Below are 56479 nucleotides of genomic sequence, written 5' to 3'. Positions count from 1 at the left end.
ACAAACTCAGTGCCAGATTATCGCTTTCGGCGATGATCCTGGTACGCAATGGCGTGAAGCGTGCGCCGATGGCAGTATCGGGGGCAACATTTTCCTGGGATTGATACAGAGTATTGATTTGCTCACCCAGCGCGTGATTGGCCTGCGCTGTGTTCACACCCGGCTTAAAGCGAGCGATCCCGTTAAACTGGCTGCTGATGCTGTTCCAGTTATTAGTGGTGCTGAGTGCTTCTGGAAAGCTGCTGAATCCACTGATCTCAGAGCTGCGGAAAATCTCTGGTACTTCAAAATCCTCGGCAACGACTCCGACAATTTGGTAAGCCACCCGGTTAAGCTGGGTAAAGGTGCCAATTATGGCGGGATCTGCGTTGAAGTCTTCCAGCCAGGTCTGATAATTTAGCACCAGCACTTTTTGTTCATCACTGATCCCTTCATTGCTGCTCAGTGCGCGACCCAAATGCATGGGCACGCCGAGTAACGAGAAAAATTCGGGGGAAACACGCAGCACATCCACGGTGGGTCGTCCGTCGACATCCATCAGGCGAGGAGAGGTGTGATGCAGCATGGCCATTTCATCAATAAACTGTTCGTCCTGGTAGATCAGCGTTTGAGTTGGCAACATCTGAAAGCCGTATTGCGTCTCGCCATTGATGGTTTCGCTCTGATCTGTGACCCATAAGGTATCGGCATTGGGGTAGGGTAAAGGCTTGGTCAGCAACCGGTGATTGATGTTGATCACCACACACAGTGCTGCCAGGGTCAGCGCGAGTGTGAAAATCACAGTGAAGCTAAAGCCGGGTAACTTTTTCAGGTTAGACGCGGCCAGTTTAAGTTCTTCTTTGATCATCCTGCCATCTCCAGCTTCACTTCATCCACCATAACGCCATCAAGCAGAAACAGTTTGCGACTGGCCATATCGGCATATCTCGGGTCGTGCGTCACCATGCACATGGTGGTGCCTTGTGCATTTAAATCGTGCAACATTTGCATGACGGCATCACCATTTTTGGAATCCAGGTTACCTGTGGGTTCGTCTATTAGCAGAATATCCGGCTGATTGACCAGCGCACGGGCGATGGCAATACGCTGTTGCTGGCCACCCGACAGTTGATTGGGCTGATGATCTATCCGGTGTGTCATTTGTACCAGCTCCAGACAGTGCATTATTCGATCTTTGAGCTGAGTGCCATTCAGGGGGTGCTCGCTGTACTTAACTGGCAGCGCCAGATTATCGAATACATTCAACTCATCTATCAGGTTGAACGACTGAAAGACAAAGCCAATGTGCTTGTTTCTTAATGTTGCGCGTTGATTAACACTGAGCTGGCTGACGTCGTTTCCGGCAATTTGATAACGGCCACCGGTAGGTGTGTCTAACAGGCCCAGAATATTGAGCAGGGTAGATTTGCCGCAACCGGATGGGCCAGAGATAGAAACATATTCACCCTCGTTGATACTCAGGTTCACGCCACGTAAGGCTTGTGTTTCCATACCACTGAGCAGGAAGTGTTTGGTGATATCTGTGAGTTTAATAACGCATTTGTTGTTCATTTTGGTCTCCTTATTTACTCAGGTACACGACCGGCTCATCCTGATAGGATGCCATATCCGACAGAATAAAGCGCTGCTCTGGCTGTGCGCCGGATAGCAACTGAATATGCTGTGCGGTTTGGGCGCCATAGTGTACCTCAATGGCATGTGCTTGTTGGGTATTCGTGTCGATACGGTACAAAGTGGCATGGCTAAAGGCTTTGGCACCAACAGGCTTGTCGATAAACAGCGCGTCGATGAGTGTGTTGATATGTATGGTGCCTTCAATATTGAGTTCGGGCCGGGCGCTGTCGGGTAAAGTCGCGGGCAGTGCTACTTCAACCTCAATATTACCGTTTTGCACCACAGGATTTATGCGTGAGACAGTACCTGTGATTAGATCTGAGCGGGTGTTTACCTGAACCGATTGCGCTAGTGCTACTTGCTCCGCATACGCCTGTGGTATTTGCAGTTGGGCATATAAATCGCGGGTGCTGCCAACCAGCGCCAGCTGCGCGCCCATGGGGACACTTTGCCCCAGTTCGACATGTACCTGCTGTACCACACCTGTGATCCCCGCCCGTACAGTAAGTCGGTCAACTCTATGCTGGATCAGCTGATAAGCCTCTTCGGCAGCTTCGATATCCGAGTTGGCCAGCTGTAAGTTAGCCTGATGCAAGGTTTCAAGCTGACTAATACGACGCTGTTCTATGTCTATCCTGCGGGTCAGCTGGCGATGCTCCAGAACTGTACGCTGATAATCCAGCTTGGATACTGCACCATCCTCAACCAGACCTGCCTGAGCAGATACCTCCAGCTCAGCGCGCTCTAAGTCAGATTTTAAGATCTCCAGATCTGCCTGATGCGACAGCATTTCACGCTGCTGATTAATGTTTGACTGTAAATACTGATCTTTTGCCTGTTGTAGCGCCCGTTTTGCGTCCTTTAGCGACTGAGTCAGGCTGGCATCCTTAAGTCGCATGATCACACTGTCGGGCGTAACTTCAACACCCGGGCGCAAGACAATTTCTTCTACCGTGGCCTCACTGGCAGCACTGATCAAACGTGGCGTGCGTGATTTAAGCTGACCAAACCCAGCCACTGAAATGACTAAGTCTCCCTGTCTGACCTCACCAATCCAGGCATCCTCTGCCGGCAAAGAGGCCTGCGCGCTGGGTTGGACAAGCAGCCAGCCTGTCACGATAACGAGCAATACAATCCCACCCAGCCATAGCCAGTTTACGTTAATGTTCTTTTTTTGTTCGACTTGTATGTCCATACTCAATCCTCTATGGGTACTTCATAGTAGGCGTTACAAGGTATGTGCCATTTTTTAAGTGTTTGTATTTATTTGGTTTGTCTGTTTTTTGAGTATGTTTGAACGACTTTGTTTGTGGAAATGGAATTGCGATTTTTGGAAATGGGAGAGTGCTCTATGTTGAGTTTGTCAGATTTCTGTAGCTCGCGCTAAAGTGAATAAGTAGCCAAAAACACGTTTTTTTTCCGCGAATGCTGCTAGTACATACCAAAAGACATATACGCAGATACACAGGCAAAAATTAATGCCAGTCTAAATGCGCGTTTTATCCAAGCGCTCAAGTCTCGCCAATACCAAGGCTCGCTTTTTGCGGGTAGCATCAGGCTTGCAGGGCAGGGCTCTGGGTGGTAGGTTGTTCCTATTATGTTAATTTTTTTGTGGTGGGCTGGAGAAACCTGGGAACAGGCTTTAGCTGACATTCTCACAAATATACTGGTAGCAGTCTTTGGTTATGAGCAGAATAGTAGCTATCTTTACATTCCTACTGAACTTTCCGGTAAGTGCTGACACGTGGCTCCAGTATGGTGAAGAACTTGAATGTCCTGATGCCCTAAAACTTAAGGGTGATAATTATAGGATTTATAATGATTGCTACGGTTTCGATCCAAAAGAGCCCATCATCGAAAGTGGAAATATTGAGTTCGATAACGACTATTTCTACTTCTTTAACCGTAAGGTTAATCAGCCATCTTTCTTACAAAATGGTGCTCAAAGTCAGAAGTTAAAGATTCTACTAAGAAATAAACATGAACTTAATCTTCAAATGGGTACAAGAGTATTCATATTTAAACGTATTAAGTTGCCAAACTAAACTATTAACAAGGAAATTAAATAGCGCCGATAAAAACGGGTCGGTTGGATGTTCAACACTCCAGTTGCTTTGTGTTGTCGCTTTGCTCCAAATTAACACAAAGCAACCTAAGTATTGGCTGCTCTATTATGGCGTTATATTTCACATCAATATTGGCTGCTCTATTATGGCGTTATATTTCACATCAATATTGGATGAATATAAGGAAGTGGTACACAGACAATGAGGTACTTTAAAACCCCGGAATTTCTTTTCGAAGTATTTGGTGAAAAACAATCACTTTTAGAGGTTTGCTGTACGATTGTATTTGCCTTGTTCGGAAGTTGGATTGTTTATTCAGTTGCAGATATAAGCTTAGATAATTGGAAATCAATCATAGCTTTTCTATTAATCTTTGATGTGTTGGCAGGCTGCATTGCTAATTTTAGCTATGGCACTAATGAATTTTATTCTCAGCGGCCCAAAAGTCGCCTAATTTTTATCGCTATTCATGTGCATATTTTAGCTATTGCATGGTTGCTTTCTGAACCCATGGGCAGTGCAATCATGATTTGGGGCTACACTATCGTGTCAGCATTTATAGTCAATGCGCTAAAGGGGAAGTCAATTCAATTTTTCGTTGCTGCCAATTTTATGTGCTATGGCATCCTTTTATTGATTTATTTATCACTGCCACTTTGGTTTTTGATGGTGAGTATTTTTTTCATGATCAAGGTACTGCTTAGCTTTGCTGTTGACCACTTTGGAAAGCATGCTAATTGTTCAGTACACAGTGAAATATAACCAGCGCATTAAGTAAGTGGGGCTGCTAACGCTTGGCTCAGCTCCGTTTCGTTGCGCTAGTATAGCCAAGTAGTATCATCCTCTGACGCTGTCATATAAAACACATGAAAATTCAAGAAATCAAAGAAAAGAACTGGGTAGGGATCTTAGAAGTTCAAGATAGTGCCTATCATGAAATTGGCTTAGAAGAATTAGATGTTCTTAAGTCTAAGCAATCGGCATCACCGGACACTTGCTTTGTCTGCGTTTCAGATCGAGATGGTGTGTTAGGTTATTTGCTGGCACACCCATGGACTGGGAGTGAGCCACCAAAATTGTTTGAGCCTTTGCCAGAAGACGTTGTAGATAGCGACACCCTGTTTCTCCATGATATGGCGGTTGGTCCACATTATAAGGGCCAAGGGATTGGTCGTTCAATGATGGAAGTGCTAGTAGAAGTGTCTGTAAAGAAAGGGGTTAAGAGAATCACTCTTGTCGCCGTTCAAGGCGCAAGTCGCTTTTGGTCTTTACTAGGCTTCAAGGAAATCTCAGAAGCAAATCTATATCCCGACTATGGAAAAAATGCAGTCTTAATGGAGAAAGTTTTAGTGGTATAACAAGTTGCTGCATCCGATCGCCTACACCCCGGAGGCGGCAGAGCAAGGCGTCAGGTTTGTTTAAAAATGGAGCTTAAATTGAAACATAGAATAGTCGCGTTTCTGTTATCTGTATCTGTTGATGTTACTGCTCAACCAATTTCAGATTTTGAACTTTCAAAAAAACTGGTTGGGTCATGGACAATTTCAAAAACAGATAAGTACTATGGGCAAGAAGGTCATATTAGCACTTATAGAAGTGATGGCACTATAGAGCATATTCAATACACTTCTGGTAAATGTAATTCAATAGACTCAATTACCCTCGGCAGTTGGTTGATTAAAGGTGGGCAACTTACGATCACGGTAACAGCAAGTAATGGTCACAATCCGTTACCCACAGGCATAATAGTTACAGACAAAGTAGTCACTATCGATGATAAATCATTTGTGTTTATTTCAAGCGCAGGGCGTAAAGTACGCAGAATTCGCAGTAATACGTGTTTATGAACAGTAATCTAATCAGGTTGTAAACACGGGCGGAAACCGGTGTTTTTGTTCGCGCCTATATTTTAAGTCAGCTACAGCAACGCATGGAGTTCCCTAAATAATTGCGCTCGCCCAAGCTGATGTATCAAGCCCACGTATTCGTGTATAGCCCCGTGTAATCGGTTCCCTGTCATAAAATAATCATTTCGTCGTCCGACCTCTTTGCCGAATTTGACTGTGGGCAGTTAACTAATATGTCAGAACTAATGATCTCAGGCAAGCGATAGCTGGATAGCATCAAGTGTGCGAGAACCTGTGCAAAAAACACTTGAGAGGGGAGGTAAAAGTTTCTGTTATCGGGAATTTATTGCTGGGTATTCATGGTGAAATGTAATAGGGTATAAAAATCAACAGGTTATGTGCCTTTGTGGCACAGGTTTAATTAAGGGGAATTATGAAGTTTTTTAGTTTATTTTTTAGTGCACTTTGTCTGTTGCTATCAAGTGTTTTGTACGCTGAGCCAGCTAAGAAAGTACTGATTATTGTATCAAATATGGAAAACATGGGAGATCCAGAAAAACATGATGCAAGAAACAACCTATGGGAAGTGGCACCGCCATATCATGTGTTTGTTAATCATGGCTTTGACGTAGACTTTGTATCTCCTCAAGGCGGGAAAGTTCCTTTTATGATGGACCCGCTCGGAATAAGCAGTTATACAATAAAATACGAGAACTTTTTAGGTAAAGCTAACAATTCACTTAAACCTGAAGACGTTAACCCTGATGACTACTGGGGCGTATATATAGGTGGAGGGTACGGCCCTGTTTTTGATGTGGCGAGCAATAAAGAAATACAGTCAATCATTGCCAGAATCTATGAGTCGGGCGGTATTGTAGGCACGGGCGGTCATGGGGCAGCAGGTATTGCTAACGTGAAACTGGCTTCCGGGCAATTTCTCGTTAAGGGTAAAAAAGTCGCAGGTTTCCCTAACTCTACAGAAAAATCGAAAAAGTGGGCAAAACAAGGGACGCTACTCCCCTTTTTGATTGAAAGCCAGCTTAATAAGAACGGGGCATTTGCGCAAAATAAGGAAACATTAAAAAATAAACATGATGTTGTTATTGACCAACGTGTTGTTACAACTATGTTTTTACCATCAGCGGCTCTGGTTGCAAAAGAAATGATTATCACGAATAGTGGCACTTAACAAAAGGTTATGGCGTCAAGAGCTAACCTTCAGTATTTGGCGCTTCTCACATAGTTCTGTCTCTGCGCATCGCGTTCAAGGTAATGGCCACATTTCTAACACAGGTAATTAAGGCCATTTTTTCGGCTTCACCGGTGAGGTCAGCTTTTCATCTAACGCTTTGAAAATGAGGCTAGATGGGGGAAAAGAAGGGTTAGTTTCAATATATAGACTTCATGATACTTGTAAAAGAAAATGATAGTGGCCTGTTAGAATCAATCTAAATCTGCTAACAAGTGCACGTTTCGGGACTGGTTTTCCGCTGAGTTTCAAATCAGCCGGAAATAAGGGCGTTAGGAATACCTTTGAATCGGAAAAATAACTTTATAAGACAAGTGCTTTTGATGGTTTTAATACTTCCTTCAGCAGTCGGCTAGGGCGTGTTATCTTTGATCAGTTTGTCTGTCAGTGCATTCATGATGTTTGAAAGTTTATTTTATTTTGGTCTGTTCACTTTTTCTTTACTGGGTTTGACGTGTATTTTTTTTGGTGTGAAATCGATATATGACTTTCCAAATGTGACAAGATTAACTTGTTTGTTTTTAGCTTTAAGCCTGATAATTTTAACGGCCTTTGGTGTTACCGGAACTTCGCAACCGCTGTTCTGTTTATCATTTATTTCAATTGTGTTTGCTGGGGTGTTATTGCTCTGGCAACGAAGAGTCATTACACAGACCTAAAAAACGTTTCAGCAAGGACGAAAAACAGCAGGCTTGCGCTCCTTATTTCGCTAATTTTAGTCTGTTATTTTGCGACGCTTTAGCGACGTGTCATATGCTCAAGGGGAACCAATGAAATATTGCCACGTAAAATTTTATGCACAGGATGATGAGTCACTGGCACGACTTACAAGTTTCTTTGAGTTACTGAAAAACGAGAAAGATTCTTCAAAAGGGCCAGACGAAATGAAACTGAGCGAGTTTCTTTCTGAAAGTGAAAAGCGCCATTTCTGGGAACCATCGAACGAAGAGCTGAAAGAATGGCTAAACTTTTGGGCAGAGACCGCCGTTGAAGTTCGCCTATCTCCTAAAATGCCATTGCCACCATGGGATTTAGAGTCAATGTATGAAGCTTTCTGGAATGGAGATTACGATCTTATTTCCATCACGAAAGAGAATGGGTGCCACCATCTGAACTTTCATCCTCATGGCTACCCTTATGGTGGAACTGAATCAATGGTTGTACTAGTTAGTTGTTTTGGCCATTCAGTTTTGGGCATAGAGGATGGCACTGGTTTTTCTGAGTACGTAGATAAGAGAATAAAATGGTCCCCAGGGATGAAATATCCATATGTACCACCAATAGAAGAAAACAAAAAATAAGTGCTTGTACAAAGTACCTCGTGCATAACTAAGAGCATGTGGAACAAGCCATAAAACTGTATTGGCTTAGTAGAAAATATAATAAACGCATGAATCAAGGATGTAAATCAGTAGGGTTGAGCTTATTTGTCCTAAATTTAGCCAAGCAATCTTGCGCCTAATAATGCGTTAGCTGTCAGGAGTAAAATTTGACCATAAGGATGTATTCAGAGGTCGACTTTCAGTCAATAGAAGCAATATATAACCTCTCCAAATTAGATGAATTGTCGCAGGAAGATACACAATTTACTTTATTGCCATTGTCAGAAGACAAGGAACGAAGCAAACTGTTATTTGAATCCCAAATATTCGTTTACGAACTTGAATCTATAGTCGCTTTTTGCGCAATCTTTGAGTCAGAAATTAGGGCGTTATTTGTCCACCCTAACCATCGAGGGCGCGGAATTGGCAAAGACTTGCTTGAACATTTACTGTCTCTTACCTCGCGAAGTGCGAGTTTGTATGTTGCGGCTTCGAATTCTTCCGCAAAGGAAATGTATAAAAAGTCAGGTTTCGTAATTACAGAAATGTTTGAAACCACTTACAATTCTGTCAAAGTAACGGTAAATAAAATGGTCAAAAATGAAGGTGAGCAAGGCGCTTAACACGTGCCCGTTGGCCACTGAGGAAAGACTTTAGTGGTTGAAATAAGAAGTGTGCTCTGGCATCAATTGAAGATGCAAATAACTATATGGTTGGCGTATTGGTGCTGAGAGTGAAAGAGCAAGAAAAGCGCTGCTATGAATACAGAAAAAAGATAAGTAAAAAGCCTTAAAGTTAGAGCGATAGTAATTGGCTCTGTTTTTACTTCAAAACCCAACCAATTATGGCTCACTGCTCTAAAGAGCGTTATATTCATGGGAAGAATTGATGGAAGTTTGGAATTTATTATTCTTTGCATTGGCGTGTTTTGCGCTCAATATGACTCCTGGTCCAAACAACCTATTGTCTATGAACAATGCGCGTTGTTATGGTTTTAAGTCCGCTTTTATTGCTGGTCTGGGTCGAATTGTGGCATTCACAGTCATGATTGCTTTGGCTGCTTCAGGTTTAGCGGTTGTGCTCTTTGCATCTGAGACGCTGTTTTTGACCATTAAGGTTGCCGGTGCTGCATACTTGTTGTGGATTGCCTTTAATCTCTGGCGCTCGGAAGCAAGCCCCGTCTCTGAACCAGAAAGTACTCGCAACCGACTTGGTTTAGCGAAGCAGGAGTTTTTATTAGCTGCAGGAAATCCAAAGGCGATCTTAATTTTTACTGCCTTTTTACCTCAATTCGTTGATGTTAAAGCCAATGTAAATGAACAGTTCTTCGTATTAGGAGCCACTTTTCTCTTTTTAGAATCAGTGGCAATATCAATTTATGCCCTATTCGGCGTATATCTGAGGCAGTGGTTCACGAAGCCGAAAATAGCAAAGCGCTTCAATAGAGGTTGCGCAATCTTTTTAGCTATATCTGGAGCAAATTTGTTGCTAAGTCGCCAGCACTAAAACGGGCGCTCTGATTTAGGGAGAGTTGTAACGCGAGTCATAAGCGTGTAACCCCTCATAAACTGCAGCTATTGAGTATCATAACTATGTGTGGAAGGGCAGAAAGTAAATGTTTAAAACAATAATCAGTATGGCACTTGCGGTAACTTTATTGGGCTGCGACTTTGAAGTCCCCGGTGCCGATGAGAGGTTTGGTAAGCAGAACTTTGTATCAGCCGTATCAATCATAGAATTACATAAACTCAGAAATGGTCACTATCCTGATAGCCTGAGTGAATTGGAGTTCTTGGGGGACTGGGATGGTATATGGTTATCTGCCGTACGGTACGAAAGAAATGGTGAGGGGTATAATTTATACCTGGAGCGAGGTTGGGCAGGAAAACCAACATTAGCGTTCCCAGTCAAGTTTAAAGCTGGTTTAGGTATCAAAGAAACAAACGTACAATGGCTTCATCAAAACGGCAGATAGAAATGCATACGTTCTCAGACATAAAAGCTGGCTTGTGTATTGCTGTTACCAGGTTGGTTTTTCATAAAGAAAGAGGCTCAAAAAAGACGTGTTTGTTTACCATGCTGGTTTGAAATAGAAACTTCCGGGCGTTTTCATATGTCGGCGTAATAGCTAAATTAATATTGGAGGAGATACGTGTTTCAACTAATAATGATGGTTGCCGGGCTTAGTTTCGGCATTTATAGCCTGTGCCAGGGTTTTGGGCTTATCAAAATTAAAAACTCAGATGTAATTACGCAAGAGAAGTTAAATCATAAAAAGCAAGCGAGCAAGTTAAGTGGCTTATTAATGTGCATAATAGGTATAATTTATGCTTTGGAGCTTGTAAATGTTTGGTAATATTAAAGGCTTAGCTAGAGGAAAAGGTTAAAATACCGCGTGCGCAGGACTCGCTACAACTTGCTTTTTTCGCAATCTGTGTCTAGAACAGCGAAATAATATATACCTAAGGAATTAAGATGTCACAGTTAGCCAAGACTCCGGAACCACCGTACTATGCTGTTATTTTTACCTCGAGTCGAACAGAAGGAGATAATGGTTATGGTGAAATTGCAAGTAGAATGATCGAGCTAGCTGAGCAGCAACCCGGATATTTAGGCATTGAATCGGCAAGAGAGGAGCTAGGTATTACAGTGTCCTATTGGACAGATTTGGAGTCCATCAAACTCTGGAAAGCGAATGCTGAGCACATGGAAGCTCAGAAAACAGGCCGTAAGCTTTGGTACAAGTCATTCAAGGTACGTATTTCAAAAGTCGAGCGGGATTACGGCATATAACAGACCAAGCAGGTTCAGCTCCGTTTTGCCACATAAGGTTAACCTTGGGGCATCAGGCACTTTATTGTGGTGCAAATTGTTTGTTAATTAACTAAGAAGTACAATGAGTAAATATAAGCCTTTAATCATCACAGTTGTTTTTTCTACTATTGGGCTGTTGTTAGCAACGCTTTTTTCATTTCTAAGATTTATATTTGAAGGCGGTGAAATCAACGATGTGTTTAGCAGGTTGGAAGGGACTGCATTTCTGGCTGTATTGTCTGTTATCCTAGCTGTTGTTGCTTCGGAAATAAATTTTCATATAAAATCTAACATTCTGAGCTCAATATTGTTTGGGATATTATCTCCTGCAATATTTATTTGTTTTTTGTGGCTTAGTTCTCTTTTTTTCAATGGTGTTATTAACTCAATGCCTGCCGAGTTCTATTTATTTATGTATGCATTCTTGGGGGGGCTTGGCGGAGCCATATTCTTTGGCACTCTTCGTAAAAATACATAATGAGTGATATCAAACGCTTGATGATGTTAGTTCTTCTATAATCTTGGTCACGCACTATCCGCATTTTTAGGTGAGTGCCAAGGATGTCTTAGGAGCAGTATCATATAGTTAAGGTTTGCCAGGCCAATGTATTTGGTTTTAGTTTAATCTTGCCTCTGGCAATTATAATTAACGTCTTTGTATCGCGATTTTACCTAGCGAATACTTTGTATGATAGGGGTTTTAGGCATTGCAAACTGAGCATTATGGGCTGCGAGCGATAAAGCTACTTTTCTTTGAGGGCCCCTGTAGTCAATAGCGACATGTTCTTTTTTGTGGTTGGTTGTTTTTTCTCAAAAAGAGTCAGGGGGGCGTGTATGGCAACATACTCTCCGTTCTTTTTGTGGCTGCAAGGGCTATCGCAACTCAAAGTGCGGGTATTTATACCGAAGTAACTGTAACCATCCCCCTAATACACGTTAAATGCTGGAGATAGGGATAGGGCTGAGAGTTGCTATAATAACGGGAGAGGGCATTCATAGCACAGCGCCTGCTATTGAGGGTGGCGCTTGATATTTAACCCACTCTAACAGGGCAAAGATACGCCATTACAAATTTTAGTTTGTTATTGTTTCTGTTAACTAAGACGTTTGCGTTTTTGAGTGAGTACCCAGTTAGAAGAGGAGGCAAGGGTGAAGCAGCTTGTAAAGCACTACCTAGCAAAGAGAGTTGCCAGAAAGTTGACTCCGTGGCTGAGTCTATATGGTGAAAAGGATACCTACACAGATGAAGAAATTACATATGCGCTCCTTCGGGCAAGATTATCAAAGCGGTATTTAAGACTGGCTAAAGAGGTTTTTGGCAGCAGTACTTCTAAGTATCGTGATTATGGTAAACAGAAATACCTGAAATGTACCAACAGGCCTTACCTGCCAAAAGGAAGCAGCACTGTTGAGGCTTCTTCTATTTTCTTCGAAAATTCGAACGACAATGACACCGGTTGATGACAATACTCGTGCCAGTTGAAAAACGAATTGGGTTTGCTCGTTTTTCCTGCAGCTCCTGGGCTTCTTGCTTTGCGGCATTTTCATCGTATCAGGAGCGGTGCACCATTAGAGCTGTTTTTTGTGATATTTAGTCGCCTGCTGGGACTTTGGTTAAACTATTAATATTTACACTAACCGTAAAGGTTTTGGTCTCGTTTGATACCTGTAAGGGTTGTGTTTTGTCCATGGTTTCTATATCAGATGTCTGGAATTGGCTCTTGTCATTTTTGGCGTTGTTACTGGGGTTTACTTGTACTTTCCCCATCTTGACACGTTATGCATTCGTTTTTGAATCTGATGCAAATTCTTTGGTGAATATGTAATGTATTGCTGGTGTAATAATTTAAAAAGCAATAGCCACACATTATAGTGTTAATCTTATGACTACTATTTTTTGCTGCTTATCAAAATTTTACGCGGAAGAGAGGGAACTGTGACATATGGCGGTGCTGGGGTCATCTACCCTCTGATGGTACTACTCTTTTTGGTTTTACCCGTAATATTTATCTGGATGTATCGTGGCACGGGTAATCGTCGCTCGCGACTATGGATAGGCTATAGCCAATTCACAGCGTTGCTAATTGCTTTTATTTTTCTTTTTTCTGACACAGGCTTACTACAAAATATTGGGTTTATCATAGCACTTTGCATGCTGGTCAGTTTACTAATTACGCCTTTGCTGTTTAAAAATAAAGCATGAAGTGACATTTTTTCTATTCTAGAGATAGCTGGGTTACCTGTTTTTTGAGCTGTGTTTAGCCAGCTACTTAATATCCTTATTGTTTATCTTTTGGATATAAATACAAAGTAGTGATGAGTCAAAAAACTCTCTAAAAGAGTTAAAAAATCAAGTGGAGTCCCGGGTGAGGCTTCACCAAGTGTATTATTGATCTTAGGGGGAGGCTATATCACTATTGAACTTGGTGCCCTAGTCTGGGCTTAGGTTTGTAAGGCCATGAGTGGTTTAGTATATAGAGCTCAAGGCGTTGTACTGGCTAAATCAGACTTGATACGTCTGCACCACAATATGGTTAGTCTGATGCGCCGTTCGAGGGAAATTAAAGTAGGAATTTAAAAATGGCACGGTTAATTTTGGTTTGCGGGCCTATCGGGGCAGGTAAAACGACTTATTCAATATCTTTATGTAAGGAAATGGGCGCGGTAAAGTTCTCGATTGATCCCTGGGTACAGACATTATTTGCGAAAGATATGCAGTCGCTTGATTTTTCCTGGATGATGGAGCGTGTAAGTCGTTGTCATGCGCAAATATGGGAAGTTTGTGAGCAAATTCTATCGTTAGGCGGCAACGTTGTACTTGATTTGGGCTTTACGACTAAAACTCAGCGTGACCTTTTTGTCGGCAAAGCGAGTGAGCTAGATATAAGAGCCGAGATCCATTATCTTGACGCACAAAAGGATATTCGTAGAAAGCGAGTCGCTAAGCGGAATGTTGAAATGGACCCGAAGGTGTACTCGTTTGAAGTAACGAATATGATGTTTGACTTCATGGAGCCTAAGTTTGAAGTGCCGACCGACAGTGAGCTCGAGAATGGCTGCAAGGTGAGCTCGTAAGAAAATAGCCGAGGAATTTTACGCCGCTTTCGTGACACTGCGTGGAGTACTTGAGGAACTTTATGAAGTTAAGTCGAACTTTGTACTCTTATTCTTGGGAGGCGTAGCCTGGTCGTGGCTTTGGCAAAATCAGGGATGTAAGATCGACTTTGTTCAGCTCAATTTTCAGCAAATTGCGGATGCTTTAAAAATACATAAGTTAAAAACAGGTCGGTATCCTAGTAATGAGGAGGGACTTGAACACTTAGTCTCTGCAAAAATAGCCGGATCTGAGCGTGGCTATATAAGGGCAGTGCCAGAGAACAAGTGGGGTAATGACTATTATTATTTTAATCTTGAAGAGAAGGTGATATTGCTTTGGGAGCTCGGTTCTGACGCCTTGCCTGGTGGTACGGGAGATAGCCAGGATGTGTGCTATGTGGTTAAGTTTTCTTCAGGCAACTCGGATTTGGTCTCCAATGTGAAAGACGTTGTTGCAAAATTACCTGAGAAAATTCCCCCGCAATGTGCTGCTATTTACTCGGGTTTTTCGTCAACATTATAGCAAGCAGGGCTTCTGGACACTTGGTTGTAGCTGTTAGTCCCGGAAGAGGTCTTTATCGGTTTGAATATCCTATCTGTCAGTATCTGGACAGTGTTTTGATTGTGAGTATCCTGCTGAATACCATAATGTGTTTCTAACAGAGTTATGAAAGCGTGCGATTCTGTGTCGCCAGGCAAACCTTTTAGGGGGAAATTGCTCGTTTCATATGCGAAATCATCGTGTATAATTTGGGTAAATCTCTGATGCTGGTTTCATTGGAGTTTGTTCGACAGCTTGAACTTGACATAGTTCATGCCTTGCATTTTTTGTATGCTAAATGGAAAATTTATTTTTGGATTAACAATGAAAAATTTACTTATAACTTCAATATTACTCGCTTTTTCGCATAACGCACTTGCCGCAGCGGACCTTGTGAAAGACGCAACTATTACAGGTATCTCAAATACAAACGGGAATGTAGATACATTTACGATTTGGCTAGAAGGAGGTACTGGCTTGTGTGCTAATAAATCTATTTCTTTTCCTCTGACTGCAGCAGGGTCAAAAGAGAGTCATGATAGAGCTTATTCAGCTGCTCTGGCTGCTTTTGCTACTGGAGATAAAATAATGGCGCACAACTATTACAACACGGATTGCCATAATGCCGCATATATAAAGGTGAGTAAGTAATACCAATTTCATTTAATACCTAGTCTATTTGAAGGAGCAAATAGGATGCTAACAGCGTTAAAAATTTCTCATTTAGAACCTTATACCTTAGACATAAGCTCACAAATTTTTGCCTCGCTTATAGGGGTTTAGGTGCCTCAGCGATAGCAGGACGCGGGAGCGGTGTTATCGCCCCTATTTTCTCGCCTCAAAATAGCTCACTTAATCAAGAAAATTGGTATAACTTTTATCACGCAAGTGTGCAGACCTGCACACTTTGGCAAATTAGAGTGTCAAATGTTTTTCGGCCGGATAGGAAATCATAGCTTGTGGTCATGTTTTCTCGAATTTTCCCGGATTAATCGCGGATACAATGGCTTTTATTATAGGAAAGTAGGGCGATCTCTAATTCCAGAGCAGTGATTGAGTCGCTTTATCTAAAACAATGTTTTATTTGACTACACAGTCTTGGGGCTAGCCAACCCGGCTAGCCCCGTTATGTTCCCTAAAGCTTAAAGCGCTCTACTAACCTAATGGGTTCACCATCCACGTCCAATACAGCAATCACTTTCAGGACACCATTTTCAAGTTTGCCAGGTTCGTTTAAGTGCGGCTGCCAGCGTTTTTTCTCATAAGGCGCAATGGTCACATCCTGCTCCCAAAGTGTTGGCTGAGCTTCGGGAGCCTGATAAGGCAGAAACTGCACTGACAATTTGCCATGGGTGTCTCCTGAATATGGGCCGCTCAGGGTGATCTCTATATCTGATTTATCCTGATGCAACTGTGCGTATAAATACACACCGTCAAAGTACTGATTTTCAAGCGTGATCTGACCTAGCTGGGTTAAGCCTTGCCAGCTCAAAGAGTAGTCAACTGTGCTCTGTTTGGCTGACAGGGGCAGGTTATGTGTACCAGGCAACAGGGAGTAGGATGTCCCGTTTTGCAGCGTGATTTCTGCCGCCTGCTCACTCGGGTTATGGGCAAAGATAAACGGGGTCTTTCCGTCAAACCTTAGTTTTAATTCAATACCACTGAGCGCAAAGAGGGCTGTGTCAGAGAGCTTACCTTGCCAGTCCTGCATCAGGGAGTGCAGGTTCTTACTAATAGCGGGATGCATAGTCACGCTCGCTTGTTGAGCTAACTGGTCGCGCAGGGTTGCCATGCAGCCCGGTAATTGAGCAGAAAACTCGACACACGTATTAAACGCCCGGTGCGCCAGAGCCGCATCAGCAAAGTACCAGGGGTTGGCAGTGTCTTTGTTTAGTTCCGGCACCTTATATGTGTGACCAAACAGGTAAGGGGTGATTGTGTGGTTCATGTTGCGACCAAGCAGCGCAACCTGTTGAAAATCGATTGCACTTAACGTGTCGTGTGCCATTTTAAACAGTACGTTCTGTTTGCTGTTGCCGGATTTAATCTCAATAGCGAGACCAGCTGGGGTGCGCTGAAGATTCAGGCCGAGCTGCGATGTTTGCTTTAAACTTTTCAACACGGAGGGGGTCAGCGCAATTTCCTGAGAGGGCCCCTTTGAGGTGTTATCGACCGACAACCGGGTGCCATCTTTAAGCAACACTTTTACCATTTGATCTTGTTCAAACTCGGCTTTGTCTGTTTGCCCGGCACGTTTGGCAAGGCTGTCTGTCGTGAGTTTGGTAAGTAAGCCGAACCCAATTTCCCCCCGTGTGTGTTGTTCGGGTTGCAGAGTCAGCAAAGCTGAAAATGACGCTTTATCAACTGGACTAATTGCAGGGTGAGGATCGGGTGCCGGGTAATCTAGCACAGGGTGTGTGGCATTGTGTTTTGGGGTGATATCTAAGCGTTGTAGCTGCTTCTGGTCATTGCTGCGCAGCCAATAACCTGCGCCATTTTGCTCCCAGGGCCCACGCACAATATAAAAGCTGGGGTGTGCTGAATTGACGAATTTGGCAAAATCGCGCTCCAGTTTTGGCCAGTCTGCAAAGGTTTCTTTAAGTAGGGCATTGGCTGTTGGCAATGTGGCCTCTGAGTCCGGGTTCAGAGCCATTAATGAACGCAGGTAGCGTTTAAAGTACTGGTAACGGATGGGGTCGCTGAGCAAAAAGTGCACGATAAAGAAGTTGAGGCCCCGGCGTAATTGTGGGTCGTCATTGATTTGCTCAAAACTGGGCTGTGCATTTTGATGATATTGCGCCAGCCCCAGTGACTGGTAGTTCATCGGTGCGCGGTCAAACACCATGACTCTGAGCTGTTTTTTGTTGCTGTCATAGGCATGGCTTGCTATGGCATCAGCCATGCCTTCCGTGATCCAATTCGGTGCCCAGGTCGAGTGGCCGTTCAGTGCCATGTGAAAGGCGTGCATGGTTTCGTGGATCACAATATAACGCTGGTGGTGCTGGCGGTGGCTGGGGAAACTATATCCGGCACGGTTATAATACATGGTTTCACCGCCCGCTGTTTTGTGTACACCACGTAAAAAGCCGTCATCCAGCATGGCTTCGCGCACGCGCTCGCGAGAGCTGCCGTACACCACGGCAATACGCTGGTGCTCTATGTTAGCAGGCGCCATACCAAACAGCTCAACATAATGAGGGTAAGACATCTCCAGTAACTCAAGATATAAGCGCACTTTTTCTTCGCTCAAGTCACTTTTCAGTGCAAAGTGTTTGCTGACCCACCAGTTGTAACCTCGGCTATTGGTGATCTTGCCATCGCTATAGGTGCGTGGGATCTGCTTGCCTACATACGTGATGTCTATGTGATTTAACGTGCTGGTTCTGCCAGCAACGTCAATATCAACGCGCATCTGGGCAGGGCTCGGTATGGCCTGAGCACGCTGTTGTGATAATTGTGCTCTGGAATCTTGATGGGGTTTTTCTATTGACTGACAGCCACTCAGTAGTGCCAGCGCAATTAAACTCAAACGTAACATTTTGACTTTCTCTTATTAGTGTTTTATGTATATTGTATACAATAATAATCAATAGGATCCAAGTCAATGTCGATAAGTACACCGTCCAGTCAGCCAGGGCCTGAGCCGCACACTGGCAATGTTCAGCACCGTGGGTTTAGCCGCGCTTTCTATGTGGCTAATCTGATGGAAATTTTTGAGCGGTTAGCCTGGTATGGCTTTTTTGCTGTGTCGTCTGTGTATATGACCACGCCCAGTGCACAAGGGGGCGTGGGTTTTACTGATCTTGAGCGTGGTGCTGTACAGGGGATAATTCCATTTTTTCTCTATCTTTTACCTGTGCTGACCGGCGCACTGGGCGATCAGCTCGGTTATCGAAAAATGTTTTTACTGTCGTTTGCCATCATGGCGCCCGGTTATTATTTGCTGGGTCAGGCGCAAAGTTTCTGGCCGTTTTTTGCTGCGTTAAGTTTGGTTGCATTGGGGGCTGCGTGTTTTAAACCTGTGGTTGTGGGTACCATTTCTCATAGTACTAATGACAGCAATCGCGGCCTGGGGTTTGGTATTTTTTATACCATGGTGAATGTTGGCGGCTTTCTGGGCCCCTTGCTGGCCGGCGCGTTGCGCGCTATCAGCTGGGATGCGGTGTTTATGATGTCGGCATGCTGGATCCTGATTAATTTTATTCCCGTATTGTGGTTCTATCGTGACCCACCCAGCCTCAAGCGTGAAAAAGCGCCTCTGAGCAACGTGCTCAGAGAGGCCCAGTCTGTATTGGGCAATGGGCGTTTTGCATTGACGCTGCTGATTGCTGTCCTGCTGCTGATGTGTTCAGGTGTCGAAGTGCTCAGCTACGCACAGGCATTTTCCTGCATTGGATTGTGGCTGGTGATTAATCTGATCTGGGATCGTATTGCACCGAAAGCGGTCCCATCGAGTGTCAGCTGGTGGGCTCAGCCAATGCGAGTGAGCAATGTCCGTTTTGCTTTGTATCTGGCCATTATTGCCGGGTTCTGGACGGTATATAATCAGTTGTTTTATACCTTGCCCCTGTTTATTCGCGATTATGTAGATACGCGCGACTTGCTGAACTTTATCGCCTGGTTTGGCGAAGATGCTGTCTCGTTCTTTGCCTATGTCGACAGGGCGCAGCTGCAGGAGGCTGTGCAGGCATTGCATACCCAGTTGCATGCAGGTACTCAGCCAGCTGCTGAAGCGTTACGCCTGGAGTGGGTGCATCTGAAGGTGAATGTGCCAGCCTTAGAGCTCTCAACCCTGATGACACACTTACAATCACTGGAAGTGCTGACAACGATCCAGTTGCAGCAGTTTACCAGCGCACTGTTGGTGTATCGCCAGATTAATCCGGAGTACTTGATTAACCTCGACTTTGCGGCCATTGTGCTGCTCCAGATCCTGGTGAGTTATTTATGTCAGCGGATCCGTCCTTTTTACGTGTTGACGGCCGGACTGGTGGTGATGTGTTGCGCGTTTGCTCTGATGGCAGTAGAGCTGACAGCCACGGGGGGCGCGCTAATAGTAACTGTGATCCTGTTGATTGCATTGGGTGAAATGCTCACCTCTCCGAAGAGTCAGGAATATGTGGCCAGCATTGCGCCGCCTTCTCAGGCAGCCTTATATATGGGTTACTACTTCGTTTCCATGGCACTGGGTTTCTTGTTCGCCGGGTTCTTATCTGGCTGGAGCTATGCAACTCTGGTGCAACAGGATGGTCGCCCGGATTTAATGTGGGCGCTATTTGGTGGTCTTGCCTTGCTGACAGCGATCGCTTTGTATTTGTTTAATCGGTATGTGATTCAGAGATCTGTGCACGAGATTTCATCTGCACCACAGACAAGCTAGTTAGTGTATTTGCAGCCAGGATGTGTGACGTTGATTGCTTTTAGTCGCAGTTAGTTTGCCTTTGTCAGCGTGCTGTGACTAGACTGACTCGACTAATTACTACAAAAAAGAAGCGAATATGTTGAAAACAACTCTGATCAGTGCTGCTGTGCTTATGGCCTGTGGCAACGCATTTGCTGACACTCTGGTTCTCAATGCGGATGCCGCACTGGATGTGAAGACGGGTAAGTTGATCCGCCCGGCCACTGTGGTGGTTGAAGATAGCACCATAGTGTCTGTGGCGCGCAGTAATCGCAAGACTTACCCTGAAGACGCGACAGTGATCGACCTCAAGGGTCACACATTATTGCCCGGATTATTTGATATGCACGTGCATTTGACCGGAGACTCTCAGGTACACGGTTATAAACGTTTACGTCGTACAGCACCGCGCTCGGCAATTACAGGGGTACGCAATGCCAAACGCACCTTGGCTGCGGGTTTTACTTCGGTTCGTAACCTGGGCGCACCGGGTTATGCCGACCTGGCACTACGAGATGCCATCTATGATGGTGATGTGCCAGGGCCACGGATATTTGCTTCTGGCCCTGCGCTTGGGATCACCGGTGGCCATTGTGATAATAACCTCTTTACCCATGAGCATAAGGTAGTTGCAGCTGGCGTAGCGGATGGCCCGTGGGCTGTCAGGCAAAAAGTACGCGAGAACATCAAGTATGGCGTCGATGTGATCAAGTTCTGTGCAACAGGTGGGGTGTTGTCAAAGGGCACTAAAGTCGGCGCACAGCAATATTCTTTTGAGGAAATGCAGGCATTGGTGGCAGAAGTCCATTTGCGTGGATTGACGGTCGCAGCGCATGCGCATGGCACCGATGGTATTAAATCTGCTATTCGCGCCGGAGTCGATTCAGTTGAGCATGTGAGCTTTTTGGACGATGAAGCCATTGTGCTTGCCAAAAAGCACGGTACTTACTTTTCAATGGATATTTACAATACAGAATATATCCTGAGCGAAGGGGAAAAGGCCGGTATTTTACCTGAAAGCCTGGATAAAGAGCGTAAAGTGGGTGGCACCCAGCGGGCGAGTTTTACCAAAGCCGTTAAGGCTGGCGTCAACATGGTATTTGGCTCCGATGGCGGGGTTTACCCCCATGGCCAAAATGGCAAGCAGTTCAGTCGTATGGTTAAATTTGGTATGAATGAGCTGCAGGCGCTTCAGGCTGCCACCATTAACTCGGCATCACTGCTAAAAATGCAGGACAAACTGGGCTCTTTAGAGGCTGGAAAATTGGCTGACATTATTGCTGTACCGGGTAACCCGCTGGAGGACATTCAGGTTATGGAAACCGTTACTCTGGTGATCAAAGACGGCAAAGTGGAAGTTGATCAACGCCAGTAACAGGAATTAGTGTTTTAAACATACCGGCGACAAGCCGGTATGTTTGATTTTATCCGCAGGCTTTGCTCATCGCCAGAATAGAGCAGGTAAGTGTCCCCAGGCTGCCAGGACTGCGCACAACTGTAGGGCCATAATAAGCAATATACCATCTCTCATACTGCCTTTTTTTGTTATACCTTGCTGGTAACATTGCCACAATGAACAGAGCAAACTGAATGGCAACAAAGCGGTTAGAGTGGCAAGTGAGATACTCGCCAGAGTGGCATCGCCAAAAGCCAGAAAAGACTGATTTAAATACAGAATGATTGGCACAGTAAAGGCCAGTAAATTCACTAACCCCCACCGCAGGCGTCGGAATTCAGTAAAGCGTTTGGTTACCAATCTGAACAGTGCAAAGATCAGAATGTATAAAAAGCCACACAAGCCGAGTAGCAGGCTGGTCCAATATAGTGAAATTTCAACAGTACTGGCTTTTTTAAAGGTTTTCAGGCCGTTGCTTAATATTAGCTCACCGGTCTGGCTGGTAAAAAACACATGAGATGCCTGAGTTCGTTCGGAGTCCCGGTACAGACCACCTTCGATGTGGTGCAGTATTCGTGGGGCACTTTGCAACGAGTGTAGTGTGATCTGCTCACCAGATGCCGAAACCCAAACGAGCCCGAATAGTTTATCAAGGAACTCAAATTCAGCCATATTATTGGGCGACAGTTCATACAAACCAAGCCTGGCGGTCATGTCCTTTGTCGATGTGCCGGGCTGAGCAATTTTGGTTTCATTTAACTCGAGTAATTCGACGAACAAGGCTTTGAACGCTTCATAGTCGGCATTCTCACTGTCCGTATTGATTGCGTAAAAGTAACCTTTCTTTTGCTCCGGGAACACGCAGATATTGGCGCGAAAACCAAAAGTTGTGCCTGGGTGGCAATGGCCGATAACACCATATCTGTCGCGGTTTGCAAATGCCAGACCCCGGCCAATTTCCAGACCCGCTTTGTCTGCGTTGGTAATGTGATAATCAAAAAGTTTGTCCATTAATCCGGGGTCAACAATGGCCTCTCCATTAAGCACGCCATCGCTCATTACAAACTGGATGAATTTAGCCATATCTTGCGCTGTTGTCGTGAATTGACCTGCTGGTCGGGTATAAACTGGCACGGCGCTCTGAGCAATATGGTTTTCATGGTATCCCATGGCCAGTGTAGTGTTGGCATCTTGACTGGTAAATTCGAAGGTGCTGTCATGCATACCCAACGGAGTGAGCAAGTGTTGATCCAGGTAAGCTTCATAGCGTTGATAGGTGACAGCCTCTATAATCATTCCAAGCAGCGTATAGCCCATATTGGAGTATGAATATTGAGTACCAGGCTCAGTTCTTATTTTGAGTAGCGCTTTATTCTCTGCCGGGAAAGCCTCAGCAAGTGGCGTAACTGGTGTGGGTGTGGTACTCAGAAATTGCCACATACGAATGTTGTCCAGCCCGGCTGTATGAGTGAGCAGATGCTTAACGCGCACAGGCGCACGGGTTTGCCAGGGGTTATTAAAATGCAGGTGAGGCAGCAACGGCTGAACCGGGGTTTCGAGTGTCAGCTGTCCTTGAGAAATTAACCGCAAAACCCCCAGTGATAGTACGGTTTTGGTGACTGAGCCAACATGCATTTTTTGGTTGGGTAGCATCTTCTGCGAGCGTTCAATATTGGCATATCCCGCGCTGCCCGTCGTGACCTGTGCCTCAGTCACCATGCTCCAGGTGATCCCCAACAGTGCCTGCGCGTCAAGTAATGTGTGTATTTTGGTATGCTTGGTCTCTGCATAGGTCAAATTTGACAGCAACAAAGTGGCCAATATGATAAGACTTCTGAGCATTGACTTCTCCTTACCTGGCTCTGGTCGTGTGCCCGTACAGCGATTTTCGAACAATTGCTGATGTGAAAAAGCTGAGGGCTGATAAATTTCGCCTAAATTTAACAAGTTACTATGTGAAAAAGTAGTGAAGGTAGCGCAATAAAATTCGTAGTGAGAAAGAAGATACGATGAGAATTCGTGTGGCTAGTACTCATTCAGTCTTTTTAGATATGTCAGGGTAAAACCCTAACATATTGTAAATATTGATCTTCTATTGGATAATTGAAAGGCTAAAATAATAATAACAAATAAAGCCGAATGACAGCATGAGCGATAGTGGTTAAGCAAGATAGCTCATTGTTTCGCAAGGCGCTTTTTTCGGGGAGCAATAAATGAATGTATTGGGCACGCTAATTTACGCCTGTATGTTTGGTATACTGGCGCTGGCTTTGTTGCAGGCGGTTAATAAACCCAGGCAAATGCAGACAACTTACCTGATAGCCTTGTTGGTTTTACTGATCATCCATGTTTGCGGTGAGCTAGTCGTATATACGGGCGCTTACCAGTACGTCCCCTGGCTGGTGGGGGCTCAATATCCCTTACGTGTACTGCTTGGGCCTGCTTTGTATTTGTATGCCTGTGCCACTATGTCTCCCAACCCTGAGTTTTCAAAACGCACCTACCTGTGGGCGCTGTCGGGCCCGGTGCTGGTGATTGCGGTGATGCTGCCGTTTACCATTAGCCTGAGTTCTGCGGAAAAGCTGGCACTGGCAGATCCGGCCACCCGTAACCCAGAGCACTATAAGCTGGCGTTATTTTCCTGTTTTGCAGCAACGCAAATCTTTGTTTTGTATACGGCTATTTATTTCTTCCGTGCATTGAAACTGCATCGTCGTCATCGTCAGCAATTGATGGAGCGGTTTTCCGAAATAGAATCACGTTCTTTGAGCTGGTTTGGGGTCATTTTATTGTTCTGGGGGTTAGTGTGGTTGTGCTATGCCACCGGTTACATTTCCGTTTTTTATGGTTGGCGTTGGTTCGGGCAAGGCGTAATTTTACCTATCTTTGAAACTTGTGTCTTACTGGCATTTGCGTATCTTGCGTTGAAACAACCCATATTGGTTAAGGCCGACAAAGGAGAGCCCAGATCCGAGCAGCCGCGCACGTCGACGGTCAGTTTGGATAGAATGCAACGCATTGCGGCTAAGCTGCAAAGCGCGATGAAAGAGGAGCAGTTGTTTATGGAAGAGGACTTATCTTTGAATAAACTCTCCAAAGCGATTGGTATCAGCGAAAATCATATTTCAGAGACTTTATCGCAATTGCTAAAAACCAATTTCTTCCAGTTTGTGAATGGCTACCGGGTCTCACATGCCGAAAAGCTGCTCAAAGAAACGGATATGCAGATCCTGACTATTCAGTTTGAAGTTGGCTTTAACTCAAAATCAACTTTCAATACTGCATTTAAAAAAGCCACAGGGCTCACACCATCTCTGTACCGTAAGCAAGAAAAGGCTATAACAGCCTAAAAAGTATATGAATAAAAAGTTCGAACGGGCCCAATCGAACGACAATTCTGAGGCACTCCCTGACAATGGCGTTACCAAACACGCACAGGCCACAACTGAATAGAGGTTGCCTGATATCATCATTGTAGGGAGTTTTAACTATGTCTCACCAACTAGCGGCGCGTATTGCCGGGTTTTTATTTCTGATCTCGACCAGCTCTTATATGTATGCTGACACCATATTGTCGCCGCTACTTAGGCTGCCCGACTTTCTAATCAGGCAGCACAGAATCAGTCAACACTGGCGCTGGCGTCGTTACTTGAGTTTATTAACTGTGCAGCGGTTGTCGGGATTGCCATTGTGATTTATCCCATTATTAAGCGATATAGCGAACGGGTTGCGATTGGTTATATTGCTGGCCGTGTGATAGAAGCAGCTATGCTGACATCTGGTGCGGTGATGTTGATGACATTCGGGGCGATGGGAGAGAAGTTGGCAGCCAGCTCGGTGATGCACAGTGAGCAGCTTTATATTATGGGCAGTGCGCTGAAAACGGAGCGCTATTTTAGTTTCCTGATGGGAATGATAGCACTGGCCATTTTCGGATGCCTGCTGAACATCACTTTGTTTAAGTATCGCCTGGTACCGCGTGTATTAGCAGGTCTTGGGTTGCTCGGTTATGTCATGCTGTTGTTGAAAGTGCTGTTTGATTTCTTTGATGTAAGTATGGGTGGTGCTTGGATGTATATTCCTGGTGGCTTGTTTGAGCTCCTATTACCATTTTGGCTCATTTTCAGAGGGTTTGATTTGAGCTTAGAGCCGCAGGTAGGCACATCAGGCAAATAAGCAGGATGGTCGGGCAATGGATGTGTCCCGTTGGATTTTGCGTTAGCGGTATCTGTATTTTATTGGCTCTGCCAGCGCTTTATCAATTCGTCTTTACTTATATTTCCTTCTGGCATGTGTTCTTCCGAAGCTTAAAAGGGGGCATTAATATCAATACTAAGACCAATATTAAAAGCCATAGCCAACACCATAACTGAAAATAACAGCAGCGATAAATAGCACTAAGCATGCTTTGGTACTTTTAAAGTGCCAGTGTTGTGCACGTCCTATTGAGTAGATGAATAGCCCTGTGAGCACAACCGTGGGTTCGTAGAAAAACCGCACTGGTGCATCAAACGGAAAGAAGAACAGGCCATGGATCAGGCGACCCAGCCCGGGTGGTAATAGCATCATGGCTGCAAGGAGTATCCAGTGGGCGTGTGCATGCGGTGAGTCAGTGCGCAAAATAGCTTTATACATGAATAAAATAAAGGCAGGGAAAAGTACCAGATCCAGGCTCAATACGAGTCGAAAAATAGTGGAGGTATTAAACTGAGCCTGAAATATATTGGCGTATAGCGATAAGGTAGAAAGGACAAACGCTAGTAAGACACAGGTTGATAAGTACCCAAGAATGCGATGATGGGCGTAGCGCTGATAGTGAATAAGTGTTACCTGAACCAGCATGCCAGCGATCCATAAAAAAGACACCGAGGCGTGCGAGTGATGTGCTTCAGTTAAGGATGAAAACTGCAGCACATAACTTGGGATAAACCCCAGTAATATCAGCAGGCCAATTGCCCAAAGCCACTTAACATAGAAGGACATGGGCAAGGCTGAGTTTGCGTGCTGTACAGTGTGTGAGGCGTGTTTATCATCCGTGGTGATTAAGCTCTGCGACATGCTTTTATTCCGCTGAGTCTGAAACGCACGTTGACACTTTTATCGAGACGGCCTCTTTACGTGCACTGATCTTACATCGCCCGCCAATTGGTATAGTGAAGATGGGCGTGGTGTGGCCAAAGTCGAGATTGCACACAACCGGGCAGTGTTCCAGTTGCTCAAAGCTGCGCAGAACCTCAACCAGGTCGTTGAGTTCGACTTTACTGTCTTTTTGAAACCGGCCAATCATCAAGCCCTGAATGTGCTCTGCTCCCCGGTGAGACAATAAGGACTGTAGATTGCGTTCGAATTCCGCCAGAGTCAGCTCTCCAAGGAGATTGTCTTCTTCTAAAAACAAGACGGCACCTGTCAGGTCTGGCATATATTGAGTTCCCTGTAACAGGTTGAATGAACACAGGTTGCCGCCTAAAATGGTGCCTTCACAACTTCCCGGGTTGACGATAACCGGGCCTGCATTTTTGATAAATTGCCGCCTGGTCTGATCGATAAACCAAAGATCATCTGACCAGGCTTCAGAGACATCCAGTACATAGTCAATACCATGCAGTAATGCGTGTTCAAAGTGCTTTAAAGTGTACTCAAAGCCTTGTTGCATACCAAATGATGAAAAGTGTGGCCCCAGAAAAGTTATCTGACCTGTTTTGGCATAGATGGCATTGAGCAGCACGGTGATGTCTGAATAGCCGCACAGGGGCTTAGGCTGAGCGTGGATCGTTTCCCAGTCAAGGTAGTCGAGTATTCTGTTGGCATTGTGACCACCTATGGTACTCAGGATCAGTGCGACGTTAGGGTCTGCATAGGCTTCATTGAGGTCTTGTGCTTTGTCTTCTATCAGTTGCGCCGTGGTATCCGATTGGTGGATGTAGTGCTTTGCAAAATCACACTGAATATTAAGCCCTGCCAGTGTTTTAGTGGCAATGGCAACGGTCTCATCGGATAAGATATTTGCCGATCTGCTGGGTGAGACAATACGTGCGATTTTCTTTTGCATGCTCATAAACTTCCTCTAATTCGTTGATGCAGTAGTGGTGTCAGGTGTAACAAAAAACTGCTGGATGATAGGACAAACCAGCTCAGGTAATTCCTGGTGAGCGGCATGCGCGGTGAATGGAATATTTGCAAAGCTTGCGTCAGTCAGCTTTGCTTTGAGGGCAACGGCTTCTTGCAGAGAAAATAGAAAGTCATCGTCGCCTCGCATGATGAGGGTAGGACATGTGATCTGAGTGACCAAGTCACACGGATATCCCGACTCGCTGGTATCGAGCCAGAGCGTCTTCACCGTACTAACCAGAGCAGGGAAGTCTGGGCTGGGATTTGAGGCGTTATAATAAGCGACTCCTTCAGGAAATAATTCTGTCCAGAGTTCAACCGTCAGGCCTTGCAGGGTGTCAATGGTCGGATCGTTTTCTTCCAGCCGCCAGGTCGACCCCAGAGTAACAAGACGGACAATCTGATCCGGATTCTGTGCAGCCAGGCGATAAGCTACTATGCCACCATCACTGAAGCCAAACAGGGCATATTGCGTGATACCCAGCGTAGTGAGCAGGGCCTGTATGTCTTCCTGATACTGAGCATACGTCAATGTTGCATCGCCCAGATGCGACTTTCCCTGCCCGCGTAAATCGATGGATATTAAACGAAAGTGCTCAACCAAATACTCACCCAGTACATCCAGGTCCCGGGTTGAGCCCAGGCCACCATGGAGCATGACCAGGGGCAAATTGTGTGGATTACCACTGAGTTCATAGTGGAGCAGGGTGCCGTTGATGTCTGCATATGCTGACTGTTTATTCATGATAATATCCTTTAACTGTGTTGTTATTATTTGACGTTGCCCGTTAAAAGCTTTGTTATCGGGTTCGGTCTTCTACCTCGTCAAAAGTTTCTACCGAAATACGCGTGGCAAGTGCACGCATTCGCTGCATTTTTTCCGGGTTGCTGTTACCCCAGAAGTGCAGCCAGTCTTCGCGAGAACGCCATTTGGCTATGGTCAGTACTTTGTTTGGTTGGTCGGTGCTTTGTAACATAAAGCTGCCAAGTGCACCGTCAACAGAATGGTGTATTGCATCGGTTGTTTTTTGCCATGTGGCCTGAAACTCAGTCATATTTTCAGTGGGGACCTGCCACTGATAAATCACTCTGAACATAACTAATTATCCTTAATGTCATTCCATGACCTGCCATATGGCGCAACGACAGCAAGCGTGTGGTTAAGCTCTTTGCTTAAAAGGCTATCATTGGTTGTATTGAACTGCACGCGCTACCTGTGTTTTGAGCGATGTCTCCTGACACAGGTTGTCAAAGAGATACTCAGGCAATTAAAAGTGGTCACTCAGTATGCAGGGCAATGCAGTTGCCTTCTGAATCTTCAAATTCCGCAACCCAGCCGAATCCGCAAATGGAGGTTTTGGGGTAGAGGGTTTTACCACCCAATGACAAAACCTTGGCCAGCGTGGCATCTATGTCTTCTGTATGGAAATACAGCCGTGCCCCCGCTTTAGAAGGAATATAACTGTCTCCTTTGACGAGTGCACCGGTGATCCCGGCTACCTGATCGTTTGATGGGAATAGAGCCATGTCGTGACCATCGATGAGGGCACGCTCGAACTCAAAGCCAAAAATGGCTTGATAAAAGGCCGTGGCGCGATCTAAGTCGGTCACCGGAATTTCAAAATATCTCACTGGGTTATTCAGAAGCATCTTTTCCGCCTTTTTGAGGTGTTTTGTTTAGTATGGCACGTCTTAGCCATACTCTGATTTTAGGAGCTAGCAGCTCTGTGTCCAGAACTGGTTTTGAGTCACCTGCTCGCTTTGATACATGCTTCATAGTGTCTCAGTCATATTACGTTTGTGTGCTCGGCGTAAGATATATGGGCTGAAAAAAGGCCTATCCGCTAAGCCCATTAAAACGAGAATTGGCGAAGTTTACAAGTGGTTTCGTATTGGGAACAAATTAACTGTATCAACGGGCAGAAAAGAATAGTCAGGCGACTGGGTTCACCCCTTAAAGCATATTTAATTTCATTTGTTATCAGAGACGGCCCGTAAGACATGTTGCACTTTGCTGTGCTTGAACCCAATGGATTCATAAAACTGATGTGCCTCCTTTCTGGATTCATTACAGCGAACTCGGTACTGACCTGGCTGGTGCGCTAGCACGTGCTTTACCAGCATACGACCCACGCCCTGGCCACGGGTAGCGGGAAGTACAACCAGTCCGCCGATTTCATAAAAGCTGTTGGAGGCCAGCCGCCGGGCGAAGAAAACATGTATCCAGCCAACAATACGACAACCTAGCTGAGCGACAAATACCTTATCGTCCGGAGAGTCCAGCAGTGCAAGGAGGTTGGCATGAGACTCCTCCGGCGACAGACTTGTGTATCCGAGGTGCTCTGAGACCTGAGCAATTTTCTGTGAATCAGACGCTAACGCAGCTCTGATGATAATAGTCATAGGATTGTCCTTAAAGGGGTATAACGGGTAAAGCAGTCTACAAGGTTGGTGGCGTTAGATTCAGTTGTAAGCGCATTTTTTCCTTGAATTTAATTGGGAACACGAGGTCAACATCGTGGGATGTTGCCTTAGCTGCTGAGTAAAGTCGCCTGGCAGAATTTAATGCCCTGATGACAGGATCTTTAGGTAAGGTTGCCGGAAACGTTTTTAAGTTCTCCAGCTTTACAACGTGCCCTTGAGCGTCAAAAAACAGAGTGGCTGTGATTCTACCTTCGCTGTCTTGAATATTTGCTTGGTCAGAAAAAAGTGGGTCAGGAACTTCAATCTGGATTTCACCAAGCTCTATTGAGATTGGTGGCGCGCAGCTCAGTGCCTGGAAACTGATTGCAAATAGGATGGTCAGTATGTAATTCACATTCTTTCCGGAGCGTACTTAACATTAAAAGCGGATTTAGTGCGCCACTCAGGCGTTTATTAATCTTGCTGGATCATTCACTTCTGACTGGCGATTTACTCTTTAGCGTTCGTGATCTAGAGCTTTTTAATTAGCAACTGAATGCCTTCATGCTCTGTAATTGAAATAAACGGTTTGTTCCCGTTTACTTCAAACTCACTGTATTTGATTGAGGCTTTTTTATCAAAGCCTAATTTGTTGGCAAAGATGTGCTGAGAAATATTGCCGGTGGCTTCGGCCTGTGCGTATTAAAACCCCCGAGCTTTGGCCGCTTGTAAACATGCTGAAATGAGTGCAACCACCATACCTTTTACTTTGACATTGGCATCTGTGACAACAAACTTGATATTCAGATAGGTGTTTTCTGTCAATCCGCCTTTGCTGAAGTAGGTATTATTTAGCGAATCAATCAACGCTGCTATCGGGTTTTCATTACCTTCAGTTGATACATTCACTGAGTCCGACAAATCCGAAGCCAGTAGCGCGCCAATAACACGGCCCGAGTTTATCTCCTTAGCGATGAACCCCAGGCCCTGAACGGCACATTGATTTGAAAGGTAGAGGATATAATCTGAAAATTCCTGCGGATCTGCAGTGTTTATGTGCGCCAGGGGCTCTCGTTCATGGAACTCTTTGACTAGCAGTTTGGCGGCTTCTTCAGCACTATGGGTGTCTATTTTTTGAATGGTGTAATCAATTGGCATGTGATCAATCCCGGTGACATAGTAACCTTTATTTTACAGCACTCACAAGGTGGAGTCAGAACATTTTGACCAAGGTCAATGAGGTCACCGGGGGTTGTTGGGCCTAAAGCAGGTACGGCGTTGAGACACCATTGATGAGCACTATGGTGGGAGTGCATATCTGAGTGTCTCACAGCGTCACCCTTTATTGGGTTTGAACTGAGATATTAAAGCTTCAAATTCTGCCTGCGAAGTTGGTACATGGGTATCTAGTGTTTTGATGATACTTAGAATATTTTCCCTTGTACTGGCAATGTCGTCCTCGCTTTCGATCATTGAGACAATGTAAAAGACACACAGGTCACTGAGCGTTGAGACAGAGACCAAATGACTTTCTTCGGCGTCATTATGGCGCTTCAGATGCCAGTAAAGAAGCGCTGTTCCATCGAGCCACGCTTGCTGATGCACTGTGGCGGTGTGCTCTTTGGAGGCGTGTTTTAGATAATTAAATTCATGTTCCAGATGGCTTTCTAATATGCTTTTTATACCTGTTTTTTTTTGCATCTTTATCAGTAAATGAAGCAATGGGTATAGTCACAATCTGATAAGGGGTTGTCTGATATTCAAAGTGCGTTGCGCTCTTTGGGGTGACTTTTTCTGCAAACTTAAGGCTAAAGTAGCTTTGACATTCCGGATATCCATTCAGCCATTTTGTGGCGCCATTGTTTTCCCATGCCCACATACCCGCATGACCATTCAGGCTGAATGCCATTAAGATAAAGCCAATATACTTAAATTTCATGGTTTTCCTTAATTGTATAAAGTAATAAGAGGGGGCATGATTGAGTTTACAGCCAGTGAAGCACCTATCCTCCCTCGGTATTCTCAAGCTCGTATCTGCCTGCCCTTTGCAATTACTCTACACGAACACGTCTGAAAAAAATCTGATAATGTCAGCAGATAAGTTTTGAACGGCTTGATGTCAAGGAAGCTGCCATTGAACAATAAAGTTCAGGCTGGTTTGTGACCGGAGGGGAGCACAAGGGCCAGCAACAACCTGGATGAGCAGGTCCTTGTGCAACACCTGTTACTTTCAGGTTACGTGAAAAGAATTGACGTTAGGCCAACCTGTTATGGGGAATAAAGGCGGGCTTAAGTAAAATTAAATTACAAAAATCAATAGGCTAATGAAAAATTCACTAAAGTGAAAAAAACTAATGTAAATTTAAATTTACAAATATTGTAAACATAGTTAAATAAATGTTCTAATTTGTTGTTTATTTTTTCTTCACATGCGCTACATTTTGATTGGAAATTAACCAAACAACAAAAAAGGAACAAGTATGCGTAAACTAAACACACTGGCTTTTGCCGTCCTGGCAGGCCTATCTGGACAGTCTATGGCTCAGGCAGAGTTACTGACAGCAGATCAGGGTAAAGCCATTCCAGACAATTATATTGTCGTGTTTAAAACGCCAACTGTGCTTAATACACAAAGCGCTATGGCTATCTCTGATTATGCGACCACTCAGGCACAGGCACTTAGCAATGCTTATAATGTAAGCGTTGCGAAACGCTTTAACGGCGTGCTAAACGGTGTGGTAATCAAGGCATCTGAAGGCGATGTTAAAGCAATGCTTAAAGACCCTAATATTGCCTATATTGAGCAAGATCAGATTGTCACTGTCACACCTCAGGCTTCTGGTGATCAGAATAATGCGATTTGGGGTCTTGACCGTGTCGATCAGCGTGATTTGCCTCTGAACTCAAACTACCACTATGACTTTGACGGCACAGGTGTGACCGCGTACGTCATCGATACAGGTGTGCGTATTTCGCACAGTGAGTTCGGTAATCGTGCAAGCCATGGTTATGACTTTGTTGACAACGATGCAGACTCGTCTGACTGTAACGGTCACGGTACACACGTTGCTGGTACTATCGGTGGGTCAGAGTACGGTGTTGCGAAAAATGTCAACGTCGTAGGCGTTCGCGTATTAGGGTGTAATGGCTCAGGGTCATATTCTGGTGTAATTTCTGGGATTGACTGGGTTAAGAATAATGCGTCAGGCCCGTCTGTTGCCAACATGAGTTTGGGTGGTGGTGTATCTCAGGCTGTTGATGATGCGGTGAATGCTGCCGTTGCCTCCGGGGTTACCTTCGTTGTTGCTGCGGGTAATGATAACAGCGATGCCTGTAACTATTCACCTGCTCGTGCAGCTGACGCGATAACGGTCGGTTCTACAACAAGCAGTGATGGCCGCTCTAGTTTCTCTAACTACGGCTCTTGTCTGGATATCTATGCGCCAGGCTCAAGTATTAAATCTGCTTGGTATAACTCAGACAGCGCTACTAACACTATCAGTGGTACCTCAATGGCAGCACCTCATGTTGCAGGTGCGGTGGCTTTATACCTTGACCAGGATCCGACGCTTACGCCAGCTCAAATTGACTCATTGCTGAGCAGCAGAAGTACTAAAGGAGCGGTGTCTGATGCAAAAGCAAGCTCGCCTAATGAACTGCTTTATACGCTGGAAGGTGATGCACCACCACCACCGCCTCCTCCGGGCCCAACTGAGCTTGTTTCAGGTGTAGGTGTGTCGGCGTCAGGTGCGTCTGGCTCTGAGACCTTCTATAAGCTTGCTGTTCCAGCTGGTGCAGCATCGGTTTCTTTCACTCTGGCTGGTGGCTCGGGTGATGCGGATCTGTATGTTCAACAAGGATCTCAACCGACTCAAAGCAGCTACGCGTGTCGTCCATATAAAAACGGCAACAACGAGTCTTGTGAGTTCTCTAACCCGGCAGCGGGCGACTGGTACGTAATGCTACATGGCTATAGCCAGTATTCAGGCGCTACGCTGACAGGGACTTTTGGTGATGCTTCAGGCTGTGGTGCAAACTGCCTTCAAAACGGCGTGCCAGTCACTGGTTTGTCTGGCGGTACCAATACAGATACCCGTTATACAATCGAAGTACCGGCCAATGTAACCTTGAACGTGAGCATTTCAGGTGGGTCAGGTGATGCGGACTTGTATGTTCGTAAAGGCACTCAGCCGACCACTAATAACTATGATTGTCGTCCATACCTTTCTGGTAACACAGAAAGCTGTAGCCTGAGTTCAGGTGCGGATGGCGGGACTTACCACATCATGGTACGTGGATACAGCAGCTACTCAGGCCTGACTCTGCAAGGCAGTTTCTAAACAGTACTGATTGAGTAATATAGAAAAGGCCGCTCTAAAGCGGCCTTTTTACTTTACTGATAGCAATTAATAGACTTTGCAGATTAGACCCTTCAGGTAGAACCCTTCCGGATAGCAACCCGCGATAGGGTGGTCAGCAGCCTGATTAAGACGCTCCATAATTAATAGGTCTTTACCGGCATCCAGCGCAGCGTCAGCCACGACTTTCTGGAATAGATTTTGTTCCATCAGGCCTGAGCAAGAGAAGGTCAATAAGGTTCCACCAGGCTTGAGCAATTGCATTGCCAACATGTTGATGTCTTTGTAACCACGACATGCACCATTAAGCTGAGCTTTACTTTCTGCAAATTTTGGTGGATCCATGACGATAGTATCAAACTGACGACCTTCTTCCCGATACTGCCTGAGGAGCTTAAACACGTCTTGTTTAACAAACTGAGCACGGGATACATCCAGCTCATTGTGTTCGACATTGCGTTTTGCGGTATCTAAAGCGGGCTGGGACACATCGACATTAATAACCTCATCACAATCGCCGCGCAGAGCATACAGGCCAAATGTGCCTGTGTAGCAGAAGCAATTCAGTACAGACTTACCTTTTGAAAAGCGCTCCAATGCTGCTCGACTGTCTCTTTGGTCCAGATAGAAACCCGTTTTATGCCCGGATTTGATATCGACTTCTATTTTTAAGCCGTTTTCCATGATCACAACGGGTGCCGTTGGCTCGTCTCCCCACAATACGCCTGTGGTTTTCTCAAGCCCTTCTTTTTTACGCACATCGACATCAGAACGTTCGTAAATGTGACATTCAGGGAACAGCGTTCTGAGTGCTTGTACTATTTCGCCCTTATGACGTTCTGCACCGGCGCTGAGTAACTGACAAACCAAATAGTTATCAAATTTGTCTATGGTAATGCCGGGTAAGCCATCTGACTCCGCGGCACACAATCTGAAACCGGTTAACTGTCCTTCTTCTATGACCTGTTCGCGGGCTGCAAGTGCGCGTGCGAGTCGACGTTCGAAAAAGGCCTGATCGATGACTTCTGTTTGATCAAAGCTCCAGATCCGGGCTCGGATCTGTGAATCGGGGCTGTATGCGGCTGTTGCGAGGTACTGTCCGTCGTGACTATAAATGGTCACTGTATCGCCAAGCGCAGGCTTGCCTTTGACTTTTTTGATTGCCTTGGAAAAGATCCAAGGGTGTTTTCTTTTTAAAGATTTTTCACGGCCAGGTTGTAAATACAGCGCGCAAGACATATAAATTCCTTACTATGGATAATGGTGACATTTTAGTGAAGCCAATAAAAACATACAATCAGAACCATAAGGTTAAGGGATAAATGACAGCAAATATGACGGAATTAGAGACGGCATGCAGAGATTTTATGCTCACAACTGAGTTTGCCGATACCGCCCATGATTTATCACACATCCTGCGTGTGGTTAAAACCGCCAAGCAACTCTGTGCTGCGGAGGGGGCTGATCTTGAAGTTGTGTTGCCCGCAGCCTGGTTACACGACTGTGTGGCTGTGGCAAAGAATCACCCGGACAGGCCGATTGCTTCGAAGTTGGCCGGGGACAGGGCGGTTGCTTTTCTATCAACTCTGGATTATCCAGAGCATAAACTCTCAGCGGTGCATCATGCGATAGTTGCACACAGCTTCAGTGCCAACGTGCCACCCGATACGCTGGAAGCAAAAGTTGTCCAGGACGCAGACCGGATGGATGCGCTTGGGGCGATTGGGGTGAGTCGATGCATGAAAGTCGGTGGGGCTATTGCCAGACATATGTATCACATTGATGACCCATTCTGTCAGCAACGAGAAGCGGACGATAAAAAGTACACGTTAGATCACTTCTACATCAAGCTGCTGAACATTGCAGAGCAAATGCATACACAGTCGGCACAACAAGAAGCGCAGCGCCGAACTGAGTTTATGCGTGGATTCTTGCACGAGCTGGGCAGAGAGATAGGCGTCCCCGACTAGCGGGTCATGCGTTTTACGAAAACAACGACAAACAACGCAAGTGAAAAGCTCCCGGTAAACGCTTCAACCGTGGCGATTAACCGGGTAATGCCGGTCGGCGTTATGTCGCCATAACCCAGTGTAGTGAAAGTGACCACACTGAAATAAATGCAGTTGAGTAATGTACTGAGGTTGTCTGACCATGAGGCCTGACTGGAAAACTGGATCAGCCCGTCGTTATAATTTATCCCGAATATAAAGTAGCAAATCGCACAGGCGACTATCATGCCAAGACTGAAGCGGATCACATTTTCGGGTTTTTCGCCGTAGCCACATAACATATCAACAAAAGAGGATACCAACCGGCGTTTGGACAATTTAGGGTATTGTGCGTGGCGCATGCGAAGTTCGCTGTATGTATATTTGCCAGCCATTTCAAACAGGCCTTGCTGCTCTGCGCCTTTTCTCAGTAAGCGATAGATTTCTTCTGATTGTAAGAATAAGTCGTTTGCTTCATCTAAGTCTTGCTCTTTAAGCGCATCGCTGGCTTGTTTTTCTTGTAACAGTTTATCGCCAAGGTAGAGGTTATCGATACGGGTTTTATCAAGTTTCATACCGAGCAGATTGGTGTTTTCGAGCTTGCAGCAATGCAGGTTGGCATCTCGCAAGTCTGCTTTCATGAGAGATGCATTTTTGATGGTGTTGTTGAACAGGTGAGCACCTTGCAGGTTGGCCCGGTAGAAGTTGCTGTATGACAGGTCATATCCTTCATGGTTATCAAATTTGACCAGGTTAAGACCTTCCAGGTTGGCACGTTTTAATTCCAACCCCTGCAAAAGGCCACCACGTTTTGCATACCGTTCCAGTTTTTGTGTTAACTCCAGACCGCTTTTGTCAAATTTGCTATCATGCCAGAAGCAATAGCCTGAACCCATGTCTATTTCCTGGCATTTATGGCCGTCGGGAGATTCATATTGGCAAAGTGGTTTGTTATTCATGTTACGCCAGTTTAATCCTTCCTATTAGTAAGGGTAGCAGCATTTTTTCAGGGTAAATAAAAAATTGTATCTATGTCATTCGATTATCAGTTAAGTATCAGTAAGCGCAGACAGAGCGTTGCGATAAAAGTCACAGCGAATGGCGTGAAAGTATTTGCGCCGCATGGTATAGACCGACAATGGCTGGAAGCCTGGTTGAAAAGCAAGTCGAGCTGGGTTGAGGATAAAAAGCAAGCGGTGTCTGCCCAGCAACAACAGATCCAGTCACCTTTTAGTCATAGAGAAATTCAGATATTTGGTGAGCGATATCAGCTGGCGCTGTCGCAGTGTCGTTCTTATATCGATCATGACGCCAAATGCATCGGTCTCAAAACCCGGGCACAACCAGGAACGGAAGGCGCGCGTAAAGCCTTATTTAAGCTCTTAAACCAGATATTGCTCAGCTATGTAACACCAATATTGGCAGAGTATTCAGCGCTGATGAACAGTCAGTATCAGGAATTGAAAATAAGAGAATATAAACGTCGCTGGGGCAGTTTGTCATCAAATGGTACGCTGGCGCTCAATAGCTTGCTGGTTGGTGCGCCCAAATGGGTCATCGATTATGTTGTCGTGCACGAGCTGGCACACTATCACGTGATGGCACACAATCAGGCCTTTTGGCAGATTGTGGCCCGTCATTATCCCAGGTACCGGGAAGCTCAAGCTTATCTGAAGCAAAATGGAGTTGGGTTACAGATCGAAAAGCCATAGCGGAGACTGGGTTTATCAAGTCACGTGAATGGTTGATGGCTTTGTAATGGGCTGCCTGAGAAGCTTGCTTCCATTTTGGCGCATTAATGAAAACATCGGTTTGCGAATGGTGCTTGTGCGACTGCCTGATAACCTACGCACCGGTTGATTGACTATGAAAAAAGTGTAGAGAACATAGTATTTGCGATACTAAGGTAGAAAAGTGGTGGAGGGGGCTGGATTCGAACCAGCGAAGGCAGTGCCGTCAGATTTACAGTCTGATCCCTTTGGCCGCTCGGGAACCCCTCCTAAGAGAAAAACAAATTGTAAGGTGGGGGAGGGGGCTGGATTCGAACCAGCGAAGGCAGTGCCGTCAGATTTACAGTCTGATCCCTTTGGCCGCTCGGGAACCCCTCCTAAGAGAAAAACAAATTGTAAGGTGGGGGAGGGGGCTGGATTCGAACCAGCGAAGGCAGTGCCGTCAGATTTACAGTCTGATCCCTTTGGCCGCTCGGGAACCCCTCCTAAGAGAAAAACAAATTGTAAGGTGGGGGAGGGGGCTGGATTCGAACCAGCGAAGGCAGTGCCGTCAGATTTACAGTCTGATCCCTTTGGCCGCTCGGGAACCCCTCCTAAGAGAAAAACAAATTGTAAGGTGGGGGAGGGGGCTGGATTCGAACCAGCGAAGGCAGTGCCGTCAGATTTACAGTCTGATCCCTTTGGCCGCTCGGGAACCCCTCCTAAGAGAAAAACAAATTGTAAGGTGGGGGAGGGGGCTGGATTCGAACCAGCGAAGGCAGTGCCGTCAGATTTACAGTCTGATCCCTTTGGCCGCTCGGGAACCCCTCCTAAGAGAAAAACAAATTGTAAGGTGGGGGAGGGGGCTGGATTCGAACCAGCGAAGGCAGTGCCGTCAGATTTACAGTCTGATCCCTTTGGCCGCTCGGGAACCCCTCCTAAGAGAAAAACAAATTGTAAGGTGGGGGAGGGGGCTGGATTCGAACCAGCGAAGGCAGTGCCGTCAGATTTACAGTCTGATCCCTTTGGCCGCTCGGGAACCCCTCCTAAGAGAAAAACAAATTGTAAGGTGGGGGAGGGGGCTGGATTCGAACCAGCGAAGGCAGTGCCGTCAGATTTACAGTCTGATCCCTTTGGCCGCTCGGGAACCCCTCCTAAGAGAAAAACAAATTGTAAGGTGGTGGAGGGGGCTGGATTCGAACCAGCGAAGGCAGTGCCGTCAGATTTACAGTCTGATCCCTTTGGCCGCTCGGGAACCCCTCCTAAGAGAATACAAATTGTGATGTGGTGGAGGGGGCTGGATTCGAACCAGCGAAGGCAGTGCCGTCAGATTTACAGTCTGATCCCTTTGGCCGCTCGGGAACCCCTCCTCAACATGGGCGCTGATAATATCAAAGTTTTTAGTGAAGTAAAGAAATGTCCTAAAGAAAATTGAAAAAATGCCGATAAATTTTCATATTTGATAAATTGTGGCGATTTTACATGCAGATAGATGGCATTTTGTGCAAAGAGGCTCAGCTGGGCAGTGCACTCAATCACAGTGTTCATGAAGCAAGACGCGGTGACTTTGGCTTACTGCTATCTTTGTTGTCTCAGGATGCATTAGATTTTAGCCAGTTTGACCTCCCGCATACGTCTCCACAAGAAGCGGATAAATCAGAAGAGGCGCTTAAAAAGGCGTTGCAGCTTGGTCCGCAAAAGCCGCTTGCCCCAGAGCAGTTCGATATGCTGATTGGTCAGAATAATGGATTTCTGGCCCAGGGCGGCGATCTGACAAGTCTTCGCCTCAAAGAATGTTTGCAGCCAGAGCCCTTTGCAGTACGTAACGACAAAAAGCACATTCCGCTGCATATCGTTGATAATTTGGAGCCTGCCGTGAGACAGAAGTTCGAAAATAGCAGAAATCCGCAAATGCTTGTTGATAACCACGATATAGATGCCGCAGGTTTCTATGACCAGATAGCCGGTGGTGAAATGCAATCTATGTTGCAGGTTGCGGTGTAACAAACGCCACAGCCAGTTTGAAAAAGAACACTAAGCGATGTGTAATACCAATTTGCTTAATTAAGTGATCTATTTTGAGGCGAGAAAATAGGGTCGATAACACCGCTCTCGCGTCCTGCTATCGCTGAGGCACCTATGTCCATGTAGGCGAGGCAAGAATTTGTGAACCTATGTCTAAGGTATAAGGTTCTAAATGAGAAATTTTTAACGCCGTTCGCGTCCTATTTGTTGCTTCAAATAGACTAGGTATTAATTGAAATTGGTATAAATGTTGGGTGAGTGATTTGATGCGTGCAAACATCATAAGCACATTGGAATGATGTTGTCGTTTGCTAGAGTCTTTGTCTTTGATTTTGTTAGGCCGCTTCAAAGGCTTTGAAGTCGCTTAGGGGGCCTTAGTTGCAGAGCACAAATAAATGGGGTACGACAAACGCGAAGAAGCTGCCTACTTAGAACTGGGCTATTGAATACTCAATAACCCAGATCATCTAGCCTGCCAAGTTAGCCGTGGCACTTTTTGAACTTCTTCCCACTGTGGCAGGGACAAGGATCATTCCTGCTCATTTTTTTCTCAGGGCAGGCAAACAGTTCACCATCAAGATAACGCCATTGGCCGTCTTCACGTAAAAAGCGAGACCGTTCGTGCATAGTGATACAGGTGCTGCCATCCAGGTATGTAGCCTTAAACTCCACAAAGTGATGTTCTGGAGACTCACTGCTTTGGATGACCTCCAAGCCAATAAAGGTTGCATGCTCAGCAAATTCACTGATACTGGCCTCGCTATTTTCTGCACGTTTGCACTGTGCATAAGTACGATGTATGTACCCTGTGTCTTTGAGGCAATAAGCACTGTATCTGGAGCGCATTAACTGCTCCGCACTGTCAGGTAGCTTTTGGCCTGCTATGAAAGGCAGACAGCATGCTTGTGCTTCTCTTTCAGAACCGCAATAACACATATTTTCTCATTTGAACTTAATGCGCAACGACAGATACCTCATGTCCAGAGGTGCGGGTAAAACAAAAGATCTCAGTGTCACTGTCTATCAGTTTAAACTGAGACAGCTGTTGTTCCGACACAATGTCTGTCCAGGTGATCACCGCTGCAAAGTTACCTTTGCATAAAGCGCTGTTAATAACATACTCTAAGTTTATCAAATGTCTTTGACGTAGCACCAGTAGCTTGCTGCTATCAATTGAACTGTTATCCAGCAGGGCTTTGCTTGGAATGTTGTCTGGTGCAATAAGCAAGGTCCATCTGTGAAGTGAATTGCATCGATACAGGATTTTAAGCAGTTCTAAACTGCTTACTATGTCATCTTCCGCATATACTAACTGATAGCGTTTATTGGCTGTTTTAGCCTGAGACACTGATATATTTTGCACTTGAGTATGTAACATGAGCAGACCACTGATTTTCTATACAGTGGTTATACAGTATTTCATACAGTGCTATTTGGCAAGTAAAATATCGCGTATTTTTTGTGCTTTTTAAATAGTGCTTTGATTACATTTACTTTTATTTTGGGTTCGCATCCGGGCTAAAGTGCATCATTTGATGGATCTGTTCATACAGGGTTGCGGCATAGCACTGGGCATCTATGAATCGCTTAGCTGTCAGGTGGGTACGCACTTGCTCAAGTGTGCCGGCTGCTGCCTGATTCCCTTGGCTTTGGGCGAGCGATAGCCAGGCAATACCATGAAAAACGCTTTTTGGTACACCCTGGCCTTTCACAAATAGCATGCCAAGATAAAACTGGGCCTTGTTGTCACCTGACATCGCGGCCAGCCGAAGCCATTTCGCAGCGAGCGGATATTGTTTATTTTTCAGATAATAAAGGCCTTTTTTATAGACAGCCTTGTTATCGGTATCGTTGGGCCAGCGGTTTTCAGAGTCCGGTGTTGCGGTCACAAATTCCAGCACATTGAGCAGCTGTTGCTCTAAATCACTGCCGTTTGCAACTGCTAATTGGTTCTTTTTCATACTGATTTCACTTAATACGACTTAGATCAGAGTGTAGCTGATTTTTAACTATTTTGTCCGATTACACCAGAGATTTGTGATAAAATCCGGCTTTCGTTTCTATATAAAATACAAAGACATGCTGGAAAAATTATTTTCGCTCCGTGCACAGCAGAGCACAGTCAAAACCGAGTTTATCGCCGGTCTGACAACATTTGTCACTATGGTTTACATTGTTTTTGTGAACCCTGCCATGTTGGCTGAAGCGGGTATCGATCATGGTGCTGCGTTTGTTGCCACCTGTTTAGCCGCAGCCATAGGCTGTTTTATTATGGGGTTGTGGGCCAATTATCCGCTGGCTCTGGCGCCAGGCATGGGCTTAAATGCCTTTTTCACTTACGGCGTTGTGTTGGGTATGGGCCATTCCTGGCAAAGTGCGTTGGGCGCGGTTTTTTTATCTGGCTGTTTATTTTTATTACTTAGTATATTTAAGGTCAGAGAGTGGGTGATCCAGGCAATTCCACTGGTACTAAAACAAGCCATTGCCACAGGTATTGGTGCTTTCCTGGCACTGATAGCGCTTAAAAATGCGCAGATCATCGTTGCCAGTCCCGCCACTTTTGTGCAACTAGGTGACATTACCAGCCCTGGCCCTTTGCTTGCCATTCTGAGCTTTTTTGTTATTGCTGCCTTAATGTATCGTGATATGAAAAGTGGCGTGCTGCTGAGTATTTTGTTAGTGACAGTGCTCGCCTGGGGCCTCGGCTTAGTCGACTACACTGGTATTGTTTCTATGCCACCGAGTATTACACCAACTCTGGCGCAACTTGATATTGCCAGTGCGTTGGAAATTTCAATGCTGAGTGTGGTGTTCGCATTTTTATTTGTTGATTTGTTTGATACCAGTGGCACTTTGGTTGCGGTGACACAAAAAGCCGGAATTGCAGATAAAGAAGGGCGGATGCCGCGCCTTGGCAGAGCGCTTTCGGCTGACAGCTCAGCAACGATTGCAGGGTCTTTTCTCGGTACCTCCACAACTACCTCGTACATTGAGTCTGTGTCAGGTGTGTCTGTGGGTGGTCGTACTGGCTTAACCGCTGTGGTAGTTGGTTTGTGTTTCCTACTTATGATGTTCTTTGCACCTCTGGCGCAAATGGTCCCTGCGTATGCCACTGCCGGAGCGATTTTGTACGTCGCTGTATTGATGCTACAAAATCTGAAGCTGGTAAACTGGGATGATATGAGCGATGCCATTCCGGTCAGCGTCGTGTTACTTATGACGCCACTGACGTTCTCTATTGCGCATGGCATAGCGCTTGGCTTTATTTCTTATACTGCGGTGAAGCTGGCGTGTAATAAGCGTGAGGAAATCTCTATCAGTGTTTGGGTATTGACCGTGCTGTTTATTGTCAAGTTTGCGATCAGCTGAGGCTGATCACCACTTTTTCTTGGGTGCGAAAAGGACATCGAGATCGTCCTTTTCTTTCTCTGCTTTCTTTTTCACCGCAGAGGCATTGGACGCTTTAAGCTCAGTACTAATCTCACTCAGGTATCCCTCGAGCAGCGTTTTCTTTTCTTTGGTGTACTCATCGGCGTGGGTGACACCGCAGATAATCGCATAGGCTTTTTCGAAGTATTGTCGTGCCGACCCCACCATGTTAGCGCTCTTAGCTGACATCCCACGCTTGATTTGACTTTCTACGTTTATTCGTAGTTGCAACCGTTCCATTTTTCGGTCTTCCTGAACAAACACTTGCGTGTCTACTTTGCCTTTACTGTGTTCAGAACGTAGCAGGTGGCGCAGTTTCTTAATACCCTGAACCAGGGCGATGAGCTGCTTATCGTTATCGGGTAAGGTGACTTTATCGGATTCGTTTGCATTTTGAGGCTCGTTGTTCAAACGCTCCTGGGATTCATGCATACGGCTTTTCAATTCGCGAGAGGTCGGCGAGAGCTCGACCATAGATACCAGCGCATCGTGTACACGACGCTGAATAACTTTTATCATGGCGCCGGACATAGGAATGTTGCTGCTGTTGAGGATCACATCTTCGGCTTCTTCAATGATCCGCTTCTGCTTTGCCAGCTCTTTACGGCGTTCCGCTTCTTGTTTTTCTTTGTGTTGTTGAATAGCACTGACCCACACTGCAATGACAATGAGTGCTACAATCAACAAAATTATTACGGTAATAAACATACCCGGATCTCTTCGTAAATCATACAGCTGACAGTTTTTTTATATTACATCAAATAATTGGGGATTGAACAGTGTTAATAACAAGAGACTTGAAAATCCACCAAATTCCATCATTTTTTAGTATAGCTTAATGCTTGGAAGCTGGCTCTAATACACTGGGGAAAGTATTGTCCTATCGGATATACTATAATTATGCTAGGCTGAGTCATTATTTGCCTGTATCTAACGATAATTGGCCTAGTCGTACACCAGATAACAATTAAAACAAATGCTTAGTTATGAAATTACAACAACTGAAATACATAGTTGAAGTTCTGAATCACAATCTCAATGTGTCAGCAACCGCTGAAAGCTTGTATACCTCCCAGCCGGGAATTTCCAAGCAAGTGCGTATGCTGGAGGACGAGCTTGGTGTACAGATCTTTGGCCGCAGTGGCAAACATCTCACACATGTTACCAGTGCAGGCAATGAAATAATCAATATTGCCCGAGAGATATTGTCTAAGGTAGAAGGCATTAAAGCCGTTGCCAACGAACACACTTTACCAGATCAGGGTAAGCTCAATATCGCGACTACGCATACACAGGCGCGTTATGCCTTGCCGAATGTCATCCAGGGGTTTATGCAAAAGTATCCGGCCGTGTCATTACACATGCACCAGGGTACACCGCAACAGATTTCGGATGCAGCTGCGCGAGGTGATGCAGACTTCGCCATCGCAACGGAGGCGCTGCATCTGTATGGCGACCTGATCATGCTACCTTGCTATCACTGGAACCGCAGTATTGTGGTGACGAAAGATCATCCATTGGCAAAGAAAGGCAGTAACATTACAGTTCAGGATGTCGCAAAGTTTCCTTTGATCACTTATGTGTTCGGCTTTACCGGACGCTCTGAACTGGATAAAGCCTTTAATGCACATGGACTATCTCCGCATATTGTCTTCACCGCCACGGATGCTGACGTGATTAAGACCTATGTCCGGTTGGGGCTGGGTGTTGGTGTGCTGGCAACAATGGCCGTCGATGAAATCACCGACAATGACCTGGTATGCATTGATGCCAGTCATCTTTTTGAAGCAAGTACGACCAAGATTGGCTTCAGAAAGGGTAGCTTCCTTCGTGGGTACATGTACGACTTTATCGAACGGTTTGCACCACATCTGACTAAAGATTTGGTTGAACGTGCCAGCTTGCTGCGCAATCAGGACGATGTCGATGCGCTGTTTGAAAACACCGAGTTACCAGTCAAATGAATGAACACACCAGGGTGCTCAATGTGAACTGATATCAGACATTAAAAAAGCCGCAAAAGCGGCTTTTTTAATGTCTGATGGTACGGATTAACATTCAATGATATTAACTGCGAGTCCACCACGTGCTGTTTCTTTATACTTGGTCTTCATATCATTACCCGTATCCAGCATGGTTTTGATAACCTTATCTAAAGACACTTTTTGCTCACCACTGCCACGCATGGCAAGACGTGATGCATTGATGGCTTTCACCGCACCCATAGCGTTACGCTCAATACATGGTACCTGTACCAGTCCACCCACCGGGTCGCAAGTTAACCCTAGATTATGTTCCATCCCTATTTCAGCAGCATTTTCTACGTGTACCACATTGCCGCCCATGATTTCTGTGAGTGCGCCGGCTGCCATAGAGCAGGCCACACCTACTTCACCCTGACAGCCAACTTCAGCACCAGAAATAGAAGCATTTTTCTTATACAGAATACCAATTGCTGCGGCAGTGAGCAGGTAGCGTGTTGCTATCTCAGCATCCACTTCTTTGATAAACGTATGATAATACATGAGTACCGCAGGCAGGATCCCGGCAGCACCGTTCGTGGGTGCAGTTACTACGCGGCCGCCAGCAGCATTTTCTTCATTAACGGCGAGTGCAAACAGATCAACCCAGTCCATTGCCCGAAGTGGATCGTTGCTGTTTTCAACATTCAGTTTTAAATACAAACTTGGCGCGCGACGCTTTACTTTTAGCCCGCCGGGTAAGATGCCTTCGGTGCGCATACCGCGTTCAATACAGGCTTTCATCACTTCCCAGATATGAAACAACTCTGTTTTGATTTCTTGTTCATTACGCAGCGTTTTTTCATTGTGCATCATGAGCGAAGAGACACTTAGGCCTGTTTCTTTACACATCTCGAGCAGTTGTTGCGCATTCTCGAAAGGATAAGGCGCTGGATTTTGCTCACGAACGTCTAACGCGGCTTGTTTCTCGGTATCAAACTGCTCTTCGGTGACAATGAAGCCACCGCCAATAGAATAATAAACCTGGCTGTGTACGAGCTCTGACCCTGCATAAGCCTGAAGCTCCATAGCATTGGAGTGTTTAGGCAGCGTTTTACGGCGATGAAAGACAATTGCACCTTGTTTAGGAAAATCGGCTTTATAGGTTTTATCCAGATAAATCACCTGCTCACGCTCAATGGTATCCAGGATCTCAGGGACTTTGTCCGCATCTACCGACTCAGGATCATATCCAGCCAGTCCTAAGATCACTGCTTTGCCAGAACCATGCCCAATGCCAGTCTGACCTAATGAGCCGAATAGCTCTACTTTTACTGATGTGACTTTGTCAATGATGCGATTGCTTTGCAGATCTTTAACAAACAGGCGCGAAGCACGCATAGGTCCAACAGTATGGGAAGATGACGGTCCAATACCAACACTGAACATGTCAAATGCACTAATCATAAATTCTACTCAACATTGCCTCTGAACGGGCGCACATCATAACGTTAATTATTGCATAAGTAACCCACTTCACAGCAAAATTGTATACAGTTTTAAGCGGATCCGCTGGTATTGTAAGCAGGGAAGGCTAAAAAATACTGAAATGTTTTCAAACTCATTTAGTTAGAAGGGAAATTGTTGCCAGTGCTTAGCTGGTCAGGCCACTCTGATCAATAACTGTTGAACAATCTTCGCTGTGGCTCCCCAAAGCAACCCATGCTCTGTCATAAGGGCATTAAAGGTCACAGTTTTTCCGTGCAACCGCGTTTGAACAGGTTGCCAGACCCCTTGTTGTGCGAGCAAAGACAATGGCAGGGTGAACACTTGCTCCACCTCATCACTGTGGGTTTGCCAGGTCGCATTTTGCGCTAAGGTTGCCAGCACAGGCGTAATACGAAAGCCGGTCAGTGTCGTATGCAAAGGTAAAATACCAACCGGATTAACTTGTAGCGGATCGAGGGCAATTTCTTCCTGGCTCTCTCGTAATGCCGTGGTGATCACTGATTTATCTTGTAATTCAACCTTGCCACCCGGAAAACAGAGCTGACTTGGATGACTGCGCAGCTGGGCACTGCGCTTACACAGCAACACCGAGGCTTCTCCATCCACCTCAAGCAGGGGGACTAATACCGCGCTTTCTTGTCCTTGCCCTGAAGCAGGCGCCTGATCCGAAGCACTTAAACTAAAGCGGCTGATGACATGTTGTAGATTCATAGGACGGGGAGTATCTTGTTCACCTTGTGATAAGTCTCCTGATACTCTAACTCACAGTCTGAGTCTGCGACAATCCCCCCACCGGCCCAGCAGTGAATTTTTTGCTGATGACAAACTAAGGTGCGGATGGTGATCGAGGTGTCCATGGTCCCACAGGCACTCAGGTAGCCAATTGAGCCGCAATAGGCGCTACGCCGGTGGGGTTCTAATTCTTCGATGATTTCCATTGCTCGGATCTTCGGCGCGCCAGTGATTGAGCCCCCCGGGAACGCGGCTTTCAGCTGATCAACCGCTGTTTTGCCTGCGGCTAATTGTGCGGTCACGGTGCTCACCAGATGGTGAACAGCTGGAAAGCTTTCGATTTCGAATAGCTTAGGCACCTGTACACTGCCTGGTGTCGCCACTTTGCCAAGATCATTGCGCAGCAAGTCTACAATCATCACATTTTCTGCGCGATCTTTGGGGCTTTGTTGCAACTGGGTGGCTTGCTGTGCATCTGCTTGTTTGTCGTCGTGCACTCTGGGCAATGTGCCCTTGATTGGTTTGGTCTCAACCTGGCCATTACGTACTGAGATAAAGCGCTCTGGTGACACCGATATAATGGCATCTTCTTCGAGATTTATGAAAGCAGAAAAAGGCGCCTGATTATTGGCGCGCAGCGTTTTATAAGCGCACCAGGTTGAGCCCTGGTAATCGGCAGTGAACCTCTGCGCCAGGTTTATCTGATAACAGTCGCCGCTTTTCAGATAGTCATGGATACGGGCAAATTTGTGCGCATATTCTGACTGGGTCATATTGGCCTGCCAGTGGCTGGTTAGCGTGAAGGTATCACTACTACTGGCCCCTTGTTTAATTAGTGACAGGTAAGTATTCAGCCGGTCGTATCCTGGTTGCGTAACAAAGTACCATTGATTGTTCAGGTTATCGTGTATCAGAGCATCAGGGTACAGACCCGCTATCATGTCTGGCAGTGCAATATCTTGTTTCGCGATTTGAGGCAGGGTCTCTATATATCGGCCAAGATCATAGCCAAAGTAACCGAGCCATCCTCCGGTAAAGGGAATATCTGTGTGGGGCGCAGAGTCGAGTGCTGCGAGCTTGTCTTGCATTAAGCTGAAGCCATCTTGCTCAATTTGTTCACCGTCGAGGTAAAATTGACTTTCTCTGGCTTCGAGTATGCACAGTGGGTTGATACTCATGATATCGAAGCGGCTATTTTCGTGATTGGCATCGCTGGAATCGAGTAATATTGCCAGTCGCTGGGAGACAAGGGTGTCAAACACCTCAATGGTTGACAAAGAAATGTCTAGTTCAATGGAATTACTACTTGGTTTTGTCATTTACTGAACCCGAATGCTAGCCCGAAACGGGCGAGGAGGGTATCATAATTGTCATTGAATCCCTAGTGCGTTTCCTTGTATTCCGTCGAGCGATTTTAGATAAGTGCAGGACTTTGGTCGCTAATCTATGATTGCGATACTCACTCATCGCAAGATGGTATATAATCGCGCCTCTCAATAAACACCGGTTTGCCTCGTCACAGGCCGGAGAATAAAGGAACCGTCATGAGTACTATTCGTCAGCAAGACTTCATTGACAGCATCGAAGATGCATTGCAATACATTTCTTACTATCACCCGTTGGATTTTGTACAAGCTTTAGAAAAGGCGTACGACAAAGAGCAAAGCAAAGCCGCTAAAGATGCCATTGCGCAGATCTTAATTAACTCTCGTATGTCAGCAGAGGGCAAGCGTCCATTGTGTCAGGATACCGGGATCGTGACCTGTTTTGTAAAGGTCGGTATGGATGTTAAATGGGATAAAACAGACTTGACTGTCCAGCAAATGGTAGATGAAGGCACACGTCGCGCTTATACCAATCCGGATAATCCATTGCGTGCTTCAATCGTTGCCGACCCTGCTGGTGCTCGTAAAAATACCAAAGACAATACGCCTTCTGTTGTCCACATTGATATGGTCCCGGGCGCAGAAGTTGAGGTGATGATCGCTGCCAAAGGTGGCGGTTCTGAAAACAAGACCAAAATGGTCATGCTTAATCCATCAGACGATGTGGCTGCCTGGGTAGAGAAAACTCTGCCAACAATGGGCGCTGGCTGGTGTCCACCTGGCATGCTGGGTATTGGTATCGGTGGTACCGCAGAAAAAGCCGCGGTTCTGGCAAAAGAGTCATTGATGGATCCAGTTGATATTCATGAGCTCCTTGAGCGTGGCGCGGAAACGGCGGAAGAGAAACTGCGTCTTGAAATCTTTGAGCGTGCAAACAAACTCGGTATTGGTGCACAGGGTTTGGGTGGCTTAACAACAGTAGTTGACGTTAAAATTAAGTCTGCGCCTACTCACGCTGCCTCTAAGCCAGTTGTGATGATCCCAAACTGTGCTGCAACACGTCACGTACATTTCACCCTGGATGGTTCTGGCCCGGCAGATCTTAAAGCGCCTAAGCTGGAAGACTGGCCGGAAGTAACCTGGGAAGTGGGGGAAGATACGCGTCGTGTTAACCTGGATGAAATCACCAAAGAAGATATTCAGGACTGGAAAATGGGCGAGACCGTGTTGTTATCTGGAAAGATCCTGACGGGTCGCGATGCAGCACACAAGCGTTTGCAGGACATGATTAACTCAGGCGAAGGGTTGCCAGAAGGGGTTGATCTGACCAACAAGTTTATTTACTACGTAGGTCCGGTAGACGCGGTAGGCGATGAGGTGGTTGGTCCTGCTGGTCCAACAACATCGACGCGTATGGATAAGTTCACCGATCTGATGTTAGAGAAAACTGGCCTGATTGGCATGATAGGTAAAGCGGAACGTGGCCCAGCGACAGTAGAGTCCATCAAAGAAAACAAAGCTGTTTATCTGATGGCTGTGGGTGGTGCTGCATATCTGGTAGCTAAAGCGATTAAGAAATCTAAAGTCGTTGCGTTTGAAGACCTGGGAATGGAAGCCATCTACGAATTTGAAGTGGAAGACATGCCTGTGACTGTGGCTGTAGACAGCGATGGTGTTAATGCGCACACTCAGGGCCCGGCAATTTGGAAAGCTAAGATTGAAGAGCTGGATAGCAAGCTGAAATAACAGCAATTCTAATTGCTTTATAAAAAGAGGGCATGTCCCTCTTTTTTTATCTTGTCGCTTTGTTTTGTGCTGAACTGGCTTCAGCGGCCATACTTGGCAACAGCCATCCCTTATTTCTAAATACGCCACCTTCCTCATCAGACCTCTCTTTATCGTACAAATAACCATACACAATCGGCTGTGTTGACGTTTACGTAAAGATTAACCTCTAAAAATCGTGAAAATAGTGAAGAATTAAACTCATATATTCAAATGGAGTGCATAATCAAGCCAATATATGACTATTTAATGTATCATGAAGGCAGGTTTAACGCTTTTAAGGTCAATATCAACTCATATTGTGGATTGGTTAGAGAGTTAGTGATACAGTTCGATGAATTTCAGCGCTATCTGACTTAAAGTCAGTCTATAACGGAGAACAAACAAAGTGGCTGTATTTAACCAAGTTGAATTTGATAACCACGAACAAGTAGTTTTTTGTTCTGATGAAGCATCGGGCTTGAAGGCAATCATTGCTGTCCATAATACTAAGCTTGGCCCTGCGGTAGGCGGTTGTCGCCTGTGGGACTATGCAGATGATGCCGATGCAGTCTATGACGTATTACGTCTTTCAAAGGGCATGACCTATAAAAACGCTGTAGCGCGTTTGCCTTTTGGTGGTGGTAAATCTGTGATCATTGGTGATGCTAAGAAAATTAAATCTGAAGCGTTATTCAGAGCGTTTGGTAAACACCTTGAACGCTTAGGTGGTAGCTACTATTCAGCAGAAGACGTTAACATCACCACAGGTGACGTAATGACGATGCACAAAGAGACCAATTATGTGATGGGTCTTGAAGGTAAAAGTGGTAACCCATCGCCTTTCACTGCATTGGGCACGTTCCTGGGTATCAAAGCAGCTTACCAACACAAGCATGGCCATCAGGACCTCTCTGGTGTGAAAGTATCTGTTCAGGGGCTAGGCGCAGTTGCTTACACTTTGTGTAAATACTTGCACGAAGCGGGTGCTGAGCTGTTTGTGACCGATATCAATCAGGCATCGATTGATAAAGTTGTAAATGACTTTGGCGCAACTGCTGTGAGCATTGATGAAATCTACGACCTGGACGTGGATGTTTACGCGCCGTGCGCACTGGGTGCAACAGTAAACGACGAGACTATCCCTCGTATTAAAGCCAACATTATTGCAGGTTGTGCGAATAACCAGCTTGCAGAATCAAGACATGGTGAGATCTTGCGTGAAAAGGGTGTGCTGTATGCACCTGACTATGTCATTAACGCGGGTGGTATCATTAATGTCTATTATGAGACAAAACCCGAAGGGTACAGCGAGGAAGCCGCAACTAAGCACGTTGAAGGCATCTACGACACCCTGACTGAAATCTTTGCTCGTTCTGATGCTGAGCAAAAGTCAACGCATCTGATTGCTGATGAGTTGGCACAAGAGATCATCGCAAACGGTTTGTAATCGTAAGCTGATGCAATCAATATAGAGGGGGATTACTCCCTCTGTATTGAATTATGAAAAAAATTACCCCTTCAGACTGGCCCAGAGCCGAACATTTTGACTTTTACCTTGGCTTCGAACAGCCTTATTTTAATATTACTACTCGCCTGAAGATGGGCACGCTGTACAGTTTGTGCAAGCAACAGCAACTCTCTTTTACCTTTAGCTATCTGTATTGTCTGAGCAAAGCTTGTCAGAATTACGAGCCTATTCGCTATCGGATAATGAATAACCATCCGTGCGTTGTTGATCAAGTTGAGATGAGCTGTGTATTTTTGCGTGAAGACAGAAGCTTTCGATTTGTGCCTTTGGTTGCTTGTGACGATATCCACGACTACATTAAAGAGAATGTAGCGCAGAAAAATGCGTATCTGGAACAGCCTTTGGTTAGTGAACACTTTTTGGCGACTTGTGAGACTCCACAGCAACTTTATTTATCCATTTTGCCGTGGCTGGACTTCAGTAGCTTTAGCCATGCCCGCAACGCAAAAGATAACCTTGGCATTCCAAAGTGTGTTTTCGGCCGCTTTGATGTACTAACGGGTGAATTGCCATTCTCTATTGAAGTGCACCATGCTTTGATGGACGGCTTACATGTAGCAGAATTTATCCAGGAAATAGAAATGCAGTGCCGGTTATTGTGTGAGCAGTTATTGGGCTAAGTCTCCCTCGCCGGTGCTATTCGCTGTTGCGCAAAGGTGAATGTTAAGTGTTCAGTAGATACCTAGATCCTTGATATTAAAAACGAAATAAATTACTGGGTTGTGCAAAATTAAGGCAGTAAATTGGGGCTAAATGGCTGTAATAAAATGTAAATAAAGTTGCTTTGTGTATGAAATATAAGTGCTTAAGGTTTTTATTCTTGGTTTCCTTGTTAATACGATGTTTTTTTTCAATTTATTTCATCGCGACAAGCAAAAATTGTTTTAAACATGAAGTTGACATGGGCAATAGCATTTAGCATTATTGCACGGTTGATACTGCTAAAAGTATCCGGGGTACTCTCTAAGAGAGTGCAAAAATTATAAAAGTAACATTACTTAATTGGTTGGGAACTATGTCTGTTAAAATCAGAAAGAGCCTTGTAGCTTCAGCGCTTTTTGGCGCAGCGGCAATTGCAAGCAGCAATGTGATGGCAGATCCTTTGAATGACATACAAAAAGTAGGTCAGCAAACTCAAACGGCTGCTAAAAAGTCTCAAGACAAGATTGATGGTATCTACGGTCAAACTATCGAAATGGTAGCTGAGTACCGTGGAATTGTTGACGAAACAGAACTTCTGAAAGTTTACAACGACCACGTAGCACGTTTGGTTGCAGACCAAAATGCAAATATCGAATCTCTAGAACGTCAGATCGCGACGGTTGATAAAACTAAGCAAGACGTTGTGCCTTTGATGTATCGCATGATTGATACACTCGAGCAATTCATCAAAGCGGACGTGCCGTTTGATACTGAAAAGCGTCTAGAGCGTATTGAGAGATTACGTGAGACACTTACTAATGCAAAAGTAACGACGTCTGAAAAATACCGTCAGGTACTTGAAGCATACAGCATTGAAACCAACTATGGTTCAGCAATGGTTGCTTCTCAAGGTTCTCTTGAGATCAACGGTAAAAACATCAATGTTGACTTCGCCCGTCTAGGCCGTATCGCATTTGTTGCTCAGTCTTTTGACCAGAAGCAAGCGTGGGTTTGGAACACCAGCAGCAAGCAGTGGGATCAGTTAGGCGAAGAATATCTGAAGCCTATCAAAGACATGATCCGTATCGCACGTGGTCAGGCTGCCCCAGAACTAGTTAAACTACCTATTTTCGGCGCGGAGTAATAAAACATGAAGAAACTATTTAAAGGTTTTGCCGTTGCTGCAGCATTAACAGTTTCTGCTGGTGGCGCATTGAACGCACACGCAAGCACTGAGTCTCTGGATAAAATCCTTGAGCAAGTAAAGCAGAACCGTATCTCTGAAGGTAAAATCAACAAAGCTCGCGAACAAGAGTTCCTGTCAGATCGTGCTGACAAGCAAGCTTTGCTGAACAAAGCTAAGCGCGACCTTGCTGCTGAAAAAGCACGTGGTGAGCGTCTTAACAAGGAATTCAAGCAAAACGAAGTAACACTTGCTGAGAAAGAAACTGAACTACTTAACGCACAGGGTACCCTGGGTGAGATGTTCGGTGTGGTACGTCGTAACGCTGCTGAAGCAATCGGTGCTATCGAAGCGTCAATCATCAGTGCTGAAAAGCCTGGACGTTCAGAAGTACTTCGTTCACTGGCAGCTGCTAAAGAACTACCAACTACTCGCGAGTTGGAAGAGCTTTGGATTGCTTTCCAAACTGAAATGACTGAGTCTGCAAAGATCTCTACTTTCGAATCTGAAGTAGCAGAACTGAGCGGCGACATCAATGTTAAACAAGTAACTCGTGTTGGTAACTTCAACTTGGTAACTAAAGACGGTTACGTTGTTTACGATGCAGAAAACAAACAAATCGTACCTTTAGGTAAGCAACCTTCTTCAGACGTTCTGGCAACTGTTTCTGATCTTCTGAGCACGTCTGCTAACCAGTACACACCTTTCGTTGTTGACCCAACGCGTGGTGCTATCCTACGCCTGAACACTCAGCGTGCAACTGTTGAAGAACGTTGGCACCAGGGTGACACAGTAGGTTACATCATCACTGCATTGTTGGCACTTGGTGCATTAATCGCTGTTGTTCGTTTCCTAGACCTAATGCTGGTTGGTGCGAAGATCAAGGCGCAAATCAAGAACGCTAACAACCCAAGTGACAGCAACCCACTGGGTCGTATCTTGAAAGTGTACCATGACAACAAGAACCAAGACGTTGAAAACCTTGAGCTTAAACTTGACGAAGCAATTCTACGTGAAACGCCTCGCATCGAAGCTGGTATCAACATCATCAAGATCCTTGCAGCTATCGCACCGCTACTAGGTCTACTAGGTACGGTTGTTGGTATGATCTTGACGTTCGAATCAATCACACTATTTGGTACTGGTGATCCGAAGATCATGGCAGGTAACATCTCTCTAGCTCTTGTTACTACTGCGCTTGGTCTAATTGCTGCGCTACCGTTAATCCTACTTCACGCTATCGTTGCGGGTCGTAGTAAATCTATCCTACACATTCTTGACGAGCAAAGCGCGGGTATCGTTGCTGCGCACGCGGAGAAGGAGAGAGCATAATGCTAGTCCTGGTGGAGACGTGGGAATCTATCAGGGATTTTGTTGCTACAGGCGGCGATGTATTATACGTGGTCGCGATAGCACTCTTTCTAATGTGGGTATTAATGATTGAGCGCTATTGGTTCCTATTGGCTGAATTTCCTAAAATTAAAAAGGGAATAGTAAGCAGATGGGATGCCCGCCAAGATACTACATCTTGGTACGCACACAGAATCCGCGATGCATGGATTTCTGAAGCGTCTGAAAAATTAGATGAGCGCATGTTGATTATCAAAACATTGGTTGCAATGTGTCCGTTAATCGGTCTACTCGGTACAGTAACAGGTATGATTTCGGTATTCGAAACCATGGCTACACAAGGTACAGGTAACCCTCGATTGATGGCCTCAGGCATCTCAATGGCAACGATACCAACAATGGCTGGAATGGTTGCGGCACTATCAGGTGTATTCTTTAGCACCCGTCTTGAAGCGAGAGCTAAGATGGCTAAAGAGAAACTAATTGATAGCTTGCCACATCACTAGAGAGAGATTTTATTATGGCACGTAAACAACGTTTTCGTGAGGAAGAAGAAGCAGCAGTAGACATGACCCCGATGCTTGACATCGTATTCATCATGTTGATCTTCTTCATCGTTACTACCTCTTTTGTTAAAGAGGCCGGTATTGAAGTTAAAAAGCCAAAAGCTGCACAGGCACAACAAACTAAGAATGCGAACATCTTCATCGCTATCCGTGAAAACGGTGAGATCTGGATGGATAAGCGTCAGGTTGATGTTGAGCGTGTAAGTGCGAACCTTGAAAATCTGTTAGCTGAGCAACAAACCGAGACCGTTATTATCCAGGCGGATAAAGGCGCGAAACACGGCGTAGTTGTTAAGGTAATGGACCAGATTAAGGCAACTGACGACGCCTTGAAGATTTCAATAGCTGGAGCTAAGTGATGATTCGATTTCTGTTTTCACTTCTTGCAGGTGGGGCAGTAACCTTCGGCTTATTCTTCTTTATGTCCTATCTCATCTCAGGAGGAGCGGATAGGGCTGATAATAAGAAGGAAGAGATCATAGTCGAGATTATGTCGAATCCGCCTGAATCAGATGTGCAGGAGAGGAAGCGTGTACCGCCTCCACCTCCT

Annotated in this window: 59 protein-coding genes and 11 tRNA genes (2 of these 70 cut by a window edge); 35 read left to right on the top strand and 35 right to left on the bottom strand. The window is 45.4% G+C overall.

Annotation, left to right across the window (positions count from 1 at the left end):
* The 3 genes in view from PRUB_RS15000 to PRUB_RS14990 are tightly spaced (at most 10 nt apart) and all read right to left on the bottom strand, a layout consistent with a single transcriptional unit that may run on beyond the window.
* Positions 1-847 carry the start of an ABC transporter permease gene (locus PRUB_RS15000; RefSeq protein WP_010381961.1) on the bottom strand. The gene continues 1541 nt to the left of window position 1, outside the view, so only the first 847 of its 2388 coding nucleotides appear in the window; its start codon is at positions 845-847; its stop codon lies off the left edge, out of view.
* Positions 844-1551, bottom strand: a complete 708-nt coding sequence (locus tag PRUB_RS14995) for an ABC transporter ATP-binding protein (protein WP_010381957.1) — start codon at positions 1549-1551, stop codon at positions 844-846. The genes PRUB_RS15000 and PRUB_RS14995 overlap by 4 nt, the downstream gene beginning before the upstream one ends.
* 10 nt (positions 1552-1561) lie before the next feature.
* On the bottom strand, positions 1562-2809 hold the full coding sequence (locus PRUB_RS14990; protein WP_010381954.1) for an HlyD family secretion protein: 1248 nt from the start codon (positions 2807-2809) through the stop codon (positions 1562-1564).
* A 490-nt stretch (positions 2810-3299) separates the two neighbouring features.
* Here PRUB_RS14990 and PRUB_RS14985 point away from each other — a divergent pair, with 490 nt between their 5' ends.
* From PRUB_RS14985 to PRUB_RS14910, 16 genes are all read left to right on the top strand, one after another.
* The gene (locus tag PRUB_RS14985; protein WP_010381952.1) at positions 3300-3659 is read left to right on the top strand and encodes a hypothetical protein; all 360 of its coding nucleotides are present in this window, start codon (positions 3300-3302) and stop codon (positions 3657-3659) included.
* A gap of 222 nt (positions 3660-3881) precedes the next feature.
* Positions 3882-4442, top strand: coding sequence for a hypothetical protein (locus tag PRUB_RS14980; protein ID WP_010381949.1), 561 nt, complete (start codon positions 3882-3884; stop codon positions 4440-4442).
* A 104-nt stretch (positions 4443-4546) separates the two neighbouring features.
* A complete protein-coding gene (locus tag PRUB_RS14975; protein ID WP_010381947.1) occupies positions 4547-5038 on the top strand; it encodes a GNAT family N-acetyltransferase in 492 nt (163 codons plus the stop codon).
* A gap of 78 nt (positions 5039-5116) precedes the next feature.
* Positions 5117-5527 (top strand): hypothetical protein, encoded by a 411-nt coding sequence (locus PRUB_RS14970; protein WP_155946193.1) that lies wholly within the window; start codon positions 5117-5119, stop codon positions 5525-5527.
* A gap of 433 nt (positions 5528-5960) precedes the next feature.
* On the top strand, positions 5961-6716 hold the full coding sequence (locus tag PRUB_RS14965; RefSeq protein WP_010381941.1) for a type 1 glutamine amidotransferase domain-containing protein: 756 nt from the start codon (positions 5961-5963) through the stop codon (positions 6714-6716).
* Positions 6717-7546: 830 nt separating this feature from the next.
* On the top strand, positions 7547-8077 hold the full coding sequence (locus PRUB_RS14960; RefSeq protein WP_010381937.1) for a hypothetical protein: 531 nt from the start codon (positions 7547-7549) through the stop codon (positions 8075-8077).
* A 188-nt stretch (positions 8078-8265) separates the two neighbouring features.
* Positions 8266-8721 (top strand): GNAT family N-acetyltransferase, encoded by a 456-nt coding sequence (locus PRUB_RS14955; protein ID WP_040644448.1) that lies wholly within the window; start codon positions 8266-8268, stop codon positions 8719-8721.
* A 265-nt stretch (positions 8722-8986) separates the two neighbouring features.
* Complete coding sequence (locus tag PRUB_RS14950; RefSeq protein WP_010381932.1) at positions 8987-9604, top strand: LysE family translocator; 618 nt, start codon at positions 8987-8989, stop codon at positions 9602-9604.
* A 109-nt stretch (positions 9605-9713) separates the two neighbouring features.
* Positions 9714-10073 (top strand): hypothetical protein, encoded by a 360-nt coding sequence (locus PRUB_RS14945; RefSeq protein WP_010381931.1) that lies wholly within the window; start codon positions 9714-9716, stop codon positions 10071-10073.
* A gap of 177 nt (positions 10074-10250) precedes the next feature.
* Positions 10251-10454, top strand: a complete 204-nt coding sequence (locus PRUB_RS14940; RefSeq protein WP_021032685.1) for a hypothetical protein — start codon at positions 10251-10253, stop codon at positions 10452-10454.
* 119 nt (positions 10455-10573) lie between these two features.
* Complete coding sequence (locus PRUB_RS14935; protein WP_010381924.1) at positions 10574-10891, top strand: antibiotic biosynthesis monooxygenase family protein; 318 nt, start codon at positions 10574-10576, stop codon at positions 10889-10891.
* 103 nt (positions 10892-10994) lie between these two features.
* Positions 10995-11390, top strand: a complete 396-nt coding sequence (locus PRUB_RS14930) for a hypothetical protein (protein WP_010381920.1) — start codon at positions 10995-10997, stop codon at positions 11388-11390.
* A gap of 671 nt (positions 11391-12061) precedes the next feature.
* The gene (locus tag PRUB_RS14925) at positions 12062-12373 is read left to right on the top strand and encodes a hypothetical protein (RefSeq protein ID WP_010381918.1); all 312 of its coding nucleotides are present in this window, start codon (positions 12062-12064) and stop codon (positions 12371-12373) included.
* A 1119-nt stretch (positions 12374-13492) separates the two neighbouring features.
* Positions 13493-13987: a P-loop nucleotide/nucleoside kinase family protein gene (locus PRUB_RS14920; RefSeq protein ID WP_010381912.1), complete on the top strand. Its 495-nt coding sequence runs from the start codon at positions 13493-13495 to the stop codon at positions 13985-13987.
* A gap of 31 nt (positions 13988-14018) precedes the next feature.
* Entirely contained in the window at positions 14019-14531 is a 513-nt protein-coding gene (locus PRUB_RS14915) for a type II secretion system protein GspG (protein ID WP_010381908.1), read from the top strand.
* A gap of 342 nt (positions 14532-14873) precedes the next feature.
* Entirely contained in the window at positions 14874-15200 is a 327-nt protein-coding gene (locus tag PRUB_RS14910) for a DUF5992 family protein (RefSeq protein ID WP_010381905.1), read from the top strand.
* 484 nt (positions 15201-15684) lie between these two features.
* Here PRUB_RS14910 and PRUB_RS14905 read toward each other — a convergent pair whose 3' ends face one another.
* Positions 15685-18087, bottom strand: a complete 2403-nt coding sequence (locus tag PRUB_RS14905; protein WP_010381901.1) for a hypothetical protein — start codon at positions 18085-18087, stop codon at positions 15685-15687.
* A 66-nt stretch (positions 18088-18153) separates the two neighbouring features.
* On the opposite strand from PRUB_RS14905, the gene PRUB_RS14900 reads away from it, so the two are divergent.
* Together PRUB_RS14900 and PRUB_RS14895 are read left to right on the top strand one after the other, a co-directional pair.
* On the top strand, positions 18154-19929 hold the full coding sequence (locus PRUB_RS14900; protein ID WP_010381899.1) for an MFS transporter: 1776 nt from the start codon (positions 18154-18156) through the stop codon (positions 19927-19929).
* Positions 19930-20047: 118 nt separating this feature from the next.
* Positions 20048-21325, top strand: coding sequence for a Xaa-Pro dipeptidase (locus tag PRUB_RS14895; RefSeq protein ID WP_010381896.1), 1278 nt, complete (start codon positions 20048-20050; stop codon positions 21323-21325).
* Between the two features lie 66 nt (positions 21326-21391).
* On the opposite strand, the gene PRUB_RS14890 is transcribed toward PRUB_RS14895, so the two are convergent.
* A complete protein-coding gene (locus PRUB_RS14890; protein WP_010381894.1) occupies positions 21392-23188 on the bottom strand; it encodes a serine hydrolase domain-containing protein in 1797 nt (598 codons plus the stop codon).
* Positions 23189-23559: 371 nt separating this feature from the next.
* On the opposite strand from PRUB_RS14890, the gene PRUB_RS14885 reads away from it, so the two are divergent.
* The 3 genes from PRUB_RS14885 to PRUB_RS14875 all read left to right on the top strand — a co-directional run bounded on the left by PRUB_RS14885 (position 23560) and on the right by PRUB_RS14875 (position 25522).
* Positions 23560-24696, top strand: coding sequence for a helix-turn-helix domain-containing protein (locus PRUB_RS14885; protein WP_010381892.1), 1137 nt, complete (start codon positions 23560-23562; stop codon positions 24694-24696).
* Positions 24697-24836: 140 nt separating this feature from the next.
* Positions 24837-25040, top strand: a complete 204-nt coding sequence (locus PRUB_RS14880) for a hypothetical protein (RefSeq protein WP_010381891.1) — start codon at positions 24837-24839, stop codon at positions 25038-25040.
* Positions 24977-25522 carry a DUF4386 family protein gene (locus tag PRUB_RS14875; protein ID WP_081694261.1) on the top strand — a complete coding sequence of 182 codons (546 nt, stop codon included), beginning with the start codon at positions 24977-24979 and terminating at the stop codon, positions 25520-25522. Before PRUB_RS14880 ends, PRUB_RS14875 begins: the two co-directional genes overlap by 64 nt.
* A gap of 168 nt (positions 25523-25690) precedes the next feature.
* Here the strand turns inward: PRUB_RS14875 and PRUB_RS14870 are convergent, their stop codons facing one another.
* From PRUB_RS14870 to PRUB_RS14825, 10 genes are all read right to left on the bottom strand, one after another.
* Positions 25691-26404, bottom strand: coding sequence for a hypothetical protein (locus tag PRUB_RS14870; RefSeq protein WP_010381889.1), 714 nt, complete (start codon positions 26402-26404; stop codon positions 25691-25693).
* A gap of 4 nt (positions 26405-26408) precedes the next feature.
* Positions 26409-27395: a S66 family peptidase gene (locus PRUB_RS14865; protein ID WP_021032686.1), complete on the bottom strand. Its 987-nt coding sequence runs from the start codon at positions 27393-27395 to the stop codon at positions 26409-26411.
* Positions 27396-27410: 15 nt separating this feature from the next.
* Complete coding sequence (locus PRUB_RS14860; RefSeq protein ID WP_010381887.1) at positions 27411-28199, bottom strand: alpha/beta fold hydrolase; 789 nt, start codon at positions 28197-28199, stop codon at positions 27411-27413.
* A gap of 55 nt (positions 28200-28254) precedes the next feature.
* Entirely contained in the window at positions 28255-28551 is a 297-nt protein-coding gene (locus tag PRUB_RS14855) for an antibiotic biosynthesis monooxygenase family protein (RefSeq protein WP_010381885.1), read from the bottom strand.
* A 181-nt stretch (positions 28552-28732) separates the two neighbouring features.
* On the bottom strand, positions 28733-29104 hold the full coding sequence (locus PRUB_RS14850; RefSeq protein ID WP_010381884.1) for a VOC family protein: 372 nt from the start codon (positions 29102-29104) through the stop codon (positions 28733-28735).
* A gap of 321 nt (positions 29105-29425) precedes the next feature.
* Entirely contained in the window at positions 29426-29857 is a 432-nt protein-coding gene (locus tag PRUB_RS14845; protein WP_010381882.1) for a GNAT family N-acetyltransferase, read from the bottom strand.
* A gap of 37 nt (positions 29858-29894) precedes the next feature.
* On the bottom strand, positions 29895-30272 hold the full coding sequence (locus PRUB_RS14840) for a hypothetical protein (RefSeq protein ID WP_010381879.1): 378 nt from the start codon (positions 30270-30272) through the stop codon (positions 29895-29897).
* A 287-nt stretch (positions 30273-30559) separates the two neighbouring features.
* Entirely contained in the window at positions 30560-31015 is a 456-nt protein-coding gene (locus PRUB_RS14835; RefSeq protein ID WP_010381877.1) for a hypothetical protein, read from the bottom strand.
* A gap of 177 nt (positions 31016-31192) precedes the next feature.
* Positions 31193-31558 (bottom strand): hypothetical protein, encoded by a 366-nt coding sequence (locus tag PRUB_RS14830; protein WP_162144633.1) that lies wholly within the window; start codon positions 31556-31558, stop codon positions 31193-31195.
* Entirely contained in the window at positions 31506-31796 is a 291-nt protein-coding gene (locus tag PRUB_RS14825; RefSeq protein WP_010381872.1) for a hypothetical protein, read from the bottom strand. Before PRUB_RS14825 ends, PRUB_RS14830 begins: the two co-directional genes overlap by 53 nt.
* 541 nt (positions 31797-32337) lie before the next feature.
* Here PRUB_RS14825 and PRUB_RS14820 point away from each other — a divergent pair.
* Positions 32338-34197, top strand: coding sequence for a S8 family serine peptidase (locus PRUB_RS14820; RefSeq protein ID WP_010381869.1), 1860 nt, complete (start codon positions 32338-32340; stop codon positions 34195-34197).
* Between the two features lie 66 nt (positions 34198-34263).
* On the opposite strand, the gene PRUB_RS14815 is transcribed toward PRUB_RS14820, so the two are convergent.
* A complete protein-coding gene (locus PRUB_RS14815) occupies positions 34264-35454 on the bottom strand; it encodes a class I SAM-dependent methyltransferase (RefSeq protein WP_010381867.1) in 1191 nt (396 codons plus the stop codon).
* Positions 35455-35537: 83 nt separating this feature from the next.
* On the opposite strand from PRUB_RS14815, the gene PRUB_RS14810 reads away from it, so the two are divergent.
* Positions 35538-36185, top strand: coding sequence for an HD domain-containing protein (locus tag PRUB_RS14810; protein WP_010381865.1), 648 nt, complete (start codon positions 35538-35540; stop codon positions 36183-36185).
* Here PRUB_RS14810 and PRUB_RS14805 read toward each other — a convergent pair.
* Entirely contained in the window at positions 36182-37162 is a 981-nt protein-coding gene (locus tag PRUB_RS14805) for an ion channel (RefSeq protein WP_040644449.1), read from the bottom strand. The two genes, PRUB_RS14810 and PRUB_RS14805, sit on opposite strands and share 4 nt — an antisense overlap.
* 72 nt (positions 37163-37234) lie before the next feature.
* Here PRUB_RS14805 and PRUB_RS14800 point away from each other — a divergent pair, with 72 nt between their 5' ends.
* On the top strand, positions 37235-37915 hold the full coding sequence (locus PRUB_RS14800) for a M48 family metallopeptidase (protein ID WP_010381862.1): 681 nt from the start codon (positions 37235-37237) through the stop codon (positions 37913-37915).
* Positions 37916-38118: 203 nt separating this feature from the next.
* On the opposite strand, the gene PRUB_RS14795 is transcribed toward PRUB_RS14800, so the two are convergent.
* The 11 genes from PRUB_RS14795 to PRUB_RS14745 all read right to left on the bottom strand — a co-directional run bounded on the left by PRUB_RS14795 (position 38119) and on the right by PRUB_RS14745 (position 39282).
* Positions 38119-38203 (bottom strand) — tRNA-Tyr (locus PRUB_RS14795).
* A 23-nt stretch (positions 38204-38226) separates the two neighbouring features.
* Positions 38227-38311, bottom strand: a tRNA-Tyr gene (locus tag PRUB_RS14790).
* 23 nt (positions 38312-38334) lie between these two features.
* Positions 38335-38419 (bottom strand) — tRNA-Tyr (locus tag PRUB_RS14785).
* 23 nt (positions 38420-38442) lie between these two features.
* A tRNA-Tyr gene (locus PRUB_RS14780) sits at positions 38443-38527 on the bottom strand.
* Positions 38528-38550: 23 nt separating this feature from the next.
* Positions 38551-38635 (bottom strand) — tRNA-Tyr (locus PRUB_RS14775).
* Positions 38636-38658: 23 nt separating this feature from the next.
* Positions 38659-38743: transfer RNA gene (locus PRUB_RS14770), tRNA-Tyr, on the bottom strand.
* 23 nt (positions 38744-38766) lie between these two features.
* Positions 38767-38851: transfer RNA gene (locus PRUB_RS14765), tRNA-Tyr, on the bottom strand.
* A gap of 23 nt (positions 38852-38874) precedes the next feature.
* Positions 38875-38959 (bottom strand) — tRNA-Tyr (locus tag PRUB_RS14760).
* Positions 38960-38982: 23 nt separating this feature from the next.
* A tRNA-Tyr gene (locus PRUB_RS14755) sits at positions 38983-39067 on the bottom strand.
* A 23-nt stretch (positions 39068-39090) separates the two neighbouring features.
* A tRNA-Tyr gene (locus PRUB_RS14750) sits at positions 39091-39175 on the bottom strand.
* A gap of 22 nt (positions 39176-39197) precedes the next feature.
* Positions 39198-39282 (bottom strand) — tRNA-Tyr (locus PRUB_RS14745).
* A gap of 112 nt (positions 39283-39394) precedes the next feature.
* Between PRUB_RS14745 and PRUB_RS14740 the strand changes: the two genes are divergently transcribed.
* On the top strand, positions 39395-39916 hold the full coding sequence (locus PRUB_RS14740) for a VC2046/SO_2500 family protein (RefSeq protein WP_010381860.1): 522 nt from the start codon (positions 39395-39397) through the stop codon (positions 39914-39916).
* A 501-nt stretch (positions 39917-40417) separates the two neighbouring features.
* Here PRUB_RS14740 and PRUB_RS14735 read toward each other — a convergent pair.
* From PRUB_RS14735 to PRUB_RS14725, 3 genes are all read right to left on the bottom strand, one after another.
* A complete protein-coding gene (locus PRUB_RS14735; RefSeq protein ID WP_010381858.1) occupies positions 40418-40873 on the bottom strand; it encodes a YchJ family protein in 456 nt (151 codons plus the stop codon).
* Between the two features lie 16 nt (positions 40874-40889).
* Complete coding sequence (locus PRUB_RS14730; RefSeq protein ID WP_010381856.1) at positions 40890-41315, bottom strand: SulA-like leucine-rich domain-containing protein; 426 nt, start codon at positions 41313-41315, stop codon at positions 40890-40892.
* A gap of 118 nt (positions 41316-41433) precedes the next feature.
* Positions 41434-41898 (bottom strand): tetratricopeptide repeat protein, encoded by a 465-nt coding sequence (locus PRUB_RS14725; RefSeq protein ID WP_010381853.1) that lies wholly within the window; start codon positions 41896-41898, stop codon positions 41434-41436.
* A gap of 118 nt (positions 41899-42016) precedes the next feature.
* Here PRUB_RS14725 and PRUB_RS14720 point away from each other — a divergent pair, with 118 nt between their 5' ends.
* Positions 42017-43306, top strand: a complete 1290-nt coding sequence (locus tag PRUB_RS14720) for an NCS2 family permease (RefSeq protein ID WP_010381847.1) — start codon at positions 42017-42019, stop codon at positions 43304-43306.
* Positions 43307-43312: 6 nt separating this feature from the next.
* Here PRUB_RS14720 and PRUB_RS14715 read toward each other — a convergent pair whose 3' ends face one another.
* Positions 43313-44074 carry a hypothetical protein gene (locus PRUB_RS14715; protein ID WP_010381845.1) on the bottom strand — a complete coding sequence of 254 codons (762 nt, stop codon included), beginning with the start codon at positions 44072-44074 and terminating at the stop codon, positions 43313-43315.
* A gap of 278 nt (positions 44075-44352) precedes the next feature.
* On the opposite strand from PRUB_RS14715, the gene cysB reads away from it, so the two are divergent.
* Positions 44353-45330, top strand: coding sequence for an HTH-type transcriptional regulator CysB (gene cysB, locus PRUB_RS14710; RefSeq protein WP_010381842.1), 978 nt, complete (start codon positions 44353-44355; stop codon positions 45328-45330).
* Positions 45331-45417: 87 nt separating this feature from the next.
* Here cysB and PRUB_RS14705 read toward each other — a convergent pair whose 3' ends face one another.
* The 3 genes from PRUB_RS14705 to pabB all read right to left on the bottom strand — a co-directional run bounded on the left by PRUB_RS14705 (position 45418) and on the right by pabB (position 48887).
* Positions 45418-46794, bottom strand: coding sequence for an L-serine ammonia-lyase (locus PRUB_RS14705; protein ID WP_010381838.1), 1377 nt, complete (start codon positions 46792-46794; stop codon positions 45418-45420).
* 195 nt (positions 46795-46989) lie between these two features.
* The gene (locus PRUB_RS14700; RefSeq protein WP_010381835.1) at positions 46990-47547 is read right to left on the bottom strand and encodes a CoA pyrophosphatase; all 558 of its coding nucleotides are present in this window, start codon (positions 47545-47547) and stop codon (positions 46990-46992) included.
* The gene (gene pabB, locus PRUB_RS14695; protein ID WP_010381832.1) at positions 47544-48887 is read right to left on the bottom strand and encodes an aminodeoxychorismate synthase component I; all 1344 of its coding nucleotides are present in this window, start codon (positions 48885-48887) and stop codon (positions 47544-47546) included. The genes PRUB_RS14700 and pabB overlap by 4 nt, the downstream gene beginning before the upstream one ends.
* A gap of 225 nt (positions 48888-49112) precedes the next feature.
* Between pabB and PRUB_RS14690 the strand changes: the two genes are divergently transcribed.
* From PRUB_RS14690 to PRUB_RS14655, 8 genes are all read left to right on the top strand, one after another.
* Entirely contained in the window at positions 49113-50639 is a 1527-nt protein-coding gene (locus PRUB_RS14690) for a fumarate hydratase (RefSeq protein WP_010381830.1), read from the top strand.
* Positions 50640-51066: 427 nt separating this feature from the next.
* On the top strand, positions 51067-52107 hold the full coding sequence (locus tag PRUB_RS14685; RefSeq protein WP_010381828.1) for a Leu/Phe/Val dehydrogenase: 1041 nt from the start codon (positions 51067-51069) through the stop codon (positions 52105-52107).
* A 53-nt stretch (positions 52108-52160) separates the two neighbouring features.
* Positions 52161-52808, top strand: coding sequence for a CatA-like O-acetyltransferase (locus tag PRUB_RS14680; protein ID WP_010381825.1), 648 nt, complete (start codon positions 52161-52163; stop codon positions 52806-52808).
* A gap of 395 nt (positions 52809-53203) precedes the next feature.
* Positions 53204-53974, top strand: a complete 771-nt coding sequence (locus tag PRUB_RS14675; RefSeq protein ID WP_010381823.1) for a DUF3450 domain-containing protein — start codon at positions 53204-53206, stop codon at positions 53972-53974.
* Positions 53975-53980: 6 nt separating this feature from the next.
* Positions 53981-55345, top strand: coding sequence for a MotA/TolQ/ExbB proton channel family protein (locus PRUB_RS14670; protein WP_010381819.1), 1365 nt, complete (start codon positions 53981-53983; stop codon positions 55343-55345).
* Positions 55345-55869: a MotA/TolQ/ExbB proton channel family protein gene (locus tag PRUB_RS14665; RefSeq protein ID WP_010381817.1), complete on the top strand. Its 525-nt coding sequence runs from the start codon at positions 55345-55347 to the stop codon at positions 55867-55869. The genes PRUB_RS14670 and PRUB_RS14665 overlap by 1 nt, the downstream gene beginning before the upstream one ends.
* A 14-nt stretch (positions 55870-55883) precedes the next feature.
* A complete protein-coding gene (locus PRUB_RS14660; RefSeq protein WP_010381814.1) occupies positions 55884-56288 on the top strand; it encodes an ExbD/TolR family protein in 405 nt (134 codons plus the stop codon).
* Positions 56288-56479: the beginning of an energy transducer TonB gene (locus tag PRUB_RS14655; protein WP_021032687.1), read on the top strand. It continues 423 nt past the right edge of the window; the window shows 192 of its 615 coding nt (coding positions 1-192); its start codon is at positions 56288-56290; its stop codon lies off the right edge, out of view. The genes PRUB_RS14660 and PRUB_RS14655 overlap by 1 nt, the downstream gene beginning before the upstream one ends.

The organism is Pseudoalteromonas rubra (assembly GCF_000238295.3).
Classification (GTDB): Bacteria; Pseudomonadota; Gammaproteobacteria; order Enterobacterales; family Alteromonadaceae; genus Pseudoalteromonas; species Pseudoalteromonas rubra.
Note: the sequence above shows the minus strand (reverse complement) of the source record. Positions and strands in the feature narration are given on the sequence as shown.

What these genes read in the sequence shown, in the direction of transcription:
- PRUB_RS14995 (WP_010381957.1), bottom strand. Translation starts at nt 1,551, where the DNA reads ATGAACAACAAATGCGTTATTAAACTCACAGATATCACCAAACACTTC.
- PRUB_RS14990 (WP_010381954.1), bottom strand. Translation starts at nt 2,809, where the DNA reads ATGGACATACAAGTCGAACAAAAAAAGAACATTAACGTAAACTGGCTA.
- PRUB_RS14985 (WP_010381952.1), top strand. Translation starts at nt 3,300, where the DNA reads ATGAGCAGAATAGTAGCTATCTTTACATTCCTACTGAACTTTCCGGTA.
- PRUB_RS14980 (WP_010381949.1), top strand. Translation starts at nt 3,882, where the DNA reads ATGAGGTACTTTAAAACCCCGGAATTTCTTTTCGAAGTATTTGGTGAA.
- PRUB_RS14975 (WP_010381947.1), top strand. Translation starts at nt 4,547, where the DNA reads ATGAAAATTCAAGAAATCAAAGAAAAGAACTGGGTAGGGATCTTAGAA.
- PRUB_RS14965 (WP_010381941.1), top strand. Translation starts at nt 5,961, where the DNA reads ATGAAGTTTTTTAGTTTATTTTTTAGTGCACTTTGTCTGTTGCTATCA.
- PRUB_RS14960 (WP_010381937.1), top strand. Translation starts at nt 7,547, where the DNA reads ATGAAATATTGCCACGTAAAATTTTATGCACAGGATGATGAGTCACTG.
- PRUB_RS14950 (WP_010381932.1), top strand. Translation starts at nt 8,987, where the DNA reads ATGGAAGTTTGGAATTTATTATTCTTTGCATTGGCGTGTTTTGCGCTC.
- PRUB_RS14945 (WP_010381931.1), top strand. Translation starts at nt 9,714, where the DNA reads ATGTTTAAAACAATAATCAGTATGGCACTTGCGGTAACTTTATTGGGC.
- PRUB_RS14935 (WP_010381924.1), top strand. Translation starts at nt 10,574, where the DNA reads ATGTCACAGTTAGCCAAGACTCCGGAACCACCGTACTATGCTGTTATT.
- PRUB_RS14930 (WP_010381920.1), top strand. Translation starts at nt 10,995, where the DNA reads ATGAGTAAATATAAGCCTTTAATCATCACAGTTGTTTTTTCTACTATT.
- PRUB_RS14920 (WP_010381912.1), top strand. Translation starts at nt 13,493, where the DNA reads ATGGCACGGTTAATTTTGGTTTGCGGGCCTATCGGGGCAGGTAAAACG.
- PRUB_RS14910 (WP_010381905.1), top strand. Translation starts at nt 14,874, where the DNA reads ATGAAAAATTTACTTATAACTTCAATATTACTCGCTTTTTCGCATAAC.
- PRUB_RS14905 (WP_010381901.1), bottom strand. Translation starts at nt 18,087, where the DNA reads ATGTTACGTTTGAGTTTAATTGCGCTGGCACTACTGAGTGGCTGTCAG.
- PRUB_RS14900 (WP_010381899.1), top strand. Translation starts at nt 18,154, where the DNA reads ATGTCGATAAGTACACCGTCCAGTCAGCCAGGGCCTGAGCCGCACACT.
- PRUB_RS14895 (WP_010381896.1), top strand. Translation starts at nt 20,048, where the DNA reads ATGTTGAAAACAACTCTGATCAGTGCTGCTGTGCTTATGGCCTGTGGC.
- PRUB_RS14890 (WP_010381894.1), bottom strand. Translation starts at nt 23,188, where the DNA reads ATGCTCAGAAGTCTTATCATATTGGCCACTTTGTTGCTGTCAAATTTG.
- PRUB_RS14885 (WP_010381892.1), top strand. Translation starts at nt 23,560, where the DNA reads ATGAATGTATTGGGCACGCTAATTTACGCCTGTATGTTTGGTATACTG.
- PRUB_RS14880 (WP_010381891.1), top strand. Translation starts at nt 24,837, where the DNA reads ATGTCTCACCAACTAGCGGCGCGTATTGCCGGGTTTTTATTTCTGATC.
- PRUB_RS14870 (WP_010381889.1), bottom strand. Translation starts at nt 26,404, where the DNA reads ATGTCGCAGAGCTTAATCACCACGGATGATAAACACGCCTCACACACT.
- PRUB_RS14865 (WP_021032686.1), bottom strand. Translation starts at nt 27,395, where the DNA reads ATGCAAAAGAAAATCGCACGTATTGTCTCACCCAGCAGATCGGCAAAT.
- PRUB_RS14860 (WP_010381887.1), bottom strand. Translation starts at nt 28,199, where the DNA reads ATGAATAAACAGTCAGCATATGCAGACATCAACGGCACCCTGCTCCAC.
- PRUB_RS14855 (WP_010381885.1), bottom strand. Translation starts at nt 28,551, where the DNA reads ATGTTCAGAGTGATTTATCAGTGGCAGGTCCCCACTGAAAATATGACT.
- PRUB_RS14850 (WP_010381884.1), bottom strand. Translation starts at nt 29,104, where the DNA reads ATGCTTCTGAATAACCCAGTGAGATATTTTGAAATTCCGGTGACCGAC.
- PRUB_RS14845 (WP_010381882.1), bottom strand. Translation starts at nt 29,857, where the DNA reads ATGACTATTATCATCAGAGCTGCGTTAGCGTCTGATTCACAGAAAATT.
- PRUB_RS14835 (WP_010381877.1), bottom strand. Translation starts at nt 31,015, where the DNA reads ATGCCAATTGATTACACCATTCAAAAAATAGACACCCATAGTGCTGAA.
- PRUB_RS14830 (WP_162144633.1), bottom strand. Translation starts at nt 31,558, where the DNA reads ATGCAAAAAAAAACAGGTATAAAAAGCATATTAGAAAGCCATCTGGAA.
- PRUB_RS14825 (WP_010381872.1), bottom strand. Translation starts at nt 31,796, where the DNA reads ATGAAATTTAAGTATATTGGCTTTATCTTAATGGCATTCAGCCTGAAT.
- PRUB_RS14820 (WP_010381869.1), top strand. Translation starts at nt 32,338, where the DNA reads ATGCGTAAACTAAACACACTGGCTTTTGCCGTCCTGGCAGGCCTATCT.
- PRUB_RS14815 (WP_010381867.1), bottom strand. Translation starts at nt 35,454, where the DNA reads ATGTCTTGCGCGCTGTATTTACAACCTGGCCGTGAAAAATCTTTAAAA.
- PRUB_RS14810 (WP_010381865.1), top strand. Translation starts at nt 35,538, where the DNA reads ATGACAGCAAATATGACGGAATTAGAGACGGCATGCAGAGATTTTATG.
- PRUB_RS14805 (WP_040644449.1), bottom strand. Translation starts at nt 37,162, where the DNA reads ATGAATAACAAACCACTTTGCCAATATGAATCTCCCGACGGCCATAAA.
- PRUB_RS14800 (WP_010381862.1), top strand. Translation starts at nt 37,235, where the DNA reads ATGTCATTCGATTATCAGTTAAGTATCAGTAAGCGCAGACAGAGCGTT.
- PRUB_RS14740 (WP_010381860.1), top strand. Translation starts at nt 39,395, where the DNA reads ATGCAGATAGATGGCATTTTGTGCAAAGAGGCTCAGCTGGGCAGTGCA.
- PRUB_RS14735 (WP_010381858.1), bottom strand. Translation starts at nt 40,873, where the DNA reads ATGTGTTATTGCGGTTCTGAAAGAGAAGCACAAGCATGCTGTCTGCCT.
- PRUB_RS14730 (WP_010381856.1), bottom strand. Translation starts at nt 41,315, where the DNA reads ATGTTACATACTCAAGTGCAAAATATATCAGTGTCTCAGGCTAAAACA.
- PRUB_RS14725 (WP_010381853.1), bottom strand. Translation starts at nt 41,898, where the DNA reads ATGAAAAAGAACCAATTAGCAGTTGCAAACGGCAGTGATTTAGAGCAA.
- PRUB_RS14720 (WP_010381847.1), top strand. Translation starts at nt 42,017, where the DNA reads ATGCTGGAAAAATTATTTTCGCTCCGTGCACAGCAGAGCACAGTCAAA.
- PRUB_RS14715 (WP_010381845.1), bottom strand. Translation starts at nt 44,074, where the DNA reads ATGTTTATTACCGTAATAATTTTGTTGATTGTAGCACTCATTGTCATT.
- cysB (WP_010381842.1), top strand. Translation starts at nt 44,353, where the DNA reads ATGAAATTACAACAACTGAAATACATAGTTGAAGTTCTGAATCACAAT.
- PRUB_RS14705 (WP_010381838.1), bottom strand. Translation starts at nt 46,794, where the DNA reads ATGATTAGTGCATTTGACATGTTCAGTGTTGGTATTGGACCGTCATCT.
- PRUB_RS14700 (WP_010381835.1), bottom strand. Translation starts at nt 47,547, where the DNA reads ATGAATCTACAACATGTCATCAGCCGCTTTAGTTTAAGTGCTTCGGAT.
- pabB (WP_010381832.1), bottom strand. Translation starts at nt 48,887, where the DNA reads ATGACAAAACCAAGTAGTAATTCCATTGAACTAGACATTTCTTTGTCA.
- PRUB_RS14690 (WP_010381830.1), top strand. Translation starts at nt 49,113, where the DNA reads ATGAGTACTATTCGTCAGCAAGACTTCATTGACAGCATCGAAGATGCA.
- PRUB_RS14680 (WP_010381825.1), top strand. Translation starts at nt 52,161, where the DNA reads ATGAAAAAAATTACCCCTTCAGACTGGCCCAGAGCCGAACATTTTGAC.
- PRUB_RS14675 (WP_010381823.1), top strand. Translation starts at nt 53,204, where the DNA reads ATGTCTGTTAAAATCAGAAAGAGCCTTGTAGCTTCAGCGCTTTTTGGC.
- PRUB_RS14670 (WP_010381819.1), top strand. Translation starts at nt 53,981, where the DNA reads ATGAAGAAACTATTTAAAGGTTTTGCCGTTGCTGCAGCATTAACAGTT.
- PRUB_RS14665 (WP_010381817.1), top strand. Translation starts at nt 55,345, where the DNA reads ATGCTAGTCCTGGTGGAGACGTGGGAATCTATCAGGGATTTTGTTGCT.
- PRUB_RS14660 (WP_010381814.1), top strand. Translation starts at nt 55,884, where the DNA reads ATGGCACGTAAACAACGTTTTCGTGAGGAAGAAGAAGCAGCAGTAGAC.